This is a genomic window from Xenorhabdus lircayensis (assembly GCF_016306625.1).
GTDB lineage: Bacteria > Pseudomonadota > Gammaproteobacteria > Enterobacterales > Enterobacteriaceae > Xenorhabdus > Xenorhabdus lircayensis.
In genome coordinates, this window is record NZ_JACOII010000024.1 from 1 (window position 1) to 57,671 (window position 57,671).

Annotated in this window: 56 protein-coding genes, 2 tRNA genes and 2 pseudogenes; 30 read left to right on the top strand and 30 right to left on the bottom strand. The window is 42.8% G+C overall.

Annotated features, from left to right (window positions below):
• The first annotated feature begins 112 nt into the window (after window positions 1–112).
• Window positions 113–307, top strand: coding sequence for a hypothetical protein (locus tag H8A87_RS05665; RefSeq protein ID WP_198689022.1), 195 nt, complete (start codon window positions 113–115; stop codon window positions 305–307).
• A gap of 154 nt (window positions 308–461) precedes the next feature.
• On the opposite strand, the gene H8A87_RS05670 is transcribed toward H8A87_RS05665, so the two are convergent.
• Window positions 462–791 (bottom strand): hypothetical protein, encoded by a 330-nt coding sequence (locus tag H8A87_RS05670; RefSeq protein ID WP_198689023.1) that lies wholly within the window; start codon window positions 789–791, stop codon window positions 462–464.
• Between the two features lie 418 nt (window positions 792–1,209).
• Between H8A87_RS05670 and H8A87_RS05680 the strand changes: the two genes are divergently transcribed.
• Window positions 1,210–1,632 (top strand): zinc-finger-containing protein, encoded by a 423-nt coding sequence (locus H8A87_RS05680; protein ID WP_198689025.1) that lies wholly within the window; start codon window positions 1,210–1,212, stop codon window positions 1,630–1,632.
• Window positions 1,633–1,708: 76 nt separating this feature from the next.
• Here H8A87_RS05680 and H8A87_RS05685 read toward each other — a convergent pair whose 3' ends face one another.
• The gene (locus H8A87_RS05685) at window positions 1,709–1,987 is read right to left on the bottom strand and encodes a hypothetical protein (RefSeq protein ID WP_198689026.1); all 279 of its coding nucleotides are present in this window, start codon (window positions 1,985–1,987) and stop codon (window positions 1,709–1,711) included.
• Window positions 1,988–2,102: 115 nt separating this feature from the next.
• On the opposite strand from H8A87_RS05685, the gene H8A87_RS05690 reads away from it, so the two are divergent.
• Both H8A87_RS05690 and H8A87_RS05695 read left to right on the top strand, forming a co-directional pair.
• On the top strand, window positions 2,103–2,621 hold the full coding sequence (locus H8A87_RS05690) for a hypothetical protein (protein ID WP_198689027.1): 519 nt from the start codon (window positions 2,103–2,105) through the stop codon (window positions 2,619–2,621).
• Between the two features lie 3 nt (window positions 2,622–2,624).
• The gene (locus tag H8A87_RS05695; RefSeq protein WP_198689028.1) at window positions 2,625–2,957 is read left to right on the top strand and encodes a hypothetical protein; all 333 of its coding nucleotides are present in this window, start codon (window positions 2,625–2,627) and stop codon (window positions 2,955–2,957) included.
• Window positions 2,958–3,095: 138 nt separating this feature from the next.
• Here the strand turns inward: H8A87_RS05695 and H8A87_RS05700 are convergent, their stop codons facing one another.
• Together H8A87_RS05700 and H8A87_RS05705 are read right to left on the bottom strand one after the other, a co-directional pair.
• Complete coding sequence (locus H8A87_RS05700) at window positions 3,096–4,334, bottom strand: tyrosine-type recombinase/integrase (RefSeq protein WP_198689029.1); 1,239 nt, start codon at window positions 4,332–4,334, stop codon at window positions 3,096–3,098.
• 305 nt (window positions 4,335–4,639) lie between these two features.
• Window positions 4,640–5,194: a VOC family protein gene (locus H8A87_RS05705; protein WP_198689030.1), complete on the bottom strand. Its 555-nt coding sequence runs from the start codon at window positions 5,192–5,194 to the stop codon at window positions 4,640–4,642.
• Window positions 5,195–5,448: 254 nt separating this feature from the next.
• Here H8A87_RS05705 and argS point away from each other — a divergent pair, with 254 nt between their 5' ends.
• Window positions 5,449–7,179 carry an arginine--tRNA ligase gene (argS, locus tag H8A87_RS05710; protein ID WP_198689031.1) on the top strand — a complete coding sequence of 577 codons (1,731 nt, stop codon included), beginning with the start codon at window positions 5,449–5,451 and terminating at the stop codon, window positions 7,177–7,179.
• A gap of 365 nt (window positions 7,180–7,544) precedes the next feature.
• Here the strand turns inward: argS and murJ are convergent, their stop codons facing one another.
• Together murJ and rimJ are read right to left on the bottom strand one after the other, a co-directional pair.
• Window positions 7,545–9,083, bottom strand: coding sequence for a murein biosynthesis integral membrane protein MurJ (gene murJ, locus H8A87_RS05715; RefSeq protein ID WP_198689032.1), 1,539 nt, complete (start codon window positions 9,081–9,083; stop codon window positions 7,545–7,547).
• Window positions 9,084–9,247: 164 nt separating this feature from the next.
• Window positions 9,248–9,835: a ribosomal protein S5-alanine N-acetyltransferase gene (gene rimJ / locus H8A87_RS05720; protein WP_198689033.1), complete on the bottom strand. Its 588-nt coding sequence runs from the start codon at window positions 9,833–9,835 to the stop codon at window positions 9,248–9,250.
• 174 nt (window positions 9,836–10,009) lie between these two features.
• On the opposite strand from rimJ, the gene mdtH reads away from it, so the two are divergent.
• Complete coding sequence (mdtH, locus tag H8A87_RS05725) at window positions 10,010–11,215, top strand: multidrug efflux MFS transporter MdtH (RefSeq protein ID WP_198689034.1); 1,206 nt, start codon at window positions 10,010–10,012, stop codon at window positions 11,213–11,215.
• A 51-nt stretch (window positions 11,216–11,266) separates the two neighbouring features.
• Window positions 11,267–11,830 carry a lipoprotein gene (locus tag H8A87_RS05730; RefSeq protein ID WP_198689035.1) on the top strand — a complete coding sequence of 188 codons (564 nt, stop codon included), beginning with the start codon at window positions 11,267–11,269 and terminating at the stop codon, window positions 11,828–11,830.
• Between the two features lie 123 nt (window positions 11,831–11,953).
• Here the strand turns inward: H8A87_RS05730 and H8A87_RS05735 are convergent, their stop codons facing one another.
• The gene (locus H8A87_RS05735) at window positions 11,954–12,496 is read right to left on the bottom strand and encodes a TorD/DmsD family molecular chaperone (protein WP_198689036.1); all 543 of its coding nucleotides are present in this window, start codon (window positions 12,494–12,496) and stop codon (window positions 11,954–11,956) included.
• An 82-nt stretch (window positions 12,497–12,578) separates the two neighbouring features.
• The gene (gene ghrA / locus H8A87_RS05740) at window positions 12,579–13,520 is read right to left on the bottom strand and encodes a glyoxylate/hydroxypyruvate reductase GhrA (protein ID WP_198689037.1); all 942 of its coding nucleotides are present in this window, start codon (window positions 13,518–13,520) and stop codon (window positions 12,579–12,581) included.
• 314 nt (window positions 13,521–13,834) lie between these two features.
• Here ghrA and H8A87_RS05745 point away from each other — a divergent pair.
• Both H8A87_RS05745 and H8A87_RS05750 read left to right on the top strand, forming a co-directional pair.
• A tRNA-Ser gene (locus H8A87_RS05745) sits at window positions 13,835–13,924 on the top strand.
• Window positions 13,925–14,043: 119 nt separating this feature from the next.
• Window positions 14,044–14,133 (top strand) — tRNA-Ser (locus H8A87_RS05750).
• Window positions 14,134–14,174: 41 nt separating this feature from the next.
• On the opposite strand, the gene H8A87_RS05755 is transcribed toward H8A87_RS05750, so the two are convergent.
• On the bottom strand, window positions 14,175–15,179 hold the full coding sequence (locus H8A87_RS05755; protein ID WP_198689038.1) for an NAD(P)H-quinone oxidoreductase: 1,005 nt from the start codon (window positions 15,177–15,179) through the stop codon (window positions 14,175–14,177).
• 247 nt (window positions 15,180–15,426) lie between these two features.
• Here H8A87_RS05755 and H8A87_RS05760 point away from each other — a divergent pair, with 247 nt between their 5' ends.
• The 3 genes from H8A87_RS05760 (at window position 15,427) to H8A87_RS05770 (ending at window position 17,787) form a co-directional block, all read left to right on the top strand.
• Complete coding sequence (locus tag H8A87_RS05760; RefSeq protein ID WP_198689039.1) at window positions 15,427–15,951, top strand: GNAT family N-acetyltransferase; 525 nt, start codon at window positions 15,427–15,429, stop codon at window positions 15,949–15,951.
• 317 nt (window positions 15,952–16,268) lie between these two features.
• Window positions 16,269–17,159: a GNAT family N-acetyltransferase gene (locus H8A87_RS05765; protein WP_198689040.1), complete on the top strand. Its 891-nt coding sequence runs from the start codon at window positions 16,269–16,271 to the stop codon at window positions 17,157–17,159.
• Window positions 17,160–17,181: 22 nt separating this feature from the next.
• Window positions 17,182–17,787 carry a hypothetical protein gene (locus tag H8A87_RS05770; RefSeq protein ID WP_198689041.1) on the top strand — a complete coding sequence of 202 codons (606 nt, stop codon included), beginning with the start codon at window positions 17,182–17,184 and terminating at the stop codon, window positions 17,785–17,787.
• A 137-nt stretch (window positions 17,788–17,924) separates the two neighbouring features.
• On the opposite strand, the gene H8A87_RS05775 is transcribed toward H8A87_RS05770, so the two are convergent.
• Window positions 17,925–18,698: an alpha/beta fold hydrolase gene (locus H8A87_RS05775; protein ID WP_198689042.1), complete on the bottom strand. Its 774-nt coding sequence runs from the start codon at window positions 18,696–18,698 to the stop codon at window positions 17,925–17,927.
• 24 nt (window positions 18,699–18,722) lie between these two features.
• Window positions 18,723–19,532: a VOC family protein gene (locus H8A87_RS19800; RefSeq protein ID WP_232370103.1), complete on the bottom strand. Its 810-nt coding sequence runs from the start codon at window positions 19,530–19,532 to the stop codon at window positions 18,723–18,725.
• A gap of 111 nt (window positions 19,533–19,643) precedes the next feature.
• Here H8A87_RS19800 and H8A87_RS05785 point away from each other — a divergent pair.
• Window positions 19,644–19,883, top strand: a pseudogene (locus H8A87_RS05785) (IS3 family transposase); the annotation flags it as partial.
• 124 nt (window positions 19,884–20,007) lie between these two features.
• On the opposite strand, the pseudogene H8A87_RS05790 reads toward H8A87_RS05785, so the two are convergent.
• The 4 genes and pseudogenes from H8A87_RS05790 to H8A87_RS05805 all read right to left on the bottom strand — a co-directional run bounded on the left by H8A87_RS05790 (window position 20,008) and on the right by H8A87_RS05805 (window position 22,462).
• A pseudogene (locus H8A87_RS05790) lies at window positions 20,008–20,100 on the bottom strand.
• A gap of 65 nt (window positions 20,101–20,165) precedes the next feature.
• Window positions 20,166–20,684, bottom strand: a complete 519-nt coding sequence (locus H8A87_RS05795) for a DUF7823 domain-containing protein (RefSeq protein WP_198689043.1) — start codon at window positions 20,682–20,684, stop codon at window positions 20,166–20,168.
• A 454-nt stretch (window positions 20,685–21,138) separates the two neighbouring features.
• Complete coding sequence (locus tag H8A87_RS05800; RefSeq protein ID WP_198689044.1) at window positions 21,139–21,513, bottom strand: hypothetical protein; 375 nt, start codon at window positions 21,511–21,513, stop codon at window positions 21,139–21,141.
• Between the two features lie 262 nt (window positions 21,514–21,775).
• Window positions 21,776–22,462 (bottom strand): helix-turn-helix transcriptional regulator, encoded by a 687-nt coding sequence (locus H8A87_RS05805; protein ID WP_198689045.1) that lies wholly within the window; start codon window positions 22,460–22,462, stop codon window positions 21,776–21,778.
• Between the two features lie 224 nt (window positions 22,463–22,686).
• Here H8A87_RS05805 and H8A87_RS05810 point away from each other — a divergent pair, with 224 nt between their 5' ends.
• From H8A87_RS05810 to H8A87_RS05825, 4 genes are read left to right on the top strand one after another with little or no spacing between them, the layout of a single operon-like run.
• A complete protein-coding gene (locus tag H8A87_RS05810; protein ID WP_198689046.1) occupies window positions 22,687–23,310 on the top strand; it encodes a CDP-alcohol phosphatidyltransferase family protein in 624 nt (207 codons plus the stop codon).
• 9 nt (window positions 23,311–23,319) lie between these two features.
• On the top strand, window positions 23,320–25,092 hold the full coding sequence (locus H8A87_RS05815; protein ID WP_198689047.1) for a bifunctional alpha/beta hydrolase/class I SAM-dependent methyltransferase: 1,773 nt from the start codon (window positions 23,320–23,322) through the stop codon (window positions 25,090–25,092).
• 10 nt (window positions 25,093–25,102) lie between these two features.
• Window positions 25,103–26,446, top strand: a complete 1,344-nt coding sequence (locus H8A87_RS05820) for a phosphatase PAP2/dual specificity phosphatase family protein (protein ID WP_198689048.1) — start codon at window positions 25,103–25,105, stop codon at window positions 26,444–26,446.
• 1 nt (window position 26,447) lies between these two features.
• Window positions 26,448–26,846, top strand: a complete 399-nt coding sequence (locus tag H8A87_RS05825; RefSeq protein WP_198689049.1) for a hypothetical protein — start codon at window positions 26,448–26,450, stop codon at window positions 26,844–26,846.
• Window positions 26,847–26,855: 9 nt separating this feature from the next.
• Here the strand turns inward: H8A87_RS05825 and H8A87_RS05830 are convergent, their stop codons facing one another.
• From H8A87_RS05830 to agaR, 8 genes are all read right to left on the bottom strand, one after another.
• Window positions 26,856–27,710, bottom strand: coding sequence for a tagatose bisphosphate family class II aldolase (locus H8A87_RS05830; protein ID WP_198689050.1), 855 nt, complete (start codon window positions 27,708–27,710; stop codon window positions 26,856–26,858).
• A gap of 9 nt (window positions 27,711–27,719) precedes the next feature.
• Window positions 27,720–28,160 (bottom strand): PTS galactosamine/N-acetylgalactosamine transporter subunit IIA, encoded by a 441-nt coding sequence (gene agaF / locus H8A87_RS05835; RefSeq protein WP_198689121.1) that lies wholly within the window; start codon window positions 28,158–28,160, stop codon window positions 27,720–27,722.
• A gap of 24 nt (window positions 28,161–28,184) precedes the next feature.
• Window positions 28,185–29,051, bottom strand: a complete 867-nt coding sequence (locus H8A87_RS05840) for a PTS system mannose/fructose/sorbose family transporter subunit IID (protein WP_408646866.1) — start codon at window positions 29,049–29,051, stop codon at window positions 28,185–28,187.
• Between the two features lie 28 nt (window positions 29,052–29,079).
• Entirely contained in the window at window positions 29,080–29,853 is a 774-nt protein-coding gene (agaW, locus tag H8A87_RS05845; RefSeq protein ID WP_198689051.1) for a PTS N-acetylgalactosamine transporter subunit IIC, read from the bottom strand.
• A gap of 11 nt (window positions 29,854–29,864) precedes the next feature.
• The gene (gene agaV, locus H8A87_RS05850; protein ID WP_198689052.1) at window positions 29,865–30,347 is read right to left on the bottom strand and encodes a PTS N-acetylgalactosamine transporter subunit IIB; all 483 of its coding nucleotides are present in this window, start codon (window positions 30,345–30,347) and stop codon (window positions 29,865–29,867) included.
• A gap of 46 nt (window positions 30,348–30,393) precedes the next feature.
• Window positions 30,394–31,605 (bottom strand): SIS domain-containing protein, encoded by a 1,212-nt coding sequence (locus H8A87_RS05855; protein WP_198689123.1) that lies wholly within the window; start codon window positions 31,603–31,605, stop codon window positions 30,394–30,396.
• A gap of 41 nt (window positions 31,606–31,646) precedes the next feature.
• A complete protein-coding gene (locus tag H8A87_RS05860; protein WP_198689053.1) occupies window positions 31,647–32,942 on the bottom strand; it encodes a D-tagatose-bisphosphate aldolase, class II, non-catalytic subunit in 1,296 nt (431 codons plus the stop codon).
• 126 nt (window positions 32,943–33,068) lie between these two features.
• Window positions 33,069–33,839 (bottom strand): transcriptional repressor AgaR, encoded by a 771-nt coding sequence (gene agaR / locus H8A87_RS05865; protein ID WP_198689054.1) that lies wholly within the window; start codon window positions 33,837–33,839, stop codon window positions 33,069–33,071.
• A gap of 589 nt (window positions 33,840–34,428) precedes the next feature.
• On the opposite strand from agaR, the gene dauA reads away from it, so the two are divergent.
• The gene (gene dauA, locus H8A87_RS05870; RefSeq protein WP_198689055.1) at window positions 34,429–36,123 is read left to right on the top strand and encodes a C4-dicarboxylic acid transporter DauA; all 1,695 of its coding nucleotides are present in this window, start codon (window positions 34,429–34,431) and stop codon (window positions 36,121–36,123) included.
• A 127-nt stretch (window positions 36,124–36,250) separates the two neighbouring features.
• On the opposite strand, the gene H8A87_RS05875 is transcribed toward dauA, so the two are convergent.
• The gene (locus H8A87_RS05875) at window positions 36,251–38,176 is read right to left on the bottom strand and encodes a sigma 54-interacting transcriptional regulator (protein WP_198689056.1); all 1,926 of its coding nucleotides are present in this window, start codon (window positions 38,174–38,176) and stop codon (window positions 36,251–36,253) included.
• Window positions 38,177–38,410: 234 nt separating this feature from the next.
• Between H8A87_RS05875 and H8A87_RS05880 the strand changes: the two genes are divergently transcribed.
• The 7 genes from H8A87_RS05880 to H8A87_RS05910 are packed head-to-tail and all read left to right on the top strand — an operon-like array spanning window position 38,411 to window position 44,259.
• Entirely contained in the window at window positions 38,411–38,893 is a 483-nt protein-coding gene (locus H8A87_RS05880; RefSeq protein WP_198689057.1) for an MSMEG_0572/Sll0783 family nitrogen starvation response protein, read from the top strand.
• A gap of 30 nt (window positions 38,894–38,923) precedes the next feature.
• On the top strand, window positions 38,924–39,916 hold the full coding sequence (locus H8A87_RS05885) for a Nit6803 family nitrilase (RefSeq protein WP_198689058.1): 993 nt from the start codon (window positions 38,924–38,926) through the stop codon (window positions 39,914–39,916).
• A 36-nt stretch (window positions 39,917–39,952) separates the two neighbouring features.
• Window positions 39,953–41,032 (top strand): MSMEG_0568 family radical SAM protein, encoded by a 1,080-nt coding sequence (locus tag H8A87_RS05890; protein WP_198689059.1) that lies wholly within the window; start codon window positions 39,953–39,955, stop codon window positions 41,030–41,032.
• 12 nt (window positions 41,033–41,044) lie between these two features.
• Window positions 41,045–41,608 (top strand): MSMEG_0567/Sll0786 family nitrogen starvation N-acetyltransferase, encoded by a 564-nt coding sequence (locus H8A87_RS05895; protein WP_198689060.1) that lies wholly within the window; start codon window positions 41,045–41,047, stop codon window positions 41,606–41,608.
• Entirely contained in the window at window positions 41,608–42,621 is a 1,014-nt protein-coding gene (locus H8A87_RS05900; protein ID WP_198689061.1) for a sll0787 family AIR synthase-like protein, read from the top strand. The genes H8A87_RS05895 and H8A87_RS05900 overlap by 1 nt, the downstream gene beginning before the upstream one ends.
• Before the next feature lie 42 nt (window positions 42,622–42,663).
• Window positions 42,664–42,954 carry an MSMEG_0570 family nitrogen starvation response protein gene (locus H8A87_RS05905; RefSeq protein ID WP_198689062.1) on the top strand — a complete coding sequence of 97 codons (291 nt, stop codon included), beginning with the start codon at window positions 42,664–42,666 and terminating at the stop codon, window positions 42,952–42,954.
• 12 nt (window positions 42,955–42,966) lie between these two features.
• The gene (locus tag H8A87_RS05910) at window positions 42,967–44,259 is read left to right on the top strand and encodes an MSMEG_0569 family flavin-dependent oxidoreductase (RefSeq protein ID WP_198689063.1); all 1,293 of its coding nucleotides are present in this window, start codon (window positions 42,967–42,969) and stop codon (window positions 44,257–44,259) included.
• Window positions 44,260–44,389: 130 nt separating this feature from the next.
• Here the strand turns inward: H8A87_RS05910 and kdsA are convergent, their stop codons facing one another.
• From kdsA to hemA, 5 genes are all read right to left on the bottom strand, one after another.
• The gene (kdsA, locus tag H8A87_RS05915; protein WP_198689064.1) at window positions 44,390–45,244 is read right to left on the bottom strand and encodes a 3-deoxy-8-phosphooctulonate synthase; all 855 of its coding nucleotides are present in this window, start codon (window positions 45,242–45,244) and stop codon (window positions 44,390–44,392) included.
• A gap of 90 nt (window positions 45,245–45,334) precedes the next feature.
• A complete protein-coding gene (gene sirB1, locus H8A87_RS05920; RefSeq protein WP_198689065.1) occupies window positions 45,335–46,144 on the bottom strand; it encodes an invasion regulator SirB1 in 810 nt (269 codons plus the stop codon).
• Entirely contained in the window at window positions 46,128–46,988 is an 861-nt protein-coding gene (prmC, locus tag H8A87_RS05925) for a peptide chain release factor N(5)-glutamine methyltransferase (RefSeq protein ID WP_198689066.1), read from the bottom strand. The genes sirB1 and prmC overlap by 17 nt, the downstream gene beginning before the upstream one ends.
• Window positions 46,988–48,070, bottom strand: a complete 1,083-nt coding sequence (prfA, locus tag H8A87_RS05930) for a peptide chain release factor 1 (protein WP_198689067.1) — start codon at window positions 48,068–48,070, stop codon at window positions 46,988–46,990. Before prfA ends, prmC begins: the two co-directional genes overlap by 1 nt.
• A 30-nt stretch (window positions 48,071–48,100) precedes the next feature.
• Window positions 48,101–49,363, bottom strand: a complete 1,263-nt coding sequence (gene hemA, locus H8A87_RS05935) for a glutamyl-tRNA reductase (RefSeq protein ID WP_198689068.1) — start codon at window positions 49,361–49,363, stop codon at window positions 48,101–48,103.
• A 333-nt stretch (window positions 49,364–49,696) separates the two neighbouring features.
• Between hemA and lolB the strand changes: the two genes are divergently transcribed.
• The 5 genes from lolB (at window position 49,697) to H8A87_RS05960 (ending at window position 57,083) form a co-directional block, all read left to right on the top strand.
• Window positions 49,697–50,314: a lipoprotein insertase outer membrane protein LolB gene (gene lolB / locus H8A87_RS05940; protein WP_198689069.1), complete on the top strand. Its 618-nt coding sequence runs from the start codon at window positions 49,697–49,699 to the stop codon at window positions 50,312–50,314.
• Entirely contained in the window at window positions 50,314–51,219 is a 906-nt protein-coding gene (gene ispE, locus H8A87_RS05945) for a 4-(cytidine 5'-diphospho)-2-C-methyl-D-erythritol kinase (RefSeq protein ID WP_198689070.1), read from the top strand. Before lolB ends, ispE begins: the two co-directional genes overlap by 1 nt.
• 59 nt (window positions 51,220–51,278) lie before the next feature.
• On the top strand, window positions 51,279–52,226 hold the full coding sequence (gene prs / locus H8A87_RS05950) for a ribose-phosphate diphosphokinase (RefSeq protein WP_139837481.1): 948 nt from the start codon (window positions 51,279–51,281) through the stop codon (window positions 52,224–52,226).
• 624 nt (window positions 52,227–52,850) lie between these two features.
• The gene (locus tag H8A87_RS05955) at window positions 52,851–54,803 is read left to right on the top strand and encodes an autotransporter outer membrane beta-barrel domain-containing protein (RefSeq protein WP_198689071.1); all 1,953 of its coding nucleotides are present in this window, start codon (window positions 52,851–52,853) and stop codon (window positions 54,801–54,803) included.
• A gap of 297 nt (window positions 54,804–55,100) precedes the next feature.
• Window positions 55,101–57,083, top strand: coding sequence for an autotransporter outer membrane beta-barrel domain-containing protein (locus H8A87_RS05960; protein ID WP_198689072.1), 1,983 nt, complete (start codon window positions 55,101–55,103; stop codon window positions 57,081–57,083).
• Between the two features lie 110 nt (window positions 57,084–57,193).
• Here H8A87_RS05960 and ychH read toward each other — a convergent pair whose 3' ends face one another.
• Complete coding sequence (ychH, locus tag H8A87_RS05965) at window positions 57,194–57,469, bottom strand: stress-induced protein YchH (RefSeq protein WP_198689073.1); 276 nt, start codon at window positions 57,467–57,469, stop codon at window positions 57,194–57,196.
• Window positions 57,470–57,671: the final 202 nt, after the last annotated feature.

Sequence of the window (57,671 nt, forward strand, 5' to 3'; positions counted from 1 at the left end):
GAGCGCAGCCTTGGATTTGAACTAGTCGATCTTACCGACAGGTTGAGTTGTTCGGAATGACCGAACATGTGATACTCATGCTAGATTTTACCATTTAATATAAAGGATTTTTATGCAACCGAACGATAAGAACCCATTCAAACAAAAGTCATTTAAATTCATTCTTGCCGGTGTGATATTACTTTTTATGGCTGGTATTAGATTTATTCAATATGATGATTTTTTACTGGGTACTATCGAAAGCTTATTGGCTATTGGGCTTGTTCTCTTTGGACTTAAATTGAAAAAAGGCGAAAATAAAAAGTAGACTACTAGATTCCCTCAATTCGGGGGAGTTAGAAATGAAAAAGCCCCACTTGATTAGTGAGGCTTTATTTGCTTTTCGGTTTTACCACTGGAGCATAACACAAAATATACACCTAAATTTCTCAAAATCAATTTAATTTAGAGAATATTTATATTTAGTGATGTGTTTCGCAATTTTCTTTGCTAATTTCTCGCTTGATGGCGTAATACATTTCCTCTTCCAGTAATTCCTCCGACCATGTGGCGCGCTTCCTCGCCCATTGAACATCACAGCCAGTCAGTTTTGATAATTCACGGGCAATCTTTTGCGGGTATTTGCATTCACAATATCGTTTAATGGCGACATCCCGAACAGGATTGCCCAGTTTAAATGTCTTGTTCAGTACCTTTTCAACGAAAGCGGCATCATCTGATTCTTTGGCGAGAGCGATGATGTCGCTTAGTGTTTGCTTGGGATTCAGTATTTCATGGGACTTCTGGAACAACTCTTCACCTTCGTAGCCTATCGGCGCAGACCAAACAGCATATTGCTGTGAACAGTGCTACACCGATTCTCAATAATTACCCTATCACTACGCTGCTCTGCGGCGGGAGGATTTATTTTGCATATCGAAACATCAAATGTCGTGAAATTGCAAATCACAGATGTACCCAGACACGACCCTATTCACGTCTATCTGGATGATTACGGGGATAGCTCCGGGCGAATAACTATCTCTGAATATGGCGAATCATGGACAGCGTTCTGGGGAGCTATGGGCGGCTCACTATCTGATTTTATTATTAGGACTAACAACGAATATCTCATTGGATATTTAGCACCTAAATTTGGTGACCGCAGCGTCAAATATAAACAGATGGACTCTCGTTTAAATGCCGTGAAAGAAGCATTAAGGAGATTGCATGTACACCCCAGAGAACCCCAACCCCAGAGCAATACAACGAGTCAATGACCCTCTCACCATTCCGACCCACTGTCACTACTGCTGCGGCCACGTGGTAACCGCTCATCACATCAATGTATTTGGCCGCGTTCTGGGTAAATGGCCGTGGCTATACCTCTGTACCTCATGCGGTGCCCGTGTCGGTATGCATCCGGGCACTGATATTCCGTTGGGTACACTGGCAGATAAATCGACACGGAGAGCACGAGAGATCAGCAAACTAACATTTGAACGGATGCGGGAATATCGGGAACTGGAGCGCACGGATGCGTACAGATGGTTAGCAAGAAAATTAGGCATCAGTTTCAGACGCTGCCACTTCGGCTGGTTTGATGCTGATATGTGTGAGAGAGCTAAGAATGTTTGTATGAGGTTTAAATGAGAAACGATTATTCAGTAGTGGGTCACTATAATTTAAATGACCCAAGTGTTTTATTGTATTGAACAATCTGTATTTTCTAAGGATGTCCACCTATCTGGATAACATTGACTATTTCATTACCTCTATCTAAGGTAAATGAAACCCTGTGATGGTTATTAAGTCTGATAGTGTATTGCTCTACACCGCTTGGTGTACCCCGCAACAACTCATAATCAGCACCACCAATGGAATCTGCGGCCTCTTCCGGGTTAAAACCATCTGCCATAGCTTTCACCCAACGGTCATAACGATCTAAAAGATATGTCTCTACTTTTGTCTTTTTCATAGCTTTAGCGTCGTTAACTCCCCACACCATATATCACCTCTACTTTTTAGATGGTTAGCTTCTAAATATTAACCCTGATGTGCTTTTTCAAAACTATCAATTTTTATACACATTAATTGCATGAATATTAAATAGGAGAGTCAAAATGAACAATGATGTAATCGAGTTGGCGCGGGAAATAAAACGTCGTAGTGAATTGGTGTTACAGGCCGAACGTGAAAATAACAGTGAATTCTATAAACATTGGAATTCTCTCGACCGAATGATGTCACCACGAAATTTAATTAAACTCTGTGATGCTGTGGAAACACTCGCTGAATATGAAAATATGGAGCCTGTGGCGTGGATAATGGAAGATAAAGTGGACAGCCGCATTATTTCGGATATTGAGAAAAAATATTTATCTAACACCGAGGCATTTAATATTCCCCTCTATCGCCACCCCAGCAAAGAATTATCAGCATTCACAGCGGAAATAGAATTAACAGATTTCACCAAGAACTGGGATGGTAAAGCTATAGCATATGGCCGGGTATTTAATGATAGTCGTAAACGATTTGAGGATGGAGTTGAAATAATAACATCTCTGGTAATTAATGCTGATACCTACCGAAACGACGGTTATATAAAAACCCAAAACTCCATTTATAAAATTAGAGAGTAAAAAATGATAAACATCGATAACGCACAAAATGAATTGGGATTACTCGGTCATATCGACGACGGACGCGAGTGGACAGATTGGTTACTGAAGAAGGCGGATGAAAGCAAGAAAACTCTAGGGATCCCTTGGGTACGCGTTCAGGAAAGAATGCCTGTTGGTGGGGATGATGGTCACTCTCCTTTGTGCCTTGTTTATGTTTCCTTGGGTTCGGTTTCCCGTGCGGGTTATGACTGGCGGGATGCCAGCGACAAAGAATGGGTGGCGCACGAAAACGATGAAGTCACGCACTGGTGCTATATGGATGATATCCCCGCGCCAACGAAAGGAGGGGTATGATGGCAGAGTCACCCTATATCAAAACAAATGAACTGGCAGACCGATATAGTGTAAAACCACATACTGTAAGACTATGGTGTGGTAATGGGAAGCAAAGACGGGAAGGCTTCCCAAAACCCAAGTTTAAATCTGACCAGCTTAATTTTTTACGTCGGGATATTCTTGACTGGGAGGACGGGAAACAATTTTAGTCAACTTCACCCACCAGCGTTCATATGCCTCTCTCTGCTCATTCAGGTAGGTGTGCTTATCGTACACCTGCCATACTCCCGGCAATTTGTGTCCTAGCATAATTTCAGCTACATGAGGAGCCGTTAACTCAGACACACCAGTACGCATAGTTTTTCGCAAATCATGGATTGACCACGAGGTATAAGAATCGTCAAAATACTTCGACATTTTTTTATTCAGTGAATTAATTATTTGAAGATGCGATCCCTCCGCGAATGGCTTGCCACTAGATACTACAAATAGATACTCACTTCTACGACTTAGCTTCTTAGCCTGTCCAATTAATTCCCTAGCCTCCAAAATAATTGGTCTGATAATGGGCTTTTGAGATTTAATACCCGTTTTATGGTTTTTAGGAGGAACAATCCAGATATTTTTCTCATAGTCAAAATCAGTAACTTTAGCTTTCAACAACTCACCAATACGACACCCAAACAAAAGGCATAATTTTATTATTAATGCATTACGAGGATCATAGTCAGGAGAATTAATGATGCTAAAGAGAACGATCAATTTCTCTTCACTCAATGTGCTATCATCTTTGTTAGTCTTTTTTCTTCCCAAATCACTGGCCAATACGTCAGATAGAGGAGTGATTTTGGTCATTCCTCGCCGCACAGCCCACCGATGCGCATTCTTGGAGTTATTCAATATCCGAACGCCAATTGATGGATACTGTTTAGCAACGTCTTCAATTAAAGTTAGCCAGATATGGAGAGTTACTTCATCATGGGGTAACCCCCCAATTCTGGGAAAAACATATAATTCGAACGAGCGTAAAATTTCATCCGCTTTCACTAGCACTCCTTTCATTGCCGTACCCCACCAATCTCGGATAAGCCTTTCCACTGTTACGGCCTTCAAGGCGGATTCACGAAGAGTACGTTTAACTATTTTAGGGTTACGGTGCTGTTCTAGTTCTCCACGGTAGGAAATTACAGCATCACGGGCATCTTTTAGGCTGGTCGCTGGGTAGGTTCCGATGTCAATTCGATCCCCTTTACCATTCCAGCGATATCTAAATTGGAATATAACTTTTCCTTTCGGGGTAACACGAACAGACAAACCATCCCTGTCAGATTTGGTAATCATTTTTTCTTGGGATTTTCCGCTGGTGGAGCGCAGCCATGAATCAGTAATCGCCATATCACTTTCCTCAAAAAACAATACAGCGTTTAATGTAGTTCATGTACACCAATATGTACATATTCATCATGACGCAAGATGACGCCTCCTGATTACCCGTGACTAACCCTGACAGAAATATATTAAATTATCATTTAAATTCAACATATTATATATTACTGATGACTATTAACATCTGTTAATGACGAAAGGTGATTAAATAAACTCATTAACTATGACAATTAATTTTACTTAATGGTTTGTTGAAAATCACAAGGTTAGAATTTTTTGCTGAATATGCATAAGAAAAAAGTCATTTTTGCCGACTAGACCTCACTTTTGATAATTTCTTTGATAGAAAAAGGATGAAACTTGATAGTGATTTCACCATTTTTCACCGCTAACGTTGGGTTGGGTAACCTTTCATCTTTTCCTTTGTGATAGCTCTCTTTTGTACGAAAATCGTCAGGCAGCGGGTAAGGCAGTAGCTTATAAGCTTCGTGTATAAGTTGCTCTGGTTGCACTGGCAGAACGAGTTCGACATGCTCCCAACCTTGGTGAACATAAAGTTTTTCAGTCGGATAAGGCAACTCCACACAATCAATTTGCCAATCAAGTAAGGTAATTGGCTGTTCCAACTCAAACAAATAAATCGGGCGACCATTAATGATACTTTCAGACATCAATTGACCACATTGTAGAAAACCTTGACGCCAGCGATCCGCAATTGAAGTCTCATTGCAACGCAGGGAAATATGATCCGCCGGATATTGTGTAATATGTAAGCCAAGATACCCGCCAAATAGCTTTAATTTTTGTTCAAACTCCCCTAAATCAGCGGCTAAATCCTGTAATTCAGAAATTGTTGAAAAGTATGTCATCTCATCCCCATCAAAAAACCGTCAAAATTGTTTCCCGCTCGTGTGGCATAACACTATTGATCTCAATCGGAATGGCGAAGAATCGTCTGAAAGACAAGCTGAAAACAAAAAGTAATACCACCTGCGGTGGCCGATGGTAGCATGCAGGATGCTGAATATGATATAAAACCCGTTATTTTCTCATAATCCACACGTTTGAAAGTATTTGCATAGTTCAGATGCAGAGACCTTCGTGCGTAACTTAAGGTAACTCGGTGAATATTCAGGCTATTCTTTCAGAAAAAATCAGCAATGCGCTGATTGCAGCTGGTGCTCCAACTGACAGTGAAGCTCACGTCCGTCAATCTGCAAAAGCCCAGTTTGGTGACTACCAAGCGAATGGTGTCATGGCGGCAGCTAAAAAAGTGGGCATGCCACCCCGACAATTGGCAGAAAAAGTCGTCAGTTTGCTGGATCTGCAAGGAATTGCCAGCAAAATCGAAATCGCAGGGCCGGGTTTTATCAATATTTTTCTGGATAAAGCGTGGATTGCTGCCAATATCGAAACTGCACTGAAAGACGAAAAACTGGGTGTCTCTCCAGTCGAACCGCAGACTATCGTTGTCGACTATTCCGCACCGAACGTTGCAAAACAGATGCACATTGGTCATATTCGCTCCACGATCATTGGCGATGCCGCAGCACGTACTCTGGAATTTCTGGGGCACAAAGTCATCCGAGCCAACCATCTTGGTGACTGGGGAACCCAATTCGGAATGCTGATCGCCTATCTGGAAAAAGTCCAGAATGAAAATGCCAGTGAAATGGCTCTGGCAGATTTAGAAGCTTTCTACCGTGAAGCGAAGAAAACTTACGACGAAGATGAAGACTTTGCCGTTCGCGCCCGTAATTACGTAGTCAAACTGCAAGGTGGTGATGAATATTGCCGTGCCATGTGGCGCAAACTGGTTGATATCACCATGACACAGAATCAGGAAACCTATAATCGCCTGAATGTGACTTTGACAGAAAAAGATGTCATGGGTGAAAGCCTGTATAACAATATGCTGCCAGGTATTGTTGCGGATTTGAAACAGCAAGGGCTTGCCGTTGAGAGCGAGGGCGCTATCGTGGTTTACCTTAATGAGTTCAAGAACAAAGAAGGCGAACCAATGGGGGTTATCATTCAGAAAAAAGATGGTGGCTACCTTTACACCACGACAGATATCGCCTGTGCCAAATACCGTCATGAAGTCCTGCATGCCAACCGTGTTCTTTACTACATCGATTCACGCCAACATCAACACCTGATGCAAGCCTGGACGATTGTACGCAAAGCGGGTTATATTCCTGAATCTATGCTACTCGAACACCATATGTTCGGCATGATGTTGGGTAAAGATGGCAAGCCATTTAAAACCCGTGCAGGTGGTACCGTAAGACTGTCTGACTTGTTGGACGAAGCGATTGAGCGCGCGGATGCCCTGATCCGTGGGAAAAACCCGGATATGCCAGAAGACGAACTGAAAAAAGTCGTCGAAGCCGTTGGTATCGGTGCGGTGAAATATGCCGATCTCTCCAAGAGCCGCACCACCGACTATGTATTTGACTGGGATAACATGCTCGCCTTTGAAGGTAATACCGCACCTTATATGCAGTATGCCTATACCCGCGTAAATTCTATCTTCAGACGTGCAGAGATCGATGAAAGCAGCCTGACACAGCCAGTCATTCTGAACGAAGAACGTGAACAAGCACTGGCGACTCGCTTGCTGCAATTCGAAGAAACCATCACGACCGTTGCCCGCGAAGGTACACCTCACGTAATGTGCGCTTATCTGTATGATCTGGCTGGTCTGTTCTCTGGTTTCTACGAACATTGCCCAATCCTGAATGCAGAAAGCGAAGAACTGCGCCAAAGCCGTTTAAAATTGGCTCTTCTGACGGCAAAAACCTTGAAGCAAGGTCTTGATACTTTGGGGATTCAGACTGTAGAACGGATGTAATCATCTTTCCTAAAACTGGCATGATCAAATCATGCCAGTTTTTCCTCTTTCCTACCCTACCAACCAACAGCAGAGCATATAAACAGTAGATAGAATAAGTACAACAATGAAACATTTATGAATAATGTTCCAACGCCAAGATATGATTCGCAGACCTAATCCTGACAAACACTTTAATGAACCAGAAAAGTTAGGAGAGTTTGAACGCAATTCGCAGATCTAATCATAACAACTAATTTAATAAGTCAGAACGAGAAGGAAAATAAGAATATTTTAGATTCTTGCTTAAACAGCACCCACACCTTAAAAAACATAAGTAACGATACCGCTCAATTATTTATTGAGCGGTTCATTTAATAAAGTAGTTACTTCAATCCCCGATGAGCAAAATCCTTCAATCGGAACCCCATTAAAGCCAGTGCCACAAAATAGCTCCCCGCACCAGCAATCACAACACCCATCAACCGTAGCATACGCACTGCCATATTACCCTGTTCCCAAGCGGGCATGACCCACAATATTGTCAGTAATACTCCAACCATCACCATGATTGCTACGATCAATTTCAGCAGAAATACGCCCCACCCTGCCAATGGCTTGAAGATCTCACGCTTACGCAGTTGCCAATAAAGCATGCTGGCATTAAAGCAAGCAGCCAAACCGATAGAAAGCGCTAAACCCGCGTGTTTTAATGAGCCAATAAAAATAAGGTTCATTAACTGAGTCAAAATCAAGGTTGCAATCGCAATCTTGACCGGTGTTTTAATATCCTGACGAGAGTAAAAACCAGGAGCGAGGACTTTAACGACAATTAATCCCATTAGCCCAAAACAGTAGGCAATTAATGCCCGTTGAGTCATGTCTGCATCAAAAGCAGAGAAATTGCCGTATTGAAAGAGTGACACCGTCAATGGTTTCGCCAGAATACCCAGCGCCACAGCACAAGGCAAAGCCAACAGGAAGCAGAGACGCAGCCCCCAATCCATTAATTTCCGATATTCTTCATGATTTCCACTGGAAAAACTCTTCGCTAATGAAGGCAACAGAATTGTGCCTAATCCCACACCCAACACTCCAGAGGGTAATTCCATTAAACGATCGGCGTAATACATCCACGAAACCGAACCAGAAACCAGAAACGAGGCAAAAATAGTGTTGATGATCAATGAAATCTGACTGACAGAAACCCCAAAAATCGCCGGCCCCATCTGACGAATAACGCGCCATACTCCACTGTCACGGAAAGAAATCCGTGGCAATACCAGCATTCCTACTTTTTTCAGGTGGGGAAGCTGGTAGGCCAATTGCAAAATACCGCCAGCAATAACCGCCCAACCCAATGCCATTACGGGGGGATTACAGTAAGGTGCCACGAACAGTGAAAAGACAATCATACTGACATTAAGCAGCGTTGGCGCAAAGGCTGGCACAGAAAATCGGTTCCATGTATTTAGGATCGCACCCGCCAACGAAGCCAAAGATATCAAAAAGATGTAGGGAAACGTAATCCTGAGCAGATCACGGGTTAAAGCAAATTTATCCGGTGTATCCGCAAAACCCGGCGCAGTCACATAAATGATCCAAGGGGCAGCAACCACACCTATCACCGTAACTATCGCCAAAATCAGCGTCAACATCCCTGAGACATACGCAATAAAGGTGCGTGTCGCCTCATCACCCTGCTGATCTTTGTATTCAGCAAGAATGGGAACAAACGCTTGCGAAAAAGCGCCTTCAGCAAAAATACGGCGTAGCAAGTTAGGGAGTTTGAAGGCAACAAAAAAAGCATCCGTCGCCACGCCAGCACCAAATATACGGGCAATGATGGCATCACGAATAAAGCCCAGGACGCGGGAAAACATCGTCATTGAGCTGACCGCTGCCAGTGATTTGAGTAAATTCATCGTATTATTCTAAAAATTGATTTTTATGAAATGAACATAAAAGGTGTAAAGCTATCCATCAAAATGTCATAAAAATGGCAGATAAAACATTCCGGTGAGATAGCGCCATGTTTCAAGTCTAACAGACAAAAATCATGTCTACATTGGTTATATACACTATAGACTCATAAACCAACCTTGCCCCACATACCATCAGTCAGCGATGTCAGCACATGATCTTGCCAGATGCCATCGATCATTAAGTAATTCTTGGCATAACCTTCCTGTTCAAAACCCAGCTTCTGGAGTAAATTCCCGCTGCGATGATTATGTGGCATATAGTTGGCCATAATGCGATGCATTTTCTGGTGGCGCTGCATATAACGAATCACCAATTGTAACGCTTCATACATTACCCCTTGTCCCTGCCATTTTTCGCCTAAAGAATAACCAAGATAACAGGAATGAAATGCCCCACGCACAACATTTGTAAAATTAGCCACGCCCATGACTTCATATTCATCAGGAGCTAATAACAAAAAATTAAATGCAGCCCCCTGCCGTTGTAATTCGGCAATATAATTCAATCTATTTGTCCATCCAGAAGGTTGATAAAAACTACCATCCCTTGTCGGTTCCCATGGCTTAAGGAAATCTTTATTTTCTGCATAATATTCAGCCAACTTATAGGCATCACGCTCATACACCAGACGAACGACCATCCTATCCGTAATAAAGCGAATCTTAGGCAATGTAGAACGATAACCAAACATGCCGTCTCCTGATATTTACTTTGAAAAAATTTTCAATAATTTAGCTTTTATAAAAATTTTTTCCACCATCTCACGATAAAAAAATATCATCTATATACCCCCTACCTTAAGGATCAAATTAAGTCCAAAATAACAAAAAACCACATTTATTTTTTCATATTCCAATGGTGCAAAATGTCATTAGTTTCACAAGCACGTAGCTTGGGTAAATATTTTCTTTTATTTGATAATCTGATCGTTGTTTTAGGATTTTTCGTTGTTTTTCCCTTAATTTCAATTCATTTCGTCGAACAACTTGGCTGGGCAGCCGTTGTCGTTGGTTTTGCACTGGGCCTACGTCAGCTTGTGCAGCAAGGGCTAGGCATTTTTGGCGGTGCTATTGCAGATAGGTTCGGTGCCAAGCCAATGATTGTCATAGGTATGTTACTGCGTGCGATAGGCTTCGCCCTGATGGCAATGGCTTCTGAACCTTGGATATTGCTCCTTTCCTGTGTTCTATCCGGATTAGGTGGAACATTGTTCGATCCCCCAAGAGCTGCATTGATCATTAAATTAACCCGTCCCCATGAACGTGGGCGCTTTTATTCACTTTTATTGATGCAAGACAGTGCTGGTGCTGTGGTGGGCGCATTAATAGGAAGTTGGTTGCTGCAATATAATTTCAATATTGTCTGCTGGATTGGTGCCATTATTTTCGTATTGGCCGCCTTATTTAATGCATGGTTTTTACCTGCATACCGCATCTCAACAATTCGAACGCCTATCAAGGAAGGTATAAGTCGTGTGATTAAAGATCGTCGGTTCTTTTACTACGTACTGACATTGACTGGTTATTTTGTCCTATCAGTACAAGTCATGTTGATGTTTCCGATCATTATCCATGAAATTTCCGGTACGCATACTGCCGTTAAATGGATGTATGCCATTGAAGCCATGATTTCCTTGACTCTGCTTTATCCTATTGCGCGCTGGAGTGAGAAACATTTTCGGCAGGAACAACGCTTAATGGCAGGTCTGTTTTTAATGAGTCTCTGCATGTTCCCGATCGGTTGGGTCAGTCAATTGCATCTCCTATTTGGCCTTATTTGTCTGTTCTACCTAGGAGTGGTGACGGCGGAACCCGCACGTGAAACATTAAGTGCTTCACTGACTGATCCACGGGCACGTGGTAGTTACATGGGATTCAGTCGTCTGGGACTGGCATTGGGTGGTGTATTGGGCTATACCGGCGGGGGGTGGCTTTATGATACAGGCCATGCTTTGAATATACCGCAATTACCGTGGATTTTGCTGGGATTGGTGGGTTTAGTGACTATTTATGCCCTTCATCGCCAATTCAATCAAAAGGAGATTGAACCTATCATGATTAGTAGACATTAATGATGCAATGAATGGTGTAAAATCTGCCTGTTAAAAATAAAAGGAGATAATATGAGACGATTTTTCTTAGGGGCAGCATTGATACTGGTAGGATTAGTCAGTGGTTGTGATCAATTTAAAGAAGTCAGTATCAACGAAGGCTTGCTCAATGATTATTTATTAAAACGAGTCCATTATCAGAAGCAAATCAGCCTTCCAGCTGCTACCACAGCCAATATCACACTGGGTGATTTAACCAGCCAGATAGGTCGTAAAGATCCAGAAAAAATTGAACTGTCAACTCAGGCAAAAGTTCGATTGGCGACCTTATTGGGAACGATACAAGCTGATATGAAACTCACCATTCGAGCTAAACCGATATTTGATGCAGAAAAAGGTGCCATTTTCATTAAAGGGCTGGAAATCGTAGACTACCAGACAACACCAGAAAAAGTCGCTGCCCCGATTAAGGTGCTGATTCCTTACCTAAATACTTCTTTAAGTGAGTTTTTTGATACTCATCCGGTTTATGTTTTGAATCCAGAAAAAAGCAAAGCTGAAGCTGCCGCCTCAAAATTAGCCAAAGGATTGGAAATTAAACCCGGAAAATTGGTTATTGGTTTGACTGATAAATAATTTTTATTATCAATAAAATAATAAGGGCAAGTTATCAATTAATGATTTGCCCTTATTTCATCTATATATTTACCGATAGGCGAGTTTATTTAAAGTGCACACTCGTTCGATAATGTGACATTGTCACTCAGATTCCAGCTCTTCACGCAACGCTTGCAATGCTTCGCGAGTAAGAATCGCCAAAGTTCGATAGAAACCGCTAGTTGCATGGGCTTCAACTTTACCGAGAAATTGCCCACACCAAGGCAATAAATACTCATCAAATAACGTGATTTGAGCTTGAACTTCGTCTTCTGCCGCCTGATCTTCCAACCATGACGCAGACAACAATAAAAAGCCGAATTGATCAGCAGGAGTTTCAGATAAGGGCATACCCCGCTCCGCTAAAAACTGGCGCATTTCATTTTCTTCTTTATCCGTATAATCAGAGCGACAAACCGCAACCCTGGCCGATTCTCCGGTAAAAAGGGAGTGATAATCGGCTTCAATAACCGACAATTCACTATTTTGCTGTAATCGTTCCAACAGCTCATCCTGCTCCAGAGGCCACGCTTGTTTCAATTTTCCCTCAGCAATCATGGTGATCAAAGGTTGCAGAACAGGATCTTGTGGTGCGCGGTTAAACAACGTTCCCAGAATGCGGCAAACAATAGAAAATTCGTTCATGATTTCATCCAATCCAATAACTTACCTAAATAACGAATCCTGTTATTGTCCCTAATCATCTGCCTTGCTGTAAAGCAGCTTGTTAATAACCACGAGCCATATCAACAAGACCAGAAGGGAGTTCGCCATTTTCCATCCGTCGGATATTTTCACAAATAGCATCCATTGCCCCATCAGGAATGGTATTTGCAGCAATATGCGGTGTGATATTAATGCGTGGATGAGTCCAGAAAGGGTGAAGATTTGATAACGGTTCCTCAACAAATACATCAAGGGTCGCACCGGCGATATAGCCTTTATCAATGGCAATCAATAAATCCTGTTCGACGAGTTGAGCACCTCGTGCCACATTGATCACATATGCACCGGACTTTAACTGACTGAATAATGAAAGATTGAGAATGCCTCGAGTTTCTGGCGTATCTGGCAGAATATTAATCAGTACCTTGCTTTCAGAAAGAAAATCGCCCAGTTGTTCTTTTCCGTAAAAACTTTCAACACTATCAATTTGTTTTGGCGTTCGGCTCCAGCAACGCACATTGAAATCAAACTCCCTCAATTTTTCGATAACGCTACGTCCTAAAACTCCAGCGCCTAAGACACCGATAACAAACTCCTTTCGGCTATGGGGAGCCACGGGCTTCCAAAGGCGCTGTTCTTGGCATTGCTGATATTCATCCATACGACGGAAATAGTGTAAAACTGAGGCAATGGTATATTCCTGCATCTGCCGCGCCATTCCTGTATCTTCAAGACGTATCAGTGGCACACCAGCAGGTAACGTACCCGGTTTTTTCAATTCTTGTTTGAGGATGGCATCCACTCCGGCACCAAGTGCAAATATGCCTTTTATTCCCGAACGATTAGCTAACATTTCATAGGGAGGTAACCAAACTAGAGCGTAATCAGCGGGAGCATTATCACCACGAACCCATTGCCGAACTTTAGCTTTAGGTAATCTGGCCGGTATTCCCTGAATCCATTCATCAGCATTAAAAGAAGGGTGGAAGAAAATGATGTTCATAAAATCTCATTCCTTTTTGTTTTTCTGATAGGGTCAACCTATTGTTGGAAGGTTGCAAGTCTCTGATGGAAAGGTGGGAATGAAAATATTAATAATGTTATCTGGTTAACATATTTTTCATAATGCGCTGCAAAAAGAGAGTTTTCACTTTCGTAATTGGTTGTCAAGCACACAATTTGTTTTTTATTTGTCTAATCAGTCAACAAGCCTGAAAAAAATCGGCATAAGCCTGTTGACGCCTGCCCCGCTTTTCCCTATAGTAGCGCCCCGTTGCAGTGATGAAATCAAGCTAAATCACTGTGACAGGAAAATATGGTGAGGTGTCCGAGAGGCTGAAGGAGCACGCCTGGAAAGTGTGTATACGTGAGAACGTATCGAGGGTTCGAACCCCTCCCTCACCGCCATATTCTATGAAAAAGCCTGAACAAAACGCTCAGGCTTTTTTAGTGCCTAACCATTTAACCGAAAATAGTTAGGCACATTGCAGAAAATATTCTTACGGAATACTGCGAAAACAAAATTCGGTGAGGTGTCCGAGAGGCTGAAGGAGCACGCCTGGAAAGTGTGTATACGTGAAAACGTATCGAGGGTTCGAACCCCTCTCTCACCGCCATATAAAAGAAAGCCTGAACATCAGTTCAGGCTTTTTTGCATTTATACTTTCAGCATAATTTTTCCAATATGCGCACTGCTTTCCATCAAAGCATGAGCTTCTGACGCCTGATTTAGTGGAAATGTTTTAAAAATCTGTGGCTTAATCAACCCCTGCTCTAATAATGGCCAAACTTTTTCACGTAAATCACTAGCAATACAGGCCTTATCCTCAACGCTACGGGAACGCAATGTAGATCCCGTGATAGTTAGGCATTTTTTCAACAATGGCATCAAGTTAAGTTCCGTCGCTTTACCATTCTGCACACCAATTTGGACAATCCGGCCTTCTATGGCTGCGGCCTGAAAATTTTTTGCTACATAGTCTCCAGCAATCAGATCGACAATCACATCTGCACCATGCCCATTGGTCGCCTGAAGAGTTTTCTCTATAAAATCTTCGGTTCTATAGTTAATAGAAAAATTAGCGCCTAATGCCAGACTGGCTCGCCGTTTCTCCTCTGAACCTACTGTGGTAATCACATAAGCATTAAATGATTTTGCCAGTAAGGTAGCGACAGTGCCAATACCAGAAGTGCCACCATGAATTAAAACCGTCTCACCCGCTTTCAACTTGCCACGCTGGAATAAATTCACCCATACCGTAAAAAATGTTTCCGGCAATGCCGCAGCTTCCAGCAAACTATAACCTTTGGGAACAGGTAACGCGTTGCTTTCATGTACCTTACAATATTCAGCGTACCCTCCTCCTGCAACTAACGCACATACCTGATCACCAACAGCATAGCGTTTTACATTTGGGCCAAGGGCAACAACCGTACCTGAAACTTCCAAACCAGGAATATCAGAAGCCCCCAAAGGCGGGGGATAGTGTCCGCGTCGCTGTAATACATCGGGTCTATTGACACCTGCGGCAACCACTTCAACCAATATTTCCCCTGTATCAAGTTTTGGGACAGGCATTCCTACTAAAGTCAAAACATCTGGTTCTCCTGAGTGGCTAATCTCGATAGCAGCCATCTCCTCAGGAAGTGAATATGCTGACATCTCTTTCTCCTCATAAATAATGTGAGCGATACCTGTAGATTACCAGTAAAAATCTGCATATTCCCAACCTATTAGATTCCAAAACAAACACACCTAGACGATATTTCGACCATCCAAATTTCACTAAGCACAAAATACAAATAAAAATCGGAATAATGGACGACATTAACGAGCATACTGTAACTTTTGATATACCAGCACCAGTAGCAAAGTGATGCAGAATTCCCCGATAATCAACGTGAGACTTGTGATTCCCGAATATATTGAAAAGCTTAACGTGCTTGATTTTTCATTTACTGTTGCAGCCGCGTTAATAGCACCCTTTTCTGACAAATCCATTGAAAAAATTGAGCCAATCAACCCGCCCTATACCAAGAACTATGGTTTTGATAATAATGATATTTGGTCTTATTTAATGGCTAAAAATCAGGCATTATTGATTGCAGAATCTATAGACAGAGAATCCATCGGCTACCTCGCTATTTCTGAACACTGGAATAATTTGGCAAGTATTGATGATATCGCTGTCGATATTGACCATCGCGGTTCCGGAGTGGCTAAATCATTAATGGATGCAGCCGTTAAATGGGCGGTAGATTTAAAACTGGCAGGTATCCGGCTAGAAACTCAATCTAATAATGTCACAGCTTGCCGTTTTTATGCTCGTTATGGATTTAAACTAGAGGGATATGATCGCTACTTATATTCTGCTCTGAACTTCCAAAATAATGAGATAGTATTATTCTGGTACTTAATCTTTGCAGATACCTAAAAAATATTCCCATAGTGGAAATTGTCTAAAATCCCGACAAACACAGATTGCAACGAGGGCAATAAAATGAATTTTTGATATATCATCATCTACCTTAACTCAGTGAATAAAACAATCGAGTTATGTCCCCCTGTAGAAGGATAAAATAAAAATAAATATATGGTAAAAACATGCCAAATAATCTATTGAACATAATGAAAGAAAAAAATAATTATGTTATCATCGATCAATAACTTGCCTTAAATGATAAAAATAAATTACATAAAATTTACCAATACGAAATAAATCGCATTTATATCTATTTCCAGGATCATGATATGAATCAATACAATTTAGTGAGTAACTATCGGCAAAATAAACTACTGAGAGAGAGTTTTAATCGACTAGTAATGAGCGCATTAGATGGTGATTTCAGCGAATGGTATAACAAAGGCTATTGGGACGATAATTATATTGCCCACTCTCTTATCCATCAGGACACAGTGGTTGCAAATGTTTCTGTCAGTAAAATGCCGGTAATTATTAATAATGAAAACTATACCGGATTGCAAATAAGTACCGTTATGACTGATGAGGATTATCGCCATCAAGGCCTGGCCAGACGATTATTAAATCATGTCATTAATAAATATGAACAAGAATGTGATTTTATGTATTTATTTGCAAATAAATCTGCGCTTGATTTTTACCCTAAATTTGGTTTTCAACACTTTGATGAAAGCGACTTTATATTGAATATTTCTAATAGCCCCATCCAACCAAGTGATAATATAAAAATAAAAAAATTCGATATATCTAATACCGGACATCTAACATTACTCGATAAATTTTCCTCAACTAGTTTACCCAATTCAACAACCTTAGGAATCGGAACACATAATAGTATAATGATGTTTAATTTTATTTTAGTATTTAACGAGTCAATCTATTATATTAGCGATTTGGATGTCATTATTCTTATGGAAGAACATGAAAATATGCTACAAATTTACGATATTATATCATCTACTACTTATGATATTAATATCGTCTTATCCTCAGTAATAAACCATAAATTTAATAAAATACAGTTCTACTTCACTCCAGATTTTCACCTGGATGGAATGTCAAAGAAAACATCACCATTTGATGATGATGCGTTTTTTATTCGATCGAGTAAGAATATGGTTAATAGTAATTTTATCTTTCCATTAACATCTCATTTTTAACTTATAGCATAGGAGATAAATAATGACATTTTTAGGAATGGTCAGCCATAAAAAATATAGAGAATGGAGAAATCCCACTCAATTCCTACCCTGTTTTCATTTTCATGAAATCCATGAATCCAAACCTATAAACGCACCTGCAAGAGAAATGATTCAAGCAGTTAAGAATTTTGAAATGTCTGATGATTTGTTTATTAATACGTTATCAAGAATTAGGAATCTTCCTGTTAATTTACTGCAAAATATATCAAATAGTAATAAAACTCAAAATCACAATTTTGGTTTAAAAACCTTCACTATACTCGATGAAAATGATCATGAAATATCTATGGGGTTAACAGGCAGATTTTGGCAAGCAGATTTAGGCATCATACACCAACCTAATTTTGAATCATTTATTCGCTTTAATGATAATAAGTCAGCTAAATTGGTATTACGTTTTTGGGTCAAAGAAAATCCGAATGGTCATCGTTCATTAGTTACAGAGACATTTACTTTTTGTCCAGACAAAAAAATCCAAAAAATATTTACTTTATATTGGCTAATAATAAGACCTGCCAGTGGATTTATCCGTAAAAGAATGCTATCGACAATAATCAATAAGTTAAAAAATAAAGCTTTATCCTAATAAACTAGAACAATCATATCACCTAGCAATTTTGCAATAATACTAACGAAGAACTACGTGCCTGAGATACGATCACGCTTTATCAAAAAAACGCAATCTTGTATCCTCTCAGGCATGATTAATTTAGAAATCTGAGATTAACTTAATAAAAACGCTTTCAAAAATGGCATCAACATCTCTGGCTTTTCTTCATGAGGAGAATGTCCCGTAAAAGGCATATTTAGCAGACAAGAATGAGTAACTTGATTGGCTAACTCCGTTGAATTAATGCGCGAGACCAAACTATCACTATCCCCCCGGACTACCAGCAACTTGCACGTTATTTTGCGAATAGTTTGATTGGGATAACCACTCTCACCATCATCGATCCACATGGGAACCATGCTGCTGATCAGTTTGTTGAAATCTGCTTTTGAATTCAACCTATGGTAACTTTCGTAGCTGTCAGGCAACATTGCTCGCCAACCTTCAGCCGTAACGAGTTTATATATCTCTTTTGCTGGATCATCTTCTTTTAACGTCCAATGTGCGCCTATCGCCACTATTTTATCGATTGGGATGATCCCCGCCGCAGCCAATCGCAACGCAACAATACCTCCGTCACTATGACCAATAATGCTGCATGTTGTTAACTTTAGATGCCTGACTATCGCCTCTACATCTTGTTGGAGGCGTTTATACGTCAGATTTTCTTGCCCCAAAGTCGATTTACCCTGTCCTCTGCTATCTATGCCAATAAGCCGGTAAGTGTTTCCAAGATCGCCGACTATCCGGTTAAACGTCTCAATGTCACTTAAACCACCATGCAGAAAAATCAGTGGATAGCCATTTGCGTTGCCTTGGATCTCATAATAGATATGAGCACTGTCAATTTCTAAATAACTGCCATTTTGATGATTAAAACTAAACATAAAACATTATCTCCTTCATTTTCCTTAATCCAAAGGACATACTCGAATAATATGACCATCAGGATCTTTCACGAGAAAAGTGCGACCAAAAATTGCAGTGTAAGGTTCCTGCTGAATCTCAATGTTTGGGTTCTTTTGCCATTTTTCAAAGAGTTGATCAACATCTTCGCTGGACGGCAACATAATGCCGATTTCCGAAAATCGCGGTGCGGCACTATTTGGCTTTGTTCCTCCACTCCAAATAGCAAAAATTACCTCTTTACCTGCAGAAAATGCCACATAACGTGGACTAGAAAAGATCGGCTCAGCATTGAAAATGGTTTTATAGAAGGTTGTAGAACGCTCGATATCAGAGACATAAACCAGTTGAAGATTAGGTTTAACAAGAACGGGGCCTACTATCTCCGCTTTTTCAACCACAGTCTTCAGCCTTGATACCGTTTCAACCAGATCTTGCGTCACTTTCTTAAAGAAACTTTCAGCTTGGGCGTTGGGAATGTTAGTTTCGGGCTCAAAGGAAACTGTCACCTGAATGCAATTTGCCATGTTGTTTTCGTCGGTCAGAATCTGGTGACAAAAAGTTAGCATTCCCATCTGTGGCAAATTAACCTGATCGGTGAACTCTTTATTCTCTTTAATATTCGCAAGATAGAAGAGAATTTCCGGCATGCCACTTAATACCATTTTGCCGTATTGCCCCGTTTTGACTTCACCTTCGAATTTAAAATACTCAAGGTCAACCTCCCATTTTTTCCGCAAATCAAAATCGACATAATGGGCCCAAATTTGAGATGGCCTTGCGTTTACTGATGTAGAAAAAGTTAGGGTTAACATGAAAAAACTCCAACAATTAAATGACTGATTCCAGATATTAAGAACCCGCAGGGTAGCAATCTGGTGTGACAATTTTTGTCAGTAGTCTTTTCATCATTTTAAATATCTAGCATAAGTGGCCATAATTTACGACAAGGCATGAGTCGGAAAGGGAATTGCGGGGATAATGCTTGTGTCGAAAGCTTCTTCCATACACTGAAGATGGAAGCATTGGATGAGACAATGTTAACTCGTGAGCAGATGCGTCAAGTTATCTTTGAATACATAGAGGTTGATTATAATCGCACAAGAAGGCACCGTGCACTTGGCTATCTCAGTCCAATCAACTACGAACTACAAAATGTCGCTTAACGCCGTGTCCAGTATTGGTGGTGCAGATCAGTTCGCCCCTGTGAGTTTGAGTTAATGGGAGATTCGATATTGGAATTCCGATATCGAATGAATTTCAAATAGTTAGGATTATGGCGGCAAAATTTGGCGGAGAACCTCAGATTCGAACTGAGACACCGATTTCTCGTCTACTCGTTATTTTCAAGACAGCTCCCTTACCGTTAAGGGTTAGTTCCCCAAATACGAAAAGGCCACGCCGGAGCGCAGCCTTGAATTCAGGATGTGGATGTGGATTTGAATATTTTATTGATCACGCCAATTGCAGTAGAAACGTTTAATTTCACCTGTTTTTTTCAATACGATACTTAATTTCCGTGCATCAGCACCACTATATGTAACCATCGCTCCAAGATCTTCCGAAGCCCAATCTTCACCACGACCAAGATCATAAACCACATCATCAACCGTTATATAAAGTGATTTTTTCATAAATAAATTAAATGTTTTATCTGCATTTTTTTTATCATTACGAGTGCCCACACCCCAATAAAAAAGTAAATAATCAGGAGATCGCTTAAACTCACTCCAATAAAAGTAATTGGTTTTAACAAGAGCTGAATTATTTTGAATTACAGCTAAGCAACCAAAAGCCCGGCTATTTTCCAAACCAGCCCATTCTTCTCCAAGATATCCCCATCGAGTTTCAATATTTTCTTCATTCAATCCTAGCGTCACACCATCATCTGGCGCAGTCCCTAGGACAACATCAATAACTAACACAATATCTTCTAAATCAATTTTTGGATTATTAATTTCAGACATAAATCCCTCACTTATTATTAGCTAAAGTTCAAGGTAATTTCATCCTACTGATAAATTTCCAATTGATTTTATTTAGGGAAGATTTTTATCTCAATCAAATACCCTTGTATAGCAAGGCTTATAATTTGAAAGATGATGAGTGATTTATGGGCTATAAACTCAAAGTTTTCTGATAGAAAAATATCCTATGTTCAATAAAGGATATCCGAACTTGTAATGATTACTTACAGGTTGAGTTGTCCGGTTTAACCGAGTGACTGAAATCGTTATCCGTTATGAAAAAAGGGATCTTTTTTTTCGCCAACGGCTAGATTAACATATTGATTTATTTAAAATATAGGTGCATTCCGCATACCGTAGTGATTATTGAGATATAGAGCAAAAACCAGCACAATTAATGCACTGGTTTAAGATAAAGTTCATAAATAATTCCTAATTAACCTTATATATAGTGCTAATATGTTATTGCTGTTAAATAACTATTTTGTCCACTATCATTTCCTACTCTAACTGTTACAGTTTTTCCTTGAATGAAAGCATCATAAGCAATCTGAGTGCGCATTTTATTTGTGTAAGTCACTCCAATACAGCCCTCAATACTCCTGTCTAAATTCACAAATACATAAGCTGGATTATCATTCCACTCATTTCTATGGATTATTTTTTCAAATTTTCCTACATACTCTCCATGAGGCATAACCTGTTTGCAGTTAAATGAAGATATAGATGCACTCTCGATCTTAACGTCATTTTTCTCCGCAGCCATCCCTGTTCCAGCAATCAGAGATAAAAATAACCCCGCAAACATACTCACTTTTTTATTTATCATAACCATCCCCCTTATTTATATTAATTAACCTTGCCAAACATAGCTTAGATGTTACCTGAACAATATCTGAATGTGTCATATTAAAATAAGGACAACACTGATAACTTAACTCAGATAAAGGAAGTCAATTAATAATAATCAGGGAAGTGATCATTATGATAATAAAACTTACTTTCTCTTAAAAAACAATGGATAGAGCCATTCCCATAACGACAAACTCCCTTTGTTAATTAATCTTAACGAAGCTTCAGTTTACTTATGGCTAACGCGGTATATTTTCCGTTTCTCGCCATTCTTTAAGCAATGACTGCCTTGAGCGAGGATAACACTGTTTTTCTATCTTCAAATGAATAATTCTATCCGATCTGAAATGGCGAAGTGTTTCTCGTAATTCACACCAGCCAATGACGATACTGATATTTTCAAAATATCCCAATGCGAATGGCCATACTGTTCTTTCTGATTGATTACCTTTCAGATCCAGATAAGTGAAGGTGATTTTATGTCTGTTGCTGATCGCTTGCCGTATCTGATGGATATCAACAGAAGGATGAACCGTCGTAGATGCGGGCCCAACTAATAATGAGCTGGTTTCCAAACATTGTTTTAGTTCTGCTGGGATCACCGCCGCAATTTTATTTATTGCACTGTTTGCGGATATTTTTAACTGCGGATCGGCACGTTTAGCTACCCAGCTAGCGCCTAATGCCAAGGCTTCTATTTCATTTTGCGTTAACATGAGTGGCGGTAAAACAAACCCCGGCCGTAAAACATAGCCGATTCCGGCTTCGCCTTCGATGATTGCGCCTTGAGCCTGTAAGGCCGCAATATCTCTATAAAGTGTCCTTAAACTGATATTCAATTTTTGGGCTAATACTTTCCCCTGTACAGGAAAACGATAGCTGCGCAGAATTTCCATAAGAGATAACAAACGTTGTGCCCTAGACAATTCATCACATCCTTAACATTAATCGGCTCATTCACCAAAATCAGCATCACTCATCATTATCTATCCGCAACAAATTGCAGAGCGACAGTAAGGCCGTTACTTGAAAGGCAAAGAACATAATCATATGCAAGTAGTCAATAATATGTTAATTAAAAACAGTAATTTTTTGATCATCCGTACAAGATCCCTTTTATTTTATTGACCTATAAAGGATTAAAGGCAAGATGACTATCTATGACCTAAAACCCCGTTTCCAAAACCTATTACGCCCTATCGTAATCTCACTGTACAAACATGGGATCACGGCCAACCAAGTCACATTAGGCGCAATGTTCTTATCAATCGCCGTTGGTTTGCTACTGAGCCTATTTCCTTTTCCCGGGCTCTATTGGCTGCTGCCTATTTTTCTCTTTATCCGTATGGCACTCAATGCAATTGATGGAATGTTAGCACGAGAACATCATCAAAAATCCCATTTAGGTGCCATTTATAATGAACTTGGGGATGTTATTTCTGATGTCGCACTCTATCTCCCCTTCTGTTTTCTACCTAATGTCAGCAGTACGAGTCTGCTGGTGATCTTATTCCTCACCATCCTGACAGAATTTATTGGCGTTCTGGCGCAAACTATTGGCGCATCACGGCGCTATGATGGCCCAATGGGAAAAAGTGACCGCGCTTTTGTCTTTGGTGCTTATGGATTGATTATTGCGATTTTCCCTTCTGCCTTGAGCTGGAGCCACTATTTATTTCCTTTCATGATCATTTTACTCTTGATGACTTGCTATCAGCGTGTTGTCAAAGCATTGCGTGAAATCAGGCTGGCTGAACAGTCACAATCCAAATAAGGCGCTAACATGACACAATCATCTAATCAACGTATTACTGAAGAACATTATTTCACCACATCAGATCAGGCTTCCCTGTTTTACCGTTATTGGCCACAAGAACAGGCTAAAACTGAGAAAGCTATTATCATTTTTCACCGTGGTCATGAGCACTCAGGACGAGTCCAGCATGTCGTTGATGAACTCGCGCTACCTGATGTGCCGATGTTCGCATGGGATGCCCGTGGACACGGAAAAACAGAGGGTACACGTGGTTATAGCCCATCAATGGGAACATCAATTCGTGATGTTGATGAATTTGTGAAGTTTATTGCTTCTAAGTACGATATCGCAATGGAAAATATTGTGGTAATTGGCCAGAGTGTTGGTGCAGTGTTAGTTTCTGCTTGGGTACATGATTATGCGCCAAAAATCCGAGCCATGATCCTCGCTGCACCTGCGTTTGATATCAAATTGTATGTCCCCTTCGCAGTACAAGGGCTGCAATTAATGCAAAAAGCACGGGGCATTTTTTTCGTCAATTCCTATGTAAAAGCGAAATTTCTGACTCACGATGAAGCCCGCATTGTATCTTATAATAGCGATCCACTCATCACCCGTGAAATCGCCGTTAATATTCTGCTGGAACTTTATCAAACCGCAGAACGCGTAGTGAAAGATGCCAGAGCCATTACTTTACCGACCCAGATATTTATTTCTGGCAACGATTATGTGGTGAACCATAAACCACAACATCAATTTTACCAGCAATTGAATACCCCGCTTAAAGAGAAGCATGTCATGGAGGGGTTCTACCACGATACGCTGGGAGAAAAAAATCGCCATCTGGCTTTCGAAAAAATACGTGCTTTTATTAAGCGTATTTTCGCTATTCCGCGTTATCAACATGATTACAACAGCGAAGATATTTGGAGCCATACAGCCGACGAGTTTCGAGCGTTAAGCCTTCCATTACCACACCTGTGCCCAAAAAATCTCAGTTATAAACTGATGCGCAAGGCCATAAATACACGCTGGGGCAGAGCTTCCGAAGGCATTCGCATCGGTCTTGAGACAGGTTTTGATTCCGGCTCCACACTGGACTATATCTACCGCAATCAACCGCAAGGCCAGGGAATCTGGGGACGGACAGTGGATCAGCAGTATCTCAGGGGCAACATTGGCTGGCGCGGTATACGACAACGTAAGATCAACATGGAGACATTAATCCGTCAGGCCATTTGCCATCTGCAACAACAAAATCAGCCAGTTCATATTGTTGATATTGCCGCCGGACATGGGCGCTATATTCTTGATGCTATTAACGATTTCAGCAAAGTTGATTCCGTTTTGTTAAGGGATTACAGCGAACTCAATGTCAAACAAGGGCAAGAGTATATTGAGGAACGTAATCTCACCGATAAAATCCGCTTTGTTATCGGTGATGCTTTTAATGCTGAAAGCATTGCATCCATTACACCAACGCCAACATTGGGCATTGTCTCTGGCCTTTATGAATTGTTCCCCGACAATACGCTGATCAGGAATTCCCTGAGTGGTCTTGCCGACACCATCACAGAAAATGGCTATCTAATCTATACCGGGCAGCCTTGGCATCCACAGCTTGAAATGATCGCTCGTGTTCTTTCCAGCCACCGTGAAAATCAGCCGTGGATTATGCGGCGACGCACTCAGGGTGAAATGGATGCATTGGTGGAAGCTGCTGGTTTTGAAAAACAGTATCAATTAACTGATAACTGGGGCATTTTCACTGTATCGATCGCCAAGCGAGTTCACCGCTGAGAACAAATAGATGAAACACTCAATGCAACTTCCCCATGATAGTCGACAGGGTTTGTGGCTGACAGCCGTTGTTTGGCTGTTATTTCTGGCGCCATTTTTCTTTCTCACCTATGGGCAAATTAATCAGTTCACTGCACAAAGAGACGATGTGGAAGTTGTGGTGTTCAGTTGGGAACATAACGTCCCTTTCTGGTCATGGACGATTATTCCTTATTGGAGTATCGATCTATTTTACGGAATATCCCTGTTTATCTGTACCAACCGCCGTGAACAGTGGTTTCACGGCTGGCGATTAGTGACAGCGTCACTGGTTGCCTGTGCCGGATTCCTGCTATTCCCACTGAAATTTTCATTTTCCCGCCCGACGACCGAAGGAATATTCGGGTGGTTATTCAATCAACTGGAACTGTTTGACCTGCCCTATAATCAAGCACCGTCCTTGCATATTATTCTGCTATGGTTACTTTGGCTGCGTTATTCAGCCCACCTGCACGGTTATTGGCGTGGATTATTGCATGTCTGGTCTGCCCTGATTGCATTATCGGTTTTCACGACTTGGCAGCACCATTTTATTGATGTGATCACTGGCTTTGCTGTAGGCGTGGTGATTAGTTACCTGCTACCGATTTCATACCGCTGGCAGTGGCAACCGAGTCAAGATCGCCATGCCCGAAAGCTATTCGGCTATTATGCAGCGGGTAGCTTACTGTTCGCACTGATGGCATATGGGTTAGGCAGTATTTTCTGGATACTGTTGTGGCCTGCTGTTTCATTATTGATGGTTGCTCTCGGCTATGCCGGATTGGGCAGTTCAGTGTTTCAAAAACAATCAGGCGGCCGCATGTCACCGTCTGCACGCTGGCTACTGGCACCCTATCAACTGGGGGCTTGGCTCTCTTACCTTTGGTTCCGGCGCAAAAACGCACCTTATAATCAAATCGTGGAAGGAATTCTTCTCGGCAGCTTGCCGCGTCAGTCGGTCATCAAGTCAACCAGCACAGTCAGTGTGTTTGATATGACAGCAGAGTGGCACAGAAAATCGGCTACCCACACAAGAAACTATATTTGCCAGCCCCAAATCGACTTATTACCTCTGACACCTGAAGCGCTACAATCCGCAGTTTTTACGCTGGATAATTTGCACCAAAACGGAGAGGTATTCATTCATTGCACACTCGGATTATCCCGTAGCGCGATGGTAGTGGCAGCATGGCTACTGAAACAGCATCCTGAATATAATATTGCCACCGTCATTAATATCCTGCGTCGAGCCAGGCCACATGTCACTTTCAGACAAACGCACCTGGATGCCCTTACGCAATGGGAAGAATATTATCGACACCGGAAACCATAATATGCAACCAGAAAACCTGACAGGCAAAGTCGTCATTGCTACATTAAAAAGCTGGCGTTTTGTTTCTGGTATATCCGCATTTGCGGCCCTTATGGCGACAGCGGTATTTATGACCACCACAAGCAATCATGCAATTTATGCCATGTCGTTATTCTCTGCCCTACTCAGCCAATACTATTGCTGGCGTACTTGGCTCGACAGCCACTATTTTCAGCTCCTCAATTTACACACCGAGAAAAATGCAGAGTTCGACCAGGCATTATTACTGATTTTCAATAAAACACCCCGTCCACGAACACAGCATGATCGCTTTCAGGGTGCAATAAAATTGCTAAAACGAGCAGTTATGAGCTTAACCTTGCAATTGGAGCTGTTTTTGCTGTTTATCTTGGTAAGGTAAACAAAAAAGTTAGAATTTGCCCGCGCTACCACAAACCAGAATTTTTTCTTCAACCACTTTTTCCATCGCCATTTTACCCTGTGTCATATAATGACGCGGGTCATTGGCTGCGGGGTATTCCATAAAATACGCTTTGATCGCATCCGCAAAGGCAATTTTCAGGTCTGTTGCCACATTCAGCTTACAAATACCGAGAGCAATTGCTCTGCGCACCATAGTTTCCGGCAGACCAGAAGCGCCATGCAGTACCAAAGGAATATCGACCGACTGGCGGATAGCCGCCAGCCGATCAAAATCGAGATGAGGTTCACCATGATAGAGACCATGTGCCGAACCAATAGCAACCGCGAGCGAATCAATACCTGTGCGCTCAACATACGTTTTCGCCGCCAGCGGGTCAGTAAAGAAAGAATCTTGGCTATCGACATTCAAATCATCTTCCTGACCACCAAGGCGCCCAAGTTCAGCTTCAACACTGGCACCATAGCGATGACATAACTGGACTACCTCTGTCACTGCCATGATATTGCCTTCAAAGGGTAAATGAGAGCCGTCAATCATCACCGAACGAATCCCCGCCTGTACTTTCTGGCGAATATCACTGAAAACTTCATGATGATCGAGGTGCAATGCGACTGGCAACTGATTGAGATAGGCTGCCTGCTGGCAAATGGAAACCATATATTCCAAACCCGCATAACTGAATGTTCCGGGCGTACCCGCCAAGATCACGGGTGAAGACATACGAGCTGCCGTTTCTACCACGACCTGTATGGTTTCCAGATTATGGACATTGAAAGCAGGAACCGCGTAGCCTTCACACTGAGCCTTTCTAAGCATTTCACGATTGGAAATCAGATACATTGCCGCTCCTCAAATCCCCTCACTCTTGTCAATAGATTGATTTTGTTGTCTCCGCTGTTCATGCCACAGGCTGGTTAACCCACGATGACCACATTCCAGCGCCATATCGCGAAACGCCACCGCAGACAATCCATTGCAACGTTCCAGCATCATTTCTGCTGCCAACTGCATGTTGATGCCAGTAATAACTTCCCATGATGGTTGAGTAAGTGCTAATTGTGCGGCCTGACGAAAGGGTAAGCCCCCCAGTAAATCAGTCAGAATGACCACACCCTCTCCACGGTTACAACATTCACATGCCTCACTCAGTAACTGGGCTAAGTATTCCGTTGACATCCCTTCCGGAAAATCAATCGCAACACACTGTTCCTGTTGGCCCACCACTTGCTCCACGGCTTGTAATAAACCACTGGCAAACCTCCCATGCCCCATGATTACTATGCCTAACATTGCAACATTTGACATGATGACCCCTTATAAAAATCCAATAAACTTTCCCGCGATCCCAGACACCACAGTGATACCAATTAATTTCACGGGTGAAATTCCCCGTTTCATCAACCCATAAACCAGCAATGTGAAGCACAATGGCAGTAAATTTGGCATCAATTTATCTAACACACCTGTTTGCAGAGCGATTTTCGCTTCACCTGCCTGTATCACCAATGGTGTCGAAAGATGAACATAAGAGGCCACTAACGCACCAATGACCGTCATTCCAACAATGGATGCTGCATGGGAAATATTTTTTGTGTGTTTCTTCAACATGGCAATGGCGTTTGTTCCCGCCTGATAACCGTAGTGAGCCAGCCCAAAACGAACAGTAAAATGCACAATATTAAACATCAGTAAGAAGATAATCGGGCCAAACAAACTGCCCTGCATCGCCAATGAAGCCCCTATTCCGGCACAAATAGGTAGCCATGTCAGCCAGAACAACGCATCACCGATCCCCCCCAGCGGCCCCATCAGAGCAACTTTCACAGCACGAATGGTGGAGATCTTTTCTTTTGCTCTTTCCATTGCCAGTACCAGTCCTGACAGGAAAGTAATATCAAATGGGTGTACGTTGATAAATTCCATGTGCATCTTCATGGAATTCCTCAGATCCTCTGGTTCTTTATGAATTTTGCGCAATCCGGGGAGTAAGGTGTATAACCATCCGCCCGACTGCATACGTTCATAGTTGAAAGAAGCCTGCAATAACAGTGAACGCCATGCCATCTTATTGATATCTCGTTTAGTCAGTTCTGGTGATGGCGTGCTATCCACATATTCATCCTGCTCTGTCTGAGGACTTGCAAGCGTGGGTTCCCGGTTTCGTTCTTCTTTTTTCGCCATGAAGCTATCGGAGGCTTTATCAGATTGATTAGATACCATCATTCATCTCCTTCGCGTGTGGATGGGTAGGATGTTCTTCAAGTCGGTCGCGGTTAAAGAAATCAATCAGGGCTATTGCCAATGCACTCAATGCAACCGCAATAATCGGCATTTTTAGGAAGGTGACAGAGACAAATCCCAAAATGAAATAAGCCACATAGGTTTTTTTCATCATGATCTTCATCAGCAGCGCGAAGCCAATCGCTGGCATCATGCCACCCGCAACGGAGAGACCATCAAGCAGCCAGCTCGGCGCTTTCTGAACGATGGCACTGGCAGCTTCCGCGCCGAAGTAGATTGGCAGAAACGATACGACAAAATATAAACAAAACAGGATCAGCAATCCCAGATAGTTAACCCGCTCTATGCCACGCCAGTTCAACACTTTTACCATGTTGTCGCATTTGTGCATCATTGGGGAATAAACGGTAAATAACAGCGTAATACAACCCTGTACTGCAATGGCAAATGGTACAGCAATGCCAATTGCAATTTTCGGATCGACATGTGCCAAAATGGCAAACGCCGTCCCCATTACGCCACCCATCACTACATTTGGCGGTTGAGCACCCGCCAAGGGCACCATGCCCATCCAAACCAACTCCAATGCTCCCCCAACCATCAGCCCCGTTGTGACATCACCTAAAATCAATCCGACCAACGGCCCAATCACCACAGGACGATGGATATGTGTCAATCCATTGAACAGGTCAATTCCGGCAATTCCCGCCAGCAATGCAATTAGCAACGCATCAATAAACATATTTCCTCCTGCTAATTCAGCAGATTGCAAACTAGCTGTCCCACTTCATCCGGCACACGGCGGATTTCACAAGTAATGCCAAGATCGGCTAATTCGCGAAATGCCTTGATGTCGTTGCCATCAACAGAGACGGTTTTATGGATCTGTTTTTTTCCTTCTACAAAATGCATGTTACCGACGTTGACAAATTTAATGGGAACGCCCCCCTTGACCAACATCAGCACGTCTTGTGGTGTCTTACAAACGATGAATATTTTCTGATGTTCAGCCGCCTTATGGATGACATCAATCGTTTTTTGCAGTGAGAAATAACGGGTTTGTACTCCGTCCGAAACTACCATATCCATTAAAGATTGCTGAACAGGATCGATTGAGGCTTCATCATTGGCAACCACGATTAAATTCGCATCCAGAGAACTAATCCAAGTCACACCAACTTGTCCATGGACTAAACGATTATCAATCCGTGTCATCAGTATATTTGGGATAGACATACTTACTCCTACTATTATCTTAAGGGCTATCTTAAATGCGTTTATCTTAAGTACGTTGAGATAGATGTATGTGGTAGTGACGATTGTAAGGATAAATCTGGACACCTTTGACAACTCGGTTTACTTCGCCTGTCGGGCACGGATTATCAGGCGTCAGGCCATGCGCCAGCGACATTTCAAACGCCAGCAGTTGTAGAAACATTAAGTAGGGAAAAGTGAGCCAGATGTCCTCTAAATCAGTATTCAATACCAGGCAATCTGCCTGGGGCAAGCCACTGAGAGCGATAATATCTCTAGCCAACCCATCGAGTTTTAGTTCATTGAGTAAATCAAGATCATACTGACGGCAATAAGGCTTCGAGGACAGCATGATGACCACCAGCGTGTTGTCCTCAATCATGACTTTCGGCCCGTGGCGTACGCCCATTGAAGAATCGTGCCGTGTCATAACCCGTCCCGCCGTCAGTTCTAACATTTTGAGGGCGGCCTCCTCAGCAATTCCGCTAAAACAATGGGAACCGAGTACCACAAATCGACCAAAGCCAGACATTGAGAGTGATTGCGCATATTGATGCCAGTTCATCTCATTCTGTTCACACAGCGTGGCCATCTGTTCGACGTATTTATCTGTTTCTGCCAAGGAAATACCACTGAGCAACAAAATCGTCGCCAGCGCCATGCAGCTGAAACTGGATGTCATGACAAAACTTTGGTCATGAGAACCTTCCGGCATGATCAGAGAACAAACATTCGATTTACTTTCTGCATATCGTGCCAAAGCCCCATCGGGGTTACAGGTCAGAAACAGATGGTGGCAGTTCGGTAACAGCTGATCGGCCAATGCCACAGAAGCTACACTTTCCGGGCTATTGCCAGAACGGGCATAAGAAACTAGTAGGGTCGGATGTTCTTCGGTGAGATGTTTCTCTGTGAGATGATGTTTCTCTGTGAGATATAGCTGCGGAGCCAATACGATATCCGTCGAAGCATACGCCTTGACGTTAAGTCCACATTGTTCATGCAGCCACAGCGCGATAACCCGCCCGACAAAAGCCGAGGAGCCTGCACCACATAATATGATCCGCAGATTGGGGTTCGCCAGTAACGGTTGCAAAAATGGTTGCCATTTTCCCGCACTGCCCAGCAATTCCTGATGCAAGCACCGCCACAGCGCAGGCTGGTGATGAATTTCTTCCGCGGTGAAGCGAGCCTGATGCTCATCCAACCATTTCTCGCTATAGGAATACACCGTTTTCATTGTATTTCGCGTCTTCTGTGCTTTTACAGTAGGGATGGCTTTCATACCGTCACCTCCACCACCTGTCTTTCACAGGCATTGGCATAGTGCAGTAACACTGTGCGAACTTTATCCATCACCCACGCTTTCGGTTCAGCGGACAGACGGCCTTGCTTCACAGCTTCCGCCTGCTCAGGTAAATACTGGCTCAACATAGAAAGAGGGACTGGATTACGGCTCAGGTTCTCAATCAATTTCTCAACAGCCTGTTCCACTCTGGGTTCCGCCCAGTAATAACGAATGCGGTCACTCAGGCTGTATTGCCGAGCGATATGTTGTTGATGTGGTGTACCTTGATAATAAGAACTCCAGCATTCTGGCTGTTCAATCATCACCTGTTCCAGCACATTCATTAAATGAACGGCGTCCTGTTCCCCATTCCATTCGCGATCCAACCTATCAAGGGCAAATAATCCTTCGCGCAAGGCAAATGTCAAAGCAGGGCCAACTTTCAAAATAGCGAAATGATCACGCACCAGCTCACTGTACGCCTGAGGAATTTGGTAATCAGTAGAATGGGCTTCATATACCAAGTAAGGCTGGGTTTCGATATAACGGCTGAGGGGTCTGGCTCGTGCAGACTGATATTTATCCACCCGATGATGATCAAATTCCACACCTGGCTGAACTACCAGCGCAATAACGCGTTCCCATGCATCCAATAATCCCGCAGATTTCCATGCCTGTTGATGAATGTCTAATGTGGTCGCCGCAGCGTGGGGAGATGTTATCTGTATACCACCCAATGTTTCTTTTGCCCCGCCCGGCACGGGAACCTCCGTTCCAATCACATAGACAGGCCGCTCACCACCAACTTGCTGCCAGCATAGTTCTGCAACCTGACATAGACGGGCGGCACGTTTCGCAACAACGGTATCATCCAATGGAATGGGATCGTCTGCGCATGACATTGAACAATCGAGGTGAATTTTACGAAAACCCGCAGCGACATAATCCTGGATCAATCGTTCTGACAGTACCATCGCTTCTTCCGCAGGCCGATTCTGCCAAACATTTGGCCCCAGATGATCACCTCCCAACCAAATAAACTGCCGAGGTAAGCCAACATGGTTAGCAATGCGCCACACCCGATCGCGGAAATCTTCCGGTCGCATACCGGTATAACCACCAAATTGATTCACTTGATTGGATGTGGCTTCGATTAGTATTGGAGTTTGTCGTTCTTTCGCCAAACACATAGCACTTTCCAATACCCAAGGATGCGCTGAACAGACAGAATAAATTCCAATGGCTTCGCCTGATTTATGGCGATGAATAAGCTGTAATAGATGCTGCATGATATCTCCAGATAATATGACTGAAGGTCGTTTTTAAATCTAGAAACTGTTAACTGGCATAATCGCGTTGTTTTCTAATGGAAAAATAAGGAAATTTGGGTCGGGAATTATTTGCCCACGATATGATTAATCCACAATAATCACATCTACTCCCTGTTCTATTAATGTGGTGCGATAGTGTTCTGGAATACGTCGATCCGTAATTAAGCGATGAATCTGGTGTGCTTCACGGATCAAACAAAAGCTTCTGCGCCCAAATTTACTGCCATCTGTCACGGCAATAATCTGTTGGGCCACATTGCACATGATACGGTTAAGATGCGCTTCACCAGCATGGGATGTAGTAATCCCCGCCTCCAAATCGAAGCCATCCACACCAAGAAAGACGGTATTAAAACGATATTGAGAAAGTTGCTGCTCCGCCGCGACACCATAAAGAGAATAAGAATTTTTACGAACAATGCCTCCCAGAACGATGACTTCGGTATCGTCAAAACCAGTGAGTTGGTAGGCGATGTTAAGTGCATTGGTCATCACAGTTAATGAGCGATATTTTGCAAGATAGGGAACAATTTCTGCTGTAGTTGATCCAGAATCAATAATCAGCGAGTCTCCATCTTGAATGAATTCTGCGGCTCTGGCACCAATACGGCTTTTGATATCTTCTTCAATCCGCCCTTTCACTCGTAATGGGCGATCAAATACAAATTTATTATTGACCCTCGCCCCACCGTAAGCGCGAATCACACACCCTTCTTTTTCGAGATAACGCAGATCGCTGCGAATAGTCACACTGGAAACACCAAAATGCTGGCTCAGTGCTTCTACTCGCACACTGCCTACGTCACATAATAGATCGATGATAGCTTGGCGTCTTTTGGCCGTCTCTGTGCTCATATCACGCAGCCCCCGAAAAAAGAGTGATTAAGCATAACAATCACCCAAAATAATTTATCAATATGATTTATTAACAACACGACTAAAATAATGACTTAAAATAATTGTCCAAAATACGACAATTAGAACAAAGCGAATCAATCCCGACTGTGATCCCTGTTAAAATTTATTTTTCCGCCAAATAAAGTCTAAAAACCTTTCAGTTTGCGCATTAACGAAATCTTTTACTTTCATTTAAGAAGTCATCATTGCTCATAATTATCTGTGATTTATGACATCAAAAATATCTTTCCCGAAAAAACCGAAAGCAAGATTAAATAATAACTATTGTTATTTATCGATATGAGATGTGATGTAAATCCCAAATCAGCAAATTGTTATCAAAAAACATTCGATTCTAAATATAGTTTACTTTTCGGATTACACTCCATTAACAAAACTAATTTAATCATTTGATTTTTATTTCACTAACGCTAATCTATTGGTTAACTTTTTGACATATAACACCTTTCTGAGCGGATAAAAGCGATATGCTGGCATCTCTTTTTTCAGACCGTCATTCGATGTCTTATTTTTGGTTTTTATTTCAATGAATACTCGTAAAATTAATGGGATACGTCCATTTAGTGCGTTTATTGACTCCTGTTGGAAGGAATCTTACTCTTTTCCCCGTTTCATCAGAGATCTGATTGCCGGGATCACCGTGGGAATTATTGCGATCCCACTGGCAATGGCCCTGGCAATCGGCAGTGGTGTTGCCCCACAATATGGCCTGTATACGGCGGCCATCGCGGGCATTGTCATTGCTATCACCGGAGGGTCACGTTATAGCGTTTCCGGGCCAACGGCTGCTTTTGTGGTTATCCTCTACCCTGTTTCACAGCAATTTGGCCTAAGTGGCCTACTAATCGCAACGCTCATGTCAGGCATTATTTTGATCGTCATGGGATTGGCGCGGTTAGGCCGGCTTATTGAATATATTCCCTTATCTGTCACTCTTGGATTTACTTCTGGTATTGCGATCACTATCGCCACCATGCAGGTGCAGAATTTCTTCGGCCTGAAACTGGAACATGTACCGGAAAATTATCTTGATAAGGCGATTGCACTCTCCCAAGCATTTCCTTCACTACAGCTGAGCGATACACTCATCGGTTTAACCACCCTGCTGGTATTGATTTTCTGGCCAAAATTGGGATTCAAGTTACCGGGTCACTTACCCGCTTTGATTGCGGGCACCAGCATCATGGGTATCATGCACCTACTAGGCCATGATGTGGCAACGATTGGTTCATCGTTCAGCTATACGCTGGCGGATGGTACACAGGGTCAGGGTATTCCACCAATACTTCCCCAATTCGTTCTGCCGTGGAATTTACCTGATGCCCATTCTCTCGACATTAGCTGGAATACGGTATCAGCATTACTGCCCGCTGCATTTTCGATGGCGATGTTAGGCGCCATTGAATCACTGTTGTGTGCGGTTATTTTGGACGGCATGACCGGCAAAAAACACCATTCCAACAGTGAATTACTCGGTCAGGGAATGGGGAATATTGTCGCGCCTTTCTTTGGTGGGATCACCGCTACTGCGGCTATCGCCCGTTCAGCCGCCAATGTGCGTGCAGGTGCAACATCACCGATTGCCGCTGTCATTCATTCTCTGCTGGTATTATTGACGCTGCTAATCCTCGCCCCCATGCTCTCTTATCTGCCACTTGCTGCTATGTCAGCCATTTTACTGATTGTGGCGTGGAATATGAGTGAAGCCCATAAAGTCGTGGATTTAATCCGTCGCGCCCCTAAAGACGATATCATCGTCATGCTGCTGTGCCTGTCATTGACTGTTTTGTTTGATATGGTTATAGCAATCACGATTGGCATTGTTCTGGCATCACTCCTGTTTATGCGCAAAATTGCCAACATGACTCGAATCAGTATCTCTTCTTTAACGAACGACGATAAAGGTCTGCTGATTGTACGAATTAATGGCCCGCTGTTCTTCGCTGCCGCAGAGCGTATTTTTGCTGAACTGAAAGAGAAAGGAGCAAATTATCAAACCATCATCATGCAATGGGATGCCGTGCCGGTTTTGGATGCAGGGGGTTTGCACGCCTTTCAGGGTTTTGTCCGAGAAAGCGGGAAAGAAAAGCATATCGTCGTGTGTGATATTCCGTTTCAACCCTTAAAAACGCTGGCGAGAGCCAAAATCGTGCCCATTGAAGGGCAATTGAGTTTTTATGCCACTTTATCCAAGGTGCTGAAAGAAATGGCAATGGATTAATCTAACCTCTGGATAAGCAAATGAACTAAGTACGTATTTCAAATATGACCGCAATGGCGAATAGGGTTTTTGACTTAAATATGAACGCAAAAGTGGAGAACCCTCATGTACTATCAAAATGAGATTTTTAATAATCAATCCCCAATTTCTTTAAGCGTGAGATCAATGTCGTTGGGTTGATTGCCAACAATTTTGCTGCACCACCATCACCAAAAATTTTCCCTTTGCACTGTTTAACGGCAAGAGAGAGATTTTTAATTTCCAAGTCTTTAAGTTGTTTCACTGTCAGCACGTCTTCGGTTTTTTGCTGCTCATTGTGAATATTCTGGTGTGGATCTTTAGGTTGTTGTTGATCTTGTTCTAGCAAATATTTAAAGGAAACAGCGCCTTGTTTTGCTGTAATTAGTGCGCGTTCAATGACATTTTGCAGCTCACGGATATTGCCAGGCCAGTCATATTGCTGTAGTCCCAAAATATGCTTTTGTGAAAATGGTAGATAATGAATTTTACGTTTGTCACAAATCAGCTTGGTAAAGTGTGTAACCAAAAGCGGAATATCTTCTTTGCGATCACGTAAGGCAGGTGAATAAATCGGGAACACATTTAAACGGAAATACAGGTCTTCACGAAAGCGTTTGTGCTGCACTTCTTCTTTTAAATTGCGGTTGGTGGCAGCAATAATCCGTACATTCACATGCCGCGTTTTTTCTTCGCCAACCCGCTCAAAGGTTCCTTCTTGTAATACACGTAACAGTTTACTTTGTAGCTCTAGTTGAATTTCGCCAATTTCATCTAAAAACAATGTACCCTGATCTGCCAATTCAAAACGTCCGACACGGTCACGTACAGCCCCAGTAAATGCACCTTTGACATGTCCGAAAAATTCACTTTCAAATAGTTCCGAAGGAATGGCGGCACAGTTGACCCGAATAAGTGGTTGCTGTTTACGGTGACTGGATTGGTGAATGGCGCGGGCAATCAGCTCCTTGCCTGTACCTGATTCACCATAAATCATCACGTTGGCATCGGTTGGAGCGACCACCTTGATTTTTTCAATAATCTGAAAAATGGATGCACTACTGCCGATAATTTCATGGTATTTATTTTCTTGTAAAATTTCTTCTTGCAGATATTCGTTTTGTTGTTCCAGTCGGCTTTTTAAATCTTGCAGTTCTTCAAGGGCATGGGTCAGTTGTTTTTCGGTATTCAGCCGATCGGTAATATCGCGGAATACCACCACCGCGCCAATAATTTCACTGTCACGAATCACAGGGGTACTGGTAAATTCCACTGGAAAGTAACTGCCGTCACGGCGCCAAAAAATTTCCTGAATACCTTCATACACAATACCGTCATGTACCGCCGCATAAATCGGGCACTCTTCTACAGGATAGCGTTCGCCATTTTCATGGGTATGATGATGAATCTTATGGATATTATTACTCAGTACATCTTCAGGTTGCAGTCCTAACATTTTAGCCCCGGCAGGGTTAATAAAGGTACACAAGCCTTGTTTGTTGATACTGTAAATACCGTCACCGACTGAACTCAGCAATAAATGCTTGCCTGTGTCTGAGTCAATAAACAGTTCTTGTAAAGCTTGCCACTCTTTTAAACCTGTACCAGTGACTTTATCGGCATTTTTATTAAGTTGGCGCAGTTCTAAATCTTTGGCATCCACCAGCGACCATATCAGTAATGTTTTGTTTTTATAGGGCAATGAAATGGAAGTGATATCTAACTGGATTTTTTCACCGTTTTTATCAAAGGAATACAACTCATTGTTCCAGGCCCAACCTTTTGCCAACGCTTCTTCGGTAAATGCCATAAGGTGTGGTAGTTGGCTAAAATGACCAAAAATAGAAGTCACCGTTTTTTGAATAATTTCATGGCGTTCATATCGTAATAGTTGGGTGGCACTGATATTCACATCAATAAACTGGTTTTGATATGGGTCTAACACAATTAATGCCTGTGACGTGTGTTCAAACACCAATGGGCGAATCGAGTCTTCAGAAGTTACCCAGTCCGAAATAAAGTCAGTCGTATTCATACTATGAAATTTCATCATTTAAGCTATTAAATCTCATAATACTACGAAAAATCATAACCTTCTAACGGTTCAATTTATATTCATAAAAATATTTTATATAAAAATTAAATTCTATTTTTCAATAAGATAATCACAAATCACCTACCCCAAAATATAACTTGGCACAACTTTCGCAATAGCACAGGAAGACCACATATTGATTCATTCCAAAATAGCATTGAACTAGGAGCTACTATGCCAAAAGTTGATATCGAACAATATAAAGAGGGTGATTTCCTTGTTGATTACGAAGAAAAAGTCTTTGAGGACGTCAAAGCACAGCCGGGTGAAAAGGCATTGGTGACTTTCCATACCGTTGCATTTGAAGGGTCAGTTGGCCTGATCAATGTGTTACAGGCAAAGCGTTTATTGCGCAAGGGTTTTGAAACCAAAATTTTGCTTTACGGCCCGGGGGTGCAACTGGGTGTACAACGTGGTTTTCCAACTTTAGGGGCGGAAGCCTTTCCAGGTCATTTGGCCGTCAATAATCAGTTGAAAGTCTTTATGGAAGAAGGTGGCGAAGTCTATGCCTGCCGTTTTGCGTTGCAAGCGATGTATGGTCAAACCGAAAAAGCGCTGATTCCGGGAATTCGCCCAATTAATCCATTGGATGTGATGGATTTAAAACTGCTGATGCGTCGTGACAATGCCTTAATCATTGACACTTGGACTGTCTAAGTAAGCATAAAACTATAAGGGGAATAAGCCATGAACCGAATCATTAAAGCTGCCGCAGTGCAATGTAGTCCTGTGCTTTATAGTCAAGCCGCAACGGTAAAAAAAATCTGTGACATTATTTTAGAGCTTGGAAAAAAAAGGGTACAATTTGCAGTTTTTCCTGAAACTATCGTGCCTTATTACCCCTATTTTTCCTTTGTACAACAGCCATTTGCCATGGGAAAAGAACATTTAAAGCTATTGAATCAGTCGGTGGTTGTACCTTCCGAAGCAACCTTAGCGATTGGTCAAGCCTGTCTTGAGGCCAACATGGTGGTGTCGATTGGCGTTAATGAACGTGCTGGCGGGACGATTTATAACGCGCAATTGTTATTTGATGCCGATGGTTCAATCATTCAGCATCGCCGCAAAATTACCCCAACTTACCATGAGCGAATGGTTTGGGGGCAAGGCGATGGCAGTGGTCTGCGTGCCATTGATTCTGCGGTGGGACGTGTTGGTTCGCTGGCATGTTGGGAACATTACAACCCGTTGGCTCGTTTTGCCTTGATGGCAGATGGTGAGCAGATTCATGCCGCCATGTTTCCTGGTTCGTTGGTAGGACAAATCTTTGCCGATCAAATCAGCGCTACCATTCAACACCATGCCTTAGAGTCTGGCTGTTTTGTGGTCAATGCCACCGCATGGCTGCATCCCGAACAGCAACAACAAATTATGCAGGATACTGGCTGTAACATCGGCCCAATTTCAGGAGGATGTTTTACCGCCATTGTTTCTCCCGAAGGCAAGTTCTTAACTGAACAGCTCACGCAAGGTGAAGGTCATTGCATTGCCGATCTGGACTTTAGCCTGATTGATAAGCGCAAACGCATGATGGATTCAGTTGGGCATTACAGCCGTCCTGAATTGTTCAACTTATTGATTGATCGTCGTCCGACACATGTATTAAACGAACTGAAAGTTGAAGCATCAGATCAAAGTCACCTCGAAAAACTCTCAAAATTTAATGAAGCGCATGTCTGAACCGTATTGATTAAATCCAAGTAATAGGGGGTAAAGATGTCTGCTATACAACTATTGACCGATTTGCAATGTAATGGTCTGAAATGGGAAGGCGAATTTGGTTTGTCCCGTAAAGGTGGCGCAGGGCCAAGCGATCATAAGGCACTGAGCCTTGACGGGCAGACCTTGATGATTCCTGTGCTGAATCTTGCAGCACAAGATTCTCCCTATACCGCAAAGCCTGAACCGAACTCTGACAAGGTGACTGTCTTTAAAAACCGGATTCCTGTGGCAACCTTAACTGCACCTGCACGACCACGTTTTTATGATTTTAAAACCGTCGAAGGTATTGCCTATGAACAAATTGCGACCTTACATAGCCATGATGTGTTGGCGACAACAGTGTTACAGCGCTGCATTCGTATGAATGACAAGACAACTGCATGCCAATTTTGCTCGATTGATCAGTCTCTAAAAGATGGGCGAACCTTGATCCGCAAGCACCCGCAACAATTGGCAGAAGTAGCCAAAGCAGCCGTTGAGCTGGATGGTGTCAAGCAAATGGTGATCACCACAGGTACGCCAAATACGGTAGATCGTGGTGCAAAAATTTTATATGACTCGGTTAAAGCGATTAAAGCGAAAGTAGATTTGCCGATACAGGTACAGTGCGAACCACCCGATGATTTTGCATGGTTTCAACGTCTAAAAGATGCAGGCGCTGTGTCGATTGGGATGCACCTTGAAGCGGTGAACGAGAGTGTACGGCAGAAAATTATGCCCGGCAAAGCTGAAGTATCGCTGACAAAATATTTTGCTGCATTTGAGGCAGCCGTTGCGGTATTCGGTCGGGGACAGGTCAGTACCTACATTTTGGCGGGTTTGGGCGACACCGAACGGGACATCGTAGAGATGACCGCCAAACTAACTAAAATTGGGGTATATCCATTTGTGGTGCCATTTGTGCCGATTCAAGGTACACCATTGGAACATCATCCTAAACCTGATCAAGCTTTTATGCAGTCGCTTTATCCGAAAATTGGCCAGCAACTCAAACAGCATGGCTTGAACTCAGAAAATACTCAAGCAGGCTGTGCCAAATGTGGCGCTTGCTCTTCGCTGAAAGCGTATGAATAAGGAGAACGTGATATGGAACTTTCCCGCTATCCTTGGCTGCTTGAGCTAAACGAAGGGCCGAAAAAATTTCTTAGTGACGACATTGTCATCAAAATTGTGTCGGAAGATTGGGAGCGTCGCCAATATTATCGTTTGCGTGAAATGACTTTTTGCACTGAACAGAAAATCTTGAAAGAAGATCGTGACGAGTACGATGTTAAAGCATTAGGTATTGTTGCCATTGGGAAAATGTTTGGTGAGCATGACCGTGTGATTGGTGCAGTACGGATTTTCCCTGATGGCGAACAGACGTGGTATGGCGGGCGTTTATGCGTAGAACCTTTATATCGACGCCACCATACCATTGGTAAAGCGTTAATCAATACAGCGGTATCGACTGCCAAAAACTTGGGATGCCGTACTTTTTTAGCCACCGTGCAAAGTCAAAATGAACGCTATTTCCGAAGGTTGTGTTGGAATAGTTTGCGTCAATTGACCATTGCCAACATTCCGCATGTATTGATGCAGGCTCAGATTGAAAACTATCCGTTACAGCATGTCCCGATGCAAGCCTATATGCAGAAGGTGGCGTGCTGATGGAACTCAATCAATTAATTGAAATGTTAAAGCATACACCCGCGATGCAGTCCAAGCAGGCAATTACTCACAGTGTTTCAGTCAATACAACGTGCCATGTGGATTCGTTGGACAGCTTATATGCCTATCCCGGAGATGACACGGCGGCACTGCCGCTAAATGGTCAATATGTTTTGCACGCCTGTGAAGGCATGTTACCAAGTTTTGTCGCCAATCATCCTTATTTTGCAGGATGGTCAGCGGTCATGGCGAATATCAGCGATATTGCAGCAATGGGCGGTCGGGCATTGTCAGTGGTGAACAGTTTTTGGCATACCAGTAGCGAACAGGCCCGGTTGTTAATGCAAGGCATGCAGGATGCTTGTCGTGCTTATGGGGTGCCATTGGTCGGTGGTCATAGCCATCTTGGGGCAATTTATCAGCCCGCTTTATCGGTTGCGATTCAAGGTATAGCACAAGAACTGCTTTCTGTGTTGCATGTCAAACCACAACAAAAAATTCTGATCGCTTTAAATTTGCAAGGGCAATTCCACCCCAATACCACTTATTGGAAATGCTTTGAGCGTGTATCTGATCACATCTTACAGTCACAAATTGCCTTGTTGCCGCAATTGGCCGAAACAAATCGGGTTCATGCCGCCCGTGATATCAGCAATGCCGGCATTTTAGGCAGTCTGCTGATGCTGCTCGAAGCTACGGCATCGGGGGCACATATCAACTTAGATTCCATTCCTAAACCTGATGATGCGGACTGGTTTAAATGGCTACAAATTTTCCCCAGTTTTGGTTTTTTACTGACTGCCGATGTCGATAAATGTGAAGAAATCATCACACTGTTTCACCGTCAGGGTATTACCTGCTCGGTGATTGGTGAAACTAATGCCAGCCGTGTGGTTGCAGTGCAGCAGCAGAAACAGCACAGCATATTCTGGGATTTTAACAGCCAAGTATTTACCGGCTTTTGTTATGCCAGTGTTTTAAAAAAAATTCGCCTTAAAAAAATTACAGACTAAATCCGTACAGATTGAAACTAAGAGTCAATAGGAGCCTATGTTATGCCCAGTGTGAATTTTACTGTGAAATGGCCTAATGGAGATCGGGTTCAATATTATTCACCCTCAACGGTGATTTATGAGTATCTGTCCATTGGTCAGCGTTACCCAAGTACGCAGTTTTTGCATCAGGTTGAAAATGGCCTGTATGCCGCATCGGAAAGAGTACGGGCACGTTATGGCTTTGCCTGTAGTTCAGCCATAGACAATCTGGCGATGATCAAACGCCAAGCCAAATTCTTCGAGCTAAGTCCGGAAGATCAAATTGAAGTTATTGAAATGACGAAGAAATGAGAGAGATGTTCCATGTTAAATATCCAAAATCAAATATTACAGCCAAATTATGATGTGGTGATTGTTGGTGGCGGTCAGGCAGGTTTATGTATCAGCCACTATTTGCAAAAAGCAGGTATTGACCATGTGGTGTTGGAAAAAGAATCCGAGTTGACCCATAGCTGGCGCCGTAAACGTTGGGATAATTTTACCTTGGTGACTCCGAACTGGCAGTGTCTATTGCCTGAACATCCTTATCGAGGACAAGATCCTGACGGCTTTATGAAAAAGCATGAAATTGTGGAATATCTGGATGAATTTATTGAAAAACTCAATCCTCCTGTCATCTTAAATATTCAGATAAAACAGGTGAAAAAAGTGGCAGCACATAAGTTTGCCATTGAAACCAATCACGGTACAACCACAGCCAAACAGCTTGTGGTCGCCGCAGGTGGGTATCACACCCCGATTTATCCCAAACTAAGCGATGCCTTGCCTCACCATATAAAAGTGATGCATTCGGAAGAATATTTAAATGCCGATCAACTGCCTGAAGGTGCGGTGTTGGTGGTCGGATCAGGGCAGTCTGGTGCGCAGATTGCCGAAGACTTACATCTGACAGGCAAAAAAGTCTACTTATCGACAGGCGATGCCCCACGTTGTGCTCGATTCTATCGCGGTAAAGATGTGGTGAAATGGCTGTTTGATATGGGTTATTACGAAACTACTGTCAAAGATCATCGTTATAGTGAAGAAGTACGTAACAGTACCAACCACTATGTCACAGGGCGTGATGGTGGACATGATATTGATCTGCGTAAATTTGCCTTAGAAGGAATGCAACTGTTCGGTCGTTTTGATGACTTTAAAGATGGTCAACTCTGGTTTAGACCCGATTTATCAGAAAACCTAGACCGTGCTGATGCTACTTATAATCGCATTAATGCTTCTATTGATGAGTATTTAGATAAAAACAGTATTGCAACCAATGAACCTGCATCGGTGTATCAGCCTGTTTGGCAGCCTGAGCAGGAAATCACATCTATTGATTTAGCAGAAGAAAATATTACTTCAGTGATTTGGTGTATCGGTTTTAGACCAGATTATTCATGGATTGATTTAAATATTTTTCAAGCCAATGGTTATCCAAAACATGACCGTGGAATTACCATTGATCCGGATGTCACGTTTATTGGTTTACCATGGTTATATACATGGGGCTCCGGGCGTTTTATGGGGATCGATCAGGATGCCGCCTATGTGGCACAGCATATTAAGCAACAAATAAGTCAGCAAAATATCCATATTGTTGCAGAAATGACTTAGCAATAATTGTAAGACTCTGGCCTCAACATGCTGTTTCATGTCGTGCGGGCGCAGGCGCTGACAAAAATCAGCGGTTACTGGACAGATTGCCTGTAACCGCATTATCAAGAAAACCCGACAGGTTCAGTGATTATTTGCTAGTATCCAGCTCTGGGAAATTTTTCACCACATCATCGATAGCTTTCATCTGCATCAGGAATGGTTCCAGTTTTGCCAGTGGCAATGCTGATGGGCCATCACATTTTGCATTTTCTGGATCAGGATGGGCTTCAAGGAACAGGCCCGCAATCCCTACCGCCATACCAGCACGAGCCAGCTCAGACACTTGTGTACGGCGACCACCGGAAGCAGCTCCCAATGGGTCACGGCACTGCAATGCGTGAGTTACGTCGAAGATCACAGGTGAACCACCGGTTGCCTGTTGCATGACACCAAAACCCAGCATATCAACGACCAGATTATCGTAACCAAAGTTACTGCCACGGTCACACAGGATCACCTGATCGTTGCCGCCTTCCTTGAATTTTTCAACGATATTCCCCATTTGCCCTGGGCTGACGAACTGAGGTTTTTTGACGTTAATGATTGCGCCTGTTTTCGCCATCGCTTCAACTAGATCAGTCTGACGAGCAAGGAAAGCAGGCAGCTGAATAACATCAACCACATCTGCAACAGGCTGGGCTTGCGCAGGTTCATGCACATCAGTGATGATTTTCACGCCAAAAGTCTGCTTCAATTCTTGAAAGATTTTCATCCCTTCTTCTAAGCCCGGCCCACGATAAGAACGAATGGAAGAACGGTTAGCCTTATCAAAAGACGCTTTGAAAACATAAGGAATGCCCAGTTTTTGTGTCACGGTCACATAATGCTCACAAATACGCATGGCCAAATCCCGTGACTCAAGGACATTCATACCACCAAACAGTACAAAAGGCAGATCATTTGCGACCTTGATGTCACCAATATTAACCACTTTCTGTTGCATGCTTATACCTTCTCTTGTTAAGGGCAAATAAATTTGCTGTATCCATAAAAAATAAATGAGAAGCAGAGAAATTTCGTCTTATGACGAGGTTCAATGAAGAATGATCCGTCTCTGCTCAATGGAGTTAATCTGCATTTTTATCATTTCTGAGATAGGGTCCTCAGGGCAGTGCTCCACAAAATAACTCAGATCCGAGACAGCGATATGATTGCAATCAAGCTGTGCATAAATCAGCCCCCGGTCACGGATTTCATACGGATCATCGGGGTCAAACATCAACACGATTTCACTGGCTTTAAGCGCCAGTTCCATCTTTTTCTCTTCCATCAAAGAAACTTTAATAGTGTCGGTAACTTTACGTACGATGCTGATGTTATCCGCTTCCTGTAGGTCTCTCTTTTCCAGACAAACAGTCGGGCCAATATTGCCTTTCAACCAGACATCAAGTGTATGTTCGTTGAGCGTATCGCCATTCATGGGATTAATAAACCATGTTGGTTCATCAACCAAATCAATCCGTAAGATTAGCTGTGTCGGGAATATGACAGGCTGTATTGGCAAAGCCAGCGCCTGAGCAATATGTGTGAATACGGTTCCGAGCGCTACGGGCGCACCTTGGCGTGAATGCAGAACACTATCCAGCCACAGGGTATCAGACAAACAGTACACCCCATTTGCTCCGCCGAACTTCCATTCTCGATAAAAAAGTGTCAACAATGACTGCAATTTTACTTTTGTGTCGGTAATAGAGGACAACTTCTGCTGGGCTTCTTCAACCAATGCAGCTAGCTGTTCAGTCACCAACATTTGAGGAAAATCAGGACGAATGGCCTGTGTTACTAGAATAATACCGTCAATCAGGGGAGTACTATTGAATTCATAATTAACTATGGGTTTCATTTTTATTCCATCGACCTACCGTGATACGTTCGTTACCACCATAATCTTGAAAAGTCGCTATCTGTTGATAACCTTTCTCCAAAAAAAGGTTTCTGACAACGATTCCCTGTTTCCAGCCATGTTCCAATAATAGCCACCCGTTTGGTAACAGGAAGTGGCGAGCCTGCGCCACAATTGTCTGCAAATCTGCCATGCCATTTTGTGCGGCAATCAATGCGGTGGCCGGTTCAAACCTGACATCTCCTTCACGCAGATGAGGATCAAGCTCATCAATATACGGAGGATTACTGACAATCATATCAAATTGTCGACCGACCACCGCAGAAAACCACTCACTTTGCAAAAAATTCACATTGTGAAAAGACAATCTTTCCGCGTTTCTTTCAGCATTGTGTTTCGCCAATACCACCGCATCAGAGTTAATATCTACCCCTGTTACATGGCAATCATGTCGCTCACTTGCCAGCGCCAATGCAATTGCACCGGTTCCCGTACCAAGATCCAGAATCTGTGCCGGTAAATCAGGCAACAATTCCAAAGCTTTTTCAACCAGACATTCCGTATCGGGACGTGGGATCAAGGTCGCGGGCGATACTGCAAAAGGCAGCGACCAAAATTCACGCTCGCCCACAATATAAGCGATCGGCTCTCCCTGAATGCGACGAGCCAGCAAAGCATCAAGCTGACGGACTTCTTCCAATGAGATTAGTGTTTCATTGAATGCGATTAAATAAGTGCGGGAACGCCCTGTCACGTATTGCAACAGGATTTCTGCATCACGCTTGGGGCTGTCACTTTCGGTCAACTGCATAGCTGCATGCTGGAGCCAATATTGAAAATTCATCAATCCTGCTCTGACAATGCGGATAATTGATCGGCCTGATATTCGGTAACGATAGGCTGGATAAGCATATCCAGTTTACCTTCCATCACTTCTTCAAGACGGTATAACGTTAAGTTGATACGGTGATCGGTAACTCGTCCCTGTGGAAAATTATAGGTACGGTTGCGATCTGAACGGTCGCCAGTGCCGAGCAAATTGCGGCGCTCAGAAGCCTCCGCTTCCTGACGTTTTCGCATTTCAGCAGCACGAATGCGCGCAGCAAGCACAGACATCGCTTTTGCCTTGTTTTTATGCTGGGAGCGCTCGTCCTGGCATTCTACGACAATGCCCGTTGGAAGATGGGTAATTCGAATTGCTGAGTCAGTGGTATTGACGTGCTGCCCACCAGCACCGGAAGAGCGAAACGTATCAATTTTCAAATCGCCGGGGCTGATTTCCGGTAATTCCGCTTCTGGGATTTCCGGCAGAATAGCCACAGTACAGGCAGAAGTGTGAATACGCCCCTGAGATTCTGTTTCCGGCACACGCTGAACACGATGACCGCCTGATTCAAACTTCAGATGACCATAAACTTGATCACCAGAAACTCTGGCAATCACTTCTTTATATCCACCATGTTCGCCCTCATTGGCGCTCATGATCTCAACTTTCCAGCGGCGCGATTCTGCATAACGGCTATACATGCGGAATAAATCCCCGGCAAATATCGCAGCCTCATCACCACCGGTTCCTGCACGAACTTCAAGGAAACAGCTACGCTCATCGTCCGGATCTTTTGGTAATAACAGCAGTTGTAGTTGCTGTTCCAACTCTTCATTACGAATTTTTGCGGCTTTGAGTTCTTCCTGCGCCATTTCCCGCATTTCGGGATCATCAAGCATCATCTCAGCTGTTTCAATATCATCCTGAACGCTTTTCCAAGCTTTAAAACAGTTAGTCACATCGGTAAGTTGAGCATATTCCTTTGATAATGCACGGAAACGCTCTTGCGCAGCGATCACTTCAGCATCACCGAGGTGAACCAAAACTTCTTCATGGCGTTCTTGTAATGCTTCCAATTTAGCGACAATAGAAGGCTTCATTCGTAATATCAGACCTTATTTAGAATAGGGTTAGTTATGATCCAGCCCAAGGCTGTCCCGTAATAGATTCAGGCGTTCCAAATCACCATCACTGGCAGCCTGTTGGAGAGATTTAGTTGGTGTATGGATCAGACGATTCGTCAATTGGTGAGTCAATTGGTTGATGATCTGTTCAGCATCCGCACCCTGCCTTATGGACATCAATGCTTTTGCCGTCATCTCAGCTCTGATTTTCTCTGCTTGTTCTCGATATTCGCGAATTGTATTAACCGCCCCCTGAGAACGCAACCAATCCATGAAATGGATGCTTTCTTGTTGCACAATGTTTTCCGCAACAACCGCAGCAGCTTTACGTTGAGCAAGGTTCTTCTGAATAATGGCCTGTAAATCGTCCACGCTATACAAATAGACATCGCTCAATTTTTCAACATCCGGCTCAATATCACGGGGAACGGCAATGTCGATCAACAGCATCGGCTGGTTGCGACGTAATTTCAACGCCCGTTCGACCATGCCTTTACCAATAATCGGTAATGGGCTGGCGGTAGAACTGATCACAATATCGGCTTCAGCCAATCGGGTATCGATGTCCGGCAGGGAAATGACTTCCGCATTGACTTCACTGGCAAGCTTCTGCGCCCTATCTCTTGTGCGATTGGCGATCATCATTTGACGCACACCATGCTCCTTGAGGTGACGAGCCACCAGTTCAATCGTTTCCCCTGCTCCCACCAACAGGATGCTCAATTGAGAAAGAGATTCGAAAATTTGCCGGGCAAGCGTACAAGCGGCAAACGCCACAGAAACGGCATTTGCACCAATCTCAGTTTCTGTTCTGACTCGCTTCGCCACCGAGAAAGATTTTTGGAACAGGCGTTCCAGCTCACCCGATAAAGACTGATAATTTTGCGACTCGGCGAATGCTTTTTTCACCTGCCCTAATATCTGCGGTTCTCCCAATACAAGAGAATCCAAGCCGCTCGCTACTCGCATCAAGTGGCTGACTGCTTCATTATCCAAATGCCAATAGAGGCTTTCTTCCAGATCATCAGGATTAAGCTGATGATATCCACATAGCCAATTAATTAACTGTTCTTTAAAATTATCCTGCTGTTCAACACTGAGATAGAGCTCCGTACGGTTGCAAGTTGACAGCACAACGCCGCCTCGCACCAACGGTTGCTGGAGCAAGTTATCAAGCGCAAGCCCTATCGTGTCAGGAGAAAAGGCCACCCGCTCACGTAAAGAAACAGGCGCTGTTTTATGGTTGATACCGAGTGCTAATAAAGTCATCTTAACTGCGTTGAGTTATCACAAGGATCAAATTCATGATGATATTAAGAATTATTCTCATAAACTCACACCCTTCATAAGGACTCTCATTGGCCGAGCATTTTACTTGATGCATCAGTTCAATAAAAGCCAATCGGACGGTTCCGCTGCAATTTATTCGAGAATTATTGCCAAATTTTCGCTAAATTAGCTTCTTAATTATAGAATTGGATGGCACATCCTATACCCAAGAGCCTTCAAGCCAATATTATTCAAGCTCGTATTACTCAAGCTAGTATTATTCAAGCTAATAGTATTCAAGTTTCAAACTCTCCTATTGCCAAGGGTTACCGTATGAAAATGTCTTCGTTTTTTCGTTTGCTTCCCCTCTCCGGTGTTTTATTGACTGCTTGTACAGTCACACAGCCCCCCACGGGCACCGGATCAGCGGATACCCCACAATGGCATGCCCGTGAACAGCAACTGCAAACGCTGGAGCATTACCAGACCCGAGGTTCTTTCGCTTATCTGGCAAATGAAAAAAAAGTGTATGCCCGCTTTTTCTGGCAACAATATTCGCAGGATAATTATAAATTACTGCTGCTAAATCCACTGGGTACAACAGAATTAGAATTATTTGTCAAACCGAATATGATACAGCTCACTGACAATAACGGTAAAAAATATCTCAGTGATGATCCTGAATCCTTAATTTACCAGCTTACTAATATGAATATCCCTCTGGATAACCTGAAACATTGGATTATCGGTTTACCCGGTAATGCCAAAGATTTCCAGCTGGATGCAAATTACCTGCTTAAATCCGTGAGTGACCCAAAAAATGGTGAAATTTGGCAGGTAAATTATCAGGGGTACGATACCTCAACGACTCCTGCTTTACCCAATCGCCTGGAAATCACCCAAGGAAATAACCGCATAAAATTAAAAATGGATAACTGGACGACTCAATAATGACTTTAACTTGGCCCTCTCCGGCAAAATTGAATTTATTTTTGTATATCACAGGCCAACGTCCCGATGGCTACCATGAGCTGCAAACGCTGTTCCAATTTCTGGACTATGGCGATGAAATCACCATTACGCCCCGTAAGGATAATCAAATCCACCTGCTGACCCCCGTTGCAGGTGTAGCCCACGATGATAATTTGATCGTACGCGCGGCCCGATTATTGCGAGATCATTTATTACAAAAACGCCCATTACAGAACCACCGGGAGGTGTCTCAATCCGGAACCGAATATTTGGGGGCAGATATTCGCATTGATAAATGTCTGCCGATGGGCGGCGGTTTGGGAGGAGGTTCTTCCAATGCTGCAACGGTATTAATTGCCTTAAACCACCACTGGCAAGCCAACTTATCTGATGACGAACTGGCGCAACTTGGTGTCAGCCTTGGAGCAGACGTTCCTGTATTTATCAAAGGCCACGCTGCTTTTGCCGAAGGTATTGGGGAAAAACTTCAACCAGCCTCACCGAAAGAAAAATGGTTTCTGGTTGCCCACCCCGGAATTGAGATATCAACCCCGACGATCTTCACAGATCCTGAATTAAAAAGAAATTCTCCAATTCGTGCTCTACCCGCATTATTAAAGGCACCATTCACAAATGATTGTGAACCAATCGCAAGAAAACGTTTTCGTGAGGTTGAACAGCTTCTTTTATGGCTGTTAGAATATGCCCCGTCACGCCTGACCGGAACCGGTGCATGTGTTTTCGGCGAGTTCGAATCAGAAGCATCGGCCCGTAAGGTGTTAAATCAAGCCCCAGAGTGGATGCAGGGCTTTGTTGCGCGTGGTGTTAACATTTCTCCATTGCATACATTCCGCTCTGGGATAACCGTGTTATTGAACCAATGAGCAATGTTTGTTTGATTGGTCAACAATATCTCTCTGGACGCAAGCCTGAGGTTTTTCTCGTGCCCGATATGAAGCTTTTTGCTGGTAATGCCACACCTGAACTAGCACAACGTGTTGCCAACCGCCTGTACACTAGCCTGGGAGACGCTGCCGTCGGTCGTTTTAGCGATGGTGAAGTCAGTGTTCAAATCAATGAAAATGTACGCGGTGGTGATGTTTTCATCATCCAGTCCACCTGTGCACCAACCAACGATAACCTGATGGAATTAGTCGTGATGGTTGATGCTCTACGTCGCGCTTCTGCTGGTCGTATTACCGCAGTGATTCCTTACTTCGGTTATGCCCGTCAGGATCGTCGTGTCCGTTCAGCGCGAGTGCCTATCACTGCTAAGGTCGTCGCAGACTTTTTGTCCAGCGTGGGTGTAGACCGTGTCCTCACCGTTGACCTGCATGCCGAGCAGATCCAAGGCTTCTTTGATGTTCCGGTTGATAATGTATTTGGTAGCCCAATTCTTCTGGAAGATATGCTCCAGCAAGATCTGGAAAATCCGATTGTTGTCTCTCCAGACATCGGTGGTGTTGTTCGTGCCCGTGCGATTGCCAAGCTGCTGAACGATACGGATATGGCTATCATTGATAAACGTCGCCCACGTGCAAACGTTTCTCAAGTTATGCATATCATTGGTGATGTTGCTGGTCGTGATTGCGTTCTGGTAGATGACATGATCGATACAGGTGGCACACTGTGCAAAGCGGCTGAGGCATTAAAAGAGCGCGGAGCGAAGCGGGTGTTTGCTTATGCAACCCACCCTATCTTCTCTGGTAATGCAGTGGAAAACATCAAGAACTCAGTGATCGATGAATTTATTGTCTGTGACACAATTCCTCTGTCTGATGAGATCAAGGCGTTGAACAAAGTTCGCACTCTGACACTGTCTGGCATGCTTGCTGAAGCTATTCGCCGTATCAGCAATGAAGAGTCAATCTCTGCTATGTTTGAGCACTAATGTTTAAGATTTAGCGTAAATATTAAGCGCAAACTTATTCAAGTGATTAAATAAATCATTGTCTGGAAAACCCCGTTACTACATTCGAAGTAACGGGGTTTTTCTGTTTATTTAACAAGATTAACTAATATTTTCATTATAAACTATAACTCTTATAAATCTTAAATCACCTAAAACAATTAATTATATCAATTAATTATCAAGTTAACCTCAAGCCTTATCAAAATAATAATCCAGTAAATTTATAAACATAAGAAAAGAACTGTATTCCGAAAATACAACAATTCATCTGGTACGTCCAGTTGCCAAAAGCTCAACAATACTGGTGTCATTAAAAAGTTGCTGCTAACCTGTGAAACGGTCGATGGCGGCAGATTTTTACTTCTGACGCCACAAAACAATATCAACAGGAAATATTATTTCCAATCTAAAAAAATAAATATTACTAATGTAATAGACTATCGATATCTAAAACTAAGGTTATGGCTTCTTTCAGCCTGAATCCAGTGGGAGCATTATTTAAATCAGCACCTCCAACTTCATTATAAGGGGAGGCCGCCGGATGCTTTTCATTAAAAGACGATATGTTGATCAATAAAAAAACCACTTTTAAGGAGAGTGCCGATGAAAAAGGCATTTTTATTCACACCTGCACTATTAGCGCTTTCAATCAATGCCATTTCTACTGCCAATGCTTATGACAAGATGTATGTCTTTGGTGATAGCCTGAGTGATGTTGGGAATAAAGGAAGATATACGACAGATGGAGCTACAAGTCAGTTATATGATGAATACCTTTCGAAGCAACTTACTGGCAGTGATTTAAAAGCATCCAATGATGGTGGTACTAATTACGCTTACGGTGGTGCTACTGCCAATAAAGGTGAGAATAATACGCAAGAGCAGGTAGACAACTACCTGAATTCCCATAACAACCGTGCAGATTCTAACAGTGTATATATTCACTGGATTGGTGGTAACGATCTTGCCGCAGCTTTAGATCCAAATGAAAAAGACCCACTTGGCGTTGTTACAACCAGTGCCAACGCAGCCGCAGAACAGATCAATCAGCTTGTCAAAGCGGGGGCTGGGCTAATTATTGCTCCTACCGTTCCTGATGTTGGTACCACTCCTAAGTTATTGGAAACTATAATTTATGGTGCATTAGAAAAAGTTGGTACCCCTCAACTAGAAATTATAGGTGCTCTACAAAAAATTCATACAAAGATTAACCAAGAAACTATCCCCAATGATATTTATCGTAATCAGGGTATCCAAAAAGTTTTTCATGAATTAGCGAAACAAGCAGAAGAAGACGGCTCCAAAATCCCAGCAGAGCAAATTGAGAAAATGCTTAATGCTGCTTACGATAAAGCCAGCAAAAGCGCTTCAGATCTCACCGATCTCTATAACAACTCGGTAGACGAAAAAATCAGCCAAAGCAACGGCAATATCTTACGTGCTGATATCAATGGGCTGCTGCTTGAAGTGATCTCCAATCCTCTGATTTACGGTATTCAAAATACGTTAGGTTATGCCTGTGCACAAGGAGAAGAGGCCGATAAATGTTCCTCCAAAGACCCAGGATTTACGGATGATAAAAATTTTTTATTCTCTGATAATTTCCACCCAACTCCGTTAACGCATCAGATTTCGAGTCAATACGTTACCTCCATCCACGATGCACCATCACAGGTAATGACCCTTAACCAAGTCAACCGTGCGCCAGTTAAAAGTGCCCTCTCTTCCCTTGATGGTCACCTGCAACAACTGCGCAATGGCGGCAATGATCAGGGCAAAATCAGTGTCTTCGGTGGTTATACCGGCAATCAGGACAAAACCTTCACGCTGGGTGGTGATTACCAGTTAGTAGATAACCTGCTGTTAGGTGCGATGTACTCTAACTACAAGGAGGAGCGCTCTCCAACCACTAACTTCTCTTATGAAGGGCGTGGTCATGTTCTGACAGCTTATGCACTGTGGAACTATTACAATAACGGCTGGCTGAGTGGTGATTTCCATTATTCACGCACCAATTATGACAGCCTGACCCGTACCATCCAGCTTGGTCAAGCCACACGCAGGGAAACAGGCGCTACCACAGGTAAACAGTGGGGAACTCGTATTACCGCAGGTTGGGACATTCCTGTCACCAACTACCTGACCACCAGCCCAATCGTTCAATATGCTTGGGATAAAGGTGATATCGACGGCTATCGTGAATCCGGCAACAATAACACCTCCATGCATTTTGGTGCCCAAGACTACACTTCCAAAGTTGGAACACTGGGTTGGCGTGTAGATACTAATCTGGGCCGTTTCAATCCTTACGCCTCTGTCCAATTCAATCACCAATTTGGTGATACAAGCTATAAACTGCGCGGTGCCATTAATTCCACCAAAACTTCCTTTGCGCGGGAAAGTGGCAAACAGAGCACTAACTGGCGTCAATATACTGTCGGTGTGAACGCGAACCTGATCAATAATGTGCGTGGTTTTGTTTCAGTTACCCGTAATGACGGCAGTGCTCAAGATCCTAACTACAATTTCAGTTTAGGTATCAACGCCAGCTTCTAATGCTGTATAAATAAATCGATATAAATAAGCTATCGAAAAACAGAAATAGAACAAGAACACCCAATCAGAAACGCAAGACAATGAATATCACTGTCTTGCGTTTTTGTTTTTTCGCCATTCAATATTCGTATATATACGCCGACATGACGTTGATCTTCCGTATATGTAGCTCGAAGTATTATCAAACTGAAATAATCAGAAAATCGGCCCTCAACCAGAGAGAATGGATAAATGATCTTTTAATTCACGGTTTTGTGCTGACGTAAAAATAGTGAGCTACTTTTCAGGAGAACTACGATGAAAAAAGCACTTTTTTTGATATCAGCGACAACAGCATTGTTAGTTTATTTCATAACAAATGCCCATGCCTATGACGACGTTTATGTTTTTGGTGATAGTTTGAGTGATGGTGGGAATATAGGAAGATTCACAACAGATGGAAAAAACGCTGAACTATACGATGAATATATTACTCAGGAACTCACTGGCAAAAAGTTAATACAATCTACTGAGGGCGGAACTAATTATGCGTACGGAGGGGCAACAGCTAATGGTTCACGGAATCCAATCTGGGACATTATCTTTCCTCCCACTAAAAAACAACTCGATGATTATTTAAAAGCACACTCTGGGCAGGCTGATCCCAATGGTCTGTACATACATTGGGTGGGGGGTAATAATATCTCTAAGGCTTTGGAATTTTTAGCGGAAGGAGATAAAGACGCAGCACAAGATCTGATCAATGATGGTTCTGCATCCGCAGCATCGCAGGTCAATCAACTCCTTAAAGCTAACGCTGGCTTGGTTATTGTACCTAATGTTCCCGATATTGGTACAACCCCCAAAATTATGGAAGAAGTACTTCGGGGAGCATTAAAAAAAAGTAAAGTGTCTGAAGATGAAATCACGCAAATTCTGACAAAAGTTCACCAGGCTATCAACCAACACCCGACACCGAATATCGCTACCCGGCATCAAATTATCGAAGGAGTTTTAAAAAAAATCGCAGAAGGTGTTGCTCCCAAAGATCCAGACAAAGCTAAAGAAATCTACCATCAACTACTTGATGCCTATGATCAAAACAGCAAAATTGCCTCCCAATTGTCTGACGAATATAACCAGAAAGAAGAAGACCAGCTTGGTAATGGTAATATCCTTCGTGCCGATATCAATCGCCTCTTACGGGAAGTGATTGAGAATCCGACCATCTATGGCATTTCCAATACCCTTGGTTATGCCTGCCCGCAAGGTGAACTTGCCATGGTTTGTTCTTCTTCCGACCCCGACTTTGATAAAAGCCAATCATACTTGTTTTCCGATAGCTTCCATCCGACACCTTATGCACATCGGGTGATCGGTCAGTACATTATGTCCATCTATAACGCCCCACTACAGGTGATGGTGTTGAATCACATCAACCGAATACCCGTCACAAGTGCCCTTAACTCACTTGATGGACACCTGCAACAACTTCGCAATAGCCGTAATGTACAAGGTAAAATTGGCATATTCGGTGGGTACACAGGTAACCACAATAGCACCCTCACATTGGGTAGCGATTATCAACTGACAGATGATTTGCTATTAGGGGCGACAGTTTCACGTTATCGAAATGAGCAAAGTTCAACTTCTGATTTCAATTATGCGGCTACTGGCCATGTCGTAACGACTTATGCACTATGGAACTACTATGACAACGGCTGGCTGAGTGGCGATCTCCATTATTCACGCACCAATTACGACAATCTGTCACGTACCATCCAGCTTGGTCAAGCCACGCGTAGAGAATCAGGCTCAACGACCGGCAAACAGTGGGGGTGGCGAATCGCGGCTGGCTGGAATATCCCTATCACCCATCACCTAACCACCAGCCCAATCATCCAGTATGCTTGGGATAAAGGGAATGTTGATGGCTATCGTGAATCCGGCAACAATAGCACTTCCATGCATTTTGGGGATCAGCACTATAATTCTAAAGTGGGTTCAGTGGGCTGGCGAGTCGATGCTCAATTAGGTCGTTTCAATCCTTACGCTTCTATCCTGTTCAATCATCAATTCGATGATGAACTCTATACACTTCGCAGCGCCATCAATTCCACTAAAACATCCTTCATACAACAGGGGAAAAAACAAGATAGAAACCGCTTTCAATACACCGTTGGGATCAATGCGAATTTGACCAATAACTTTCGGGCATTTGCAGCCATATCACATGAAAAAAGCGGTAATACTTCAAATCATAATTATGATTTGAATCTCGGTTTCAATGTCAGCTTTTGATATACCGAATGCAGGATAAAAATGGGAAGAAATACAAAAGAAAATTCACAAGCAAGGCGGTAAAAATTGCCGCCTTACCTAAATTCGTTGAGTGTTAATATTTATAAGAATCATGAATGCCGATGTTTTTTACGACGACAGCGTTCATCGTAATTTTTCAGCCACCAATACCTATCAGTAACCTGTTCCCGACCACCAATACTGGCACCTGCCAGCCAAATGACTGCACCAACAAATACCCCCATTAATGCACCGTCTGTCAGTAATTCAGACAGCCCAAAACTGAAGATATGGCTGAGTAATACATAAGCCAGACTGACAAGCATTGCCGCCATTCCCAATCCCATGAGAATATTACCAAAAATAAAAGTTTTTTTACGTCTCATAACCAACCTCCAATACTTTTTTTGAACGCCAATTTGTCAACGCAACGAACTCAAAAGCACGAAAGTAGATATCTCCTTCTGTATTAATTATAGGCTTAGAATTTAAAAGGTTATTGCGGCGGCGATCACAAGTTGTACAAATTTAAACCTAATTTTTTACATTCTGTCGAAATAATATTTATTAAGAGCGCTATATTTATCA

What these genes read in the sequence shown, in the direction of transcription:
- hemA (WP_198689068.1), bottom strand. Translation starts at nt 49,363, where the DNA reads ATGACTTTATTAGCACTCGGTATCAACCATAAAACAGCGCCTGTTTCT.
- H8A87_RS05770 (WP_198689041.1), top strand. Translation starts at nt 17,182, where the DNA reads ATGACATTTTTAGGAATGGTCAGCCATAAAAAATATAGAGAATGGAGA.
- H8A87_RS05840 (WP_408646866.1), bottom strand. Translation starts at nt 29,051, where the DNA reads ATGGCGAAAAAAGAAGAACGAAACCGGGAACCCACGCTTGCAAGTCCT.
- H8A87_RS05830 (WP_198689050.1), bottom strand. Translation starts at nt 27,710, where the DNA reads ATGTATCTGATTTCCAATCGTGAAATGCTTAGAAAGGCTCAGTGTGAA.
- H8A87_RS05905 (WP_198689062.1), top strand. Translation starts at nt 42,664, where the DNA reads ATGCCCAGTGTGAATTTTACTGTGAAATGGCCTAATGGAGATCGGGTT.
- lolB (WP_198689069.1), top strand. Translation starts at nt 49,697, where the DNA reads ATGAAAATGTCTTCGTTTTTTCGTTTGCTTCCCCTCTCCGGTGTTTTA.
- H8A87_RS05685 (WP_198689026.1), bottom strand. Translation starts at nt 1,987, where the DNA reads ATGGTGTGGGGAGTTAACGACGCTAAAGCTATGAAAAAGACAAAAGTA.
- rimJ (WP_198689033.1), bottom strand. Translation starts at nt 9,835, where the DNA reads ATGTTTGGTTATCGTTCTACATTGCCTAAGATTCGCTTTATTACGGAT.
- ispE (WP_198689070.1), top strand. Translation starts at nt 50,314, where the DNA reads ATGACTTTAACTTGGCCCTCTCCGGCAAAATTGAATTTATTTTTGTAT.
- prfA (WP_198689067.1), bottom strand. Translation starts at nt 48,070, where the DNA reads ATGAAGCCTTCTATTGTCGCTAAATTGGAAGCATTACAAGAACGCCAT.
- H8A87_RS05885 (WP_198689058.1), top strand. Translation starts at nt 38,924, where the DNA reads ATGAACCGAATCATTAAAGCTGCCGCAGTGCAATGTAGTCCTGTGCTT.
- H8A87_RS05680 (WP_198689025.1), top strand. Translation starts at nt 1,210, where the DNA reads ATGTACACCCCAGAGAACCCCAACCCCAGAGCAATACAACGAGTCAAT.
- agaF (WP_198689121.1), bottom strand. Translation starts at nt 28,160, where the DNA reads ATGTTAGGCATAGTAATCATGGGGCATGGGAGGTTTGCCAGTGGTTTA.
- H8A87_RS05800 (WP_198689044.1), bottom strand. Translation starts at nt 21,513, where the DNA reads ATGATAAATAAAAAAGTGAGTATGTTTGCGGGGTTATTTTTATCTCTG.
- H8A87_RS05825 (WP_198689049.1), top strand. Translation starts at nt 26,448, where the DNA reads ATGCAACCAGAAAACCTGACAGGCAAAGTCGTCATTGCTACATTAAAA.
- H8A87_RS05875 (WP_198689056.1), bottom strand. Translation starts at nt 38,176, where the DNA reads ATGAATACGACTGACTTTATTTCGGACTGGGTAACTTCTGAAGACTCG.
- dauA (WP_198689055.1), top strand. Translation starts at nt 34,429, where the DNA reads ATGAATACTCGTAAAATTAATGGGATACGTCCATTTAGTGCGTTTATT.
- H8A87_RS05815 (WP_198689047.1), top strand. Translation starts at nt 23,320, where the DNA reads ATGACACAATCATCTAATCAACGTATTACTGAAGAACATTATTTCACC.
- H8A87_RS05880 (WP_198689057.1), top strand. Translation starts at nt 38,411, where the DNA reads ATGCCAAAAGTTGATATCGAACAATATAAAGAGGGTGATTTCCTTGTT.
- H8A87_RS05955 (WP_198689071.1), top strand. Translation starts at nt 52,851, where the DNA reads ATGAAAAAGGCATTTTTATTCACACCTGCACTATTAGCGCTTTCAATC.
- H8A87_RS05765 (WP_198689040.1), top strand. Translation starts at nt 16,269, where the DNA reads ATGAATCAATACAATTTAGTGAGTAACTATCGGCAAAATAAACTACTG.
- H8A87_RS05820 (WP_198689048.1), top strand. Translation starts at nt 25,103, where the DNA reads ATGAAACACTCAATGCAACTTCCCCATGATAGTCGACAGGGTTTGTGG.
- H8A87_RS05900 (WP_198689061.1), top strand. Translation starts at nt 41,608, where the DNA reads ATGGAACTCAATCAATTAATTGAAATGTTAAAGCATACACCCGCGATG.
- H8A87_RS05690 (WP_198689027.1), top strand. Translation starts at nt 2,103, where the DNA reads ATGAACAATGATGTAATCGAGTTGGCGCGGGAAATAAAACGTCGTAGT.
- H8A87_RS05910 (WP_198689063.1), top strand. Translation starts at nt 42,967, where the DNA reads ATGTTAAATATCCAAAATCAAATATTACAGCCAAATTATGATGTGGTG.
- H8A87_RS05795 (WP_198689043.1), bottom strand. Translation starts at nt 20,684, where the DNA reads ATGTCTGAAATTAATAATCCAAAAATTGATTTAGAAGATATTGTGTTA.
- H8A87_RS19800 (WP_232370103.1), bottom strand. Translation starts at nt 19,532, where the DNA reads ATGTTAACCCTAACTTTTTCTACATCAGTAAACGCAAGGCCATCTCAA.
- H8A87_RS05855 (WP_198689123.1), bottom strand. Translation starts at nt 31,605, where the DNA reads ATGAAAACGGTGTATTCCTATAGCGAGAAATGGTTGGATGAGCATCAG.
- mdtH (WP_198689034.1), top strand. Translation starts at nt 10,010, where the DNA reads ATGTCATTAGTTTCACAAGCACGTAGCTTGGGTAAATATTTTCTTTTA.
- H8A87_RS05695 (WP_198689028.1), top strand. Translation starts at nt 2,625, where the DNA reads ATGATAAACATCGATAACGCACAAAATGAATTGGGATTACTCGGTCAT.
- agaV (WP_198689052.1), bottom strand. Translation starts at nt 30,347, where the DNA reads ATGTCTATCCCAAATATACTGATGACACGGATTGATAATCGTTTAGTC.
- H8A87_RS05735 (WP_198689036.1), bottom strand. Translation starts at nt 12,496, where the DNA reads ATGAACGAATTTTCTATTGTTTGCCGCATTCTGGGAACGTTGTTTAAC.
- agaR (WP_198689054.1), bottom strand. Translation starts at nt 33,839, where the DNA reads ATGAGCACAGAGACGGCCAAAAGACGCCAAGCTATCATCGATCTATTA.
- H8A87_RS05960 (WP_198689072.1), top strand. Translation starts at nt 55,101, where the DNA reads ATGAAAAAAGCACTTTTTTTGATATCAGCGACAACAGCATTGTTAGTT.
- prmC (WP_198689066.1), bottom strand. Translation starts at nt 46,988, where the DNA reads ATGAATTTTCAATATTGGCTCCAGCATGCAGCTATGCAGTTGACCGAA.
- H8A87_RS05705 (WP_198689030.1), bottom strand. Translation starts at nt 5,194, where the DNA reads ATGACATACTTTTCAACAATTTCTGAATTACAGGATTTAGCCGCTGAT.
- H8A87_RS05700 (WP_198689029.1), bottom strand. Translation starts at nt 4,334, where the DNA reads ATGGCGATTACTGATTCATGGCTGCGCTCCACCAGCGGAAAATCCCAA.
- sirB1 (WP_198689065.1), bottom strand. Translation starts at nt 46,144, where the DNA reads ATGAAACCCATAGTTAATTATGAATTCAATAGTACTCCCCTGATTGAC.
- ychH (WP_198689073.1), bottom strand. Translation starts at nt 57,469, where the DNA reads ATGAGACGTAAAAAAACTTTTATTTTTGGTAATATTCTCATGGGATTG.
- agaW (WP_198689051.1), bottom strand. Translation starts at nt 29,853, where the DNA reads ATGTTTATTGATGCGTTGCTAATTGCATTGCTGGCGGGAATTGCCGGA.
- H8A87_RS05665 (WP_198689022.1), top strand. Translation starts at nt 113, where the DNA reads ATGCAACCGAACGATAAGAACCCATTCAAACAAAAGTCATTTAAATTC.
- H8A87_RS05810 (WP_198689046.1), top strand. Translation starts at nt 22,687, where the DNA reads ATGACTATCTATGACCTAAAACCCCGTTTCCAAAACCTATTACGCCCT.
- H8A87_RS05755 (WP_198689038.1), bottom strand. Translation starts at nt 15,179, where the DNA reads ATGTCAGCATATTCACTTCCTGAGGAGATGGCTGCTATCGAGATTAGC.
- H8A87_RS05890 (WP_198689059.1), top strand. Translation starts at nt 39,953, where the DNA reads ATGTCTGCTATACAACTATTGACCGATTTGCAATGTAATGGTCTGAAA.
- H8A87_RS05775 (WP_198689042.1), bottom strand. Translation starts at nt 18,698, where the DNA reads ATGTTTAGTTTTAATCATCAAAATGGCAGTTATTTAGAAATTGACAGT.
- H8A87_RS05730 (WP_198689035.1), top strand. Translation starts at nt 11,267, where the DNA reads ATGAGACGATTTTTCTTAGGGGCAGCATTGATACTGGTAGGATTAGTC.
- kdsA (WP_198689064.1), bottom strand. Translation starts at nt 45,244, where the DNA reads ATGCAACAGAAAGTGGTTAATATTGGTGACATCAAGGTCGCAAATGAT.
- murJ (WP_198689032.1), bottom strand. Translation starts at nt 9,083, where the DNA reads ATGAATTTACTCAAATCACTGGCAGCGGTCAGCTCAATGACGATGTTT.
- H8A87_RS05860 (WP_198689053.1), bottom strand. Translation starts at nt 32,942, where the DNA reads ATGCAGCATCTATTACAGCTTATTCATCGCCATAAATCAGGCGAAGCC.
- H8A87_RS05895 (WP_198689060.1), top strand. Translation starts at nt 41,045, where the DNA reads ATGGAACTTTCCCGCTATCCTTGGCTGCTTGAGCTAAACGAAGGGCCG.
- ghrA (WP_198689037.1), bottom strand. Translation starts at nt 13,520, where the DNA reads ATGAACATCATTTTCTTCCACCCTTCTTTTAATGCTGATGAATGGATT.